The organism is Microcoleus sp. Pol8_D6, from assembly GCF_036700965.1.
In the GTDB taxonomy this organism is placed as follows: Bacteria; Cyanobacteriota; Cyanobacteriia; order Cyanobacteriales; family Microcoleaceae; genus Microcoleus.
Genome location: NZ_JAUBPW010000004.1, coordinates 115,344 through 173,014 on the forward strand (window position 1 = coordinate 115,344; position 57,671 = coordinate 173,014).

Annotated in this window: 39 protein-coding genes (2 of these 39 cut by a window edge); 17 read left to right on the top strand and 22 right to left on the bottom strand. The window is 46.1% G+C overall.

Features of this window, described 5'->3' with window-relative positions; all coding sequences use genetic code 11:
* A protein-coding gene (locus tag QUA10_RS03140; protein WP_333081001.1) for an EAL domain-containing protein crosses the window boundary here: on the top strand, positions 1–938 show its 3' portion. Its footprint begins 955 nt before the window's first position; only the last 938 of its 1,893 coding nucleotides appear in the window; its start codon lies off the left edge, out of view; it ends in the stop codon at positions 936–938.
* Between the two features lie 70 nt (positions 939–1,008).
* On the opposite strand, the gene QUA10_RS03145 is transcribed toward QUA10_RS03140, so the two are convergent.
* Positions 1,009–1,143, bottom strand: coding sequence for a hypothetical protein (locus tag QUA10_RS03145; RefSeq protein WP_333081002.1), 135 nt, complete (start codon positions 1,141–1,143; stop codon positions 1,009–1,011).
* A gap of 166 nt (positions 1,144–1,309) precedes the next feature.
* Entirely contained in the window at positions 1,310–2,758 is a 1,449-nt protein-coding gene (ffh, locus tag QUA10_RS03150; RefSeq protein WP_333035131.1) for a signal recognition particle protein, read from the bottom strand.
* A 447-nt stretch (positions 2,759–3,205) separates the two neighbouring features.
* Between ffh and QUA10_RS03160 the strand changes: the two genes are divergently transcribed.
* A complete protein-coding gene (locus QUA10_RS03160; protein WP_333081003.1) occupies positions 3,206–3,373 on the top strand; it encodes a type II toxin-antitoxin system HicB family antitoxin in 168 nt (55 codons plus the stop codon).
* Positions 3,374–3,956: 583 nt separating this feature from the next.
* Here the strand turns inward: QUA10_RS03160 and QUA10_RS03165 are convergent.
* A complete protein-coding gene (locus QUA10_RS03165) occupies positions 3,957–4,739 on the bottom strand; it encodes a calcium-binding protein (protein ID WP_333081004.1) in 783 nt (260 codons plus the stop codon).
* A 538-nt stretch (positions 4,740–5,277) separates the two neighbouring features.
* Here QUA10_RS03165 and QUA10_RS03170 point away from each other — a divergent pair.
* The gene (locus QUA10_RS03170) at positions 5,278–7,662 is read left to right on the top strand and encodes a GAF domain-containing protein (protein ID WP_333081006.1); all 2,385 of its coding nucleotides are present in this window, start codon (positions 5,278–5,280) and stop codon (positions 7,660–7,662) included.
* Here the strand turns inward: QUA10_RS03170 and QUA10_RS03175 are convergent.
* On the bottom strand, positions 7,652–7,786 hold the full coding sequence (locus tag QUA10_RS03175; RefSeq protein ID WP_333081007.1) for a hypothetical protein: 135 nt from the start codon (positions 7,784–7,786) through the stop codon (positions 7,652–7,654). The genes QUA10_RS03170 and QUA10_RS03175 overlap by 11 nt on opposite strands.
* A gap of 178 nt (positions 7,787–7,964) precedes the next feature.
* Between QUA10_RS03175 and QUA10_RS03180 the strand changes: the two genes are divergently transcribed.
* Entirely contained in the window at positions 7,965–13,424 is a 5,460-nt protein-coding gene (locus QUA10_RS03180; RefSeq protein ID WP_333081008.1) for an AAA family ATPase, read from the top strand.
* Positions 13,425–13,690: 266 nt separating this feature from the next.
* A complete protein-coding gene (locus QUA10_RS03185) occupies positions 13,691–14,116 on the top strand; it encodes a hypothetical protein (RefSeq protein WP_333081010.1) in 426 nt (141 codons plus the stop codon).
* Positions 14,117–14,157: 41 nt separating this feature from the next.
* Here QUA10_RS03185 and QUA10_RS03190 read toward each other — a convergent pair whose 3' ends face one another.
* Both QUA10_RS03190 and QUA10_RS03195 read right to left on the bottom strand, forming a co-directional pair.
* Positions 14,158–14,583 (bottom strand): DCC1-like thiol-disulfide oxidoreductase family protein, encoded by a 426-nt coding sequence (locus tag QUA10_RS03190; RefSeq protein WP_333081011.1) that lies wholly within the window; start codon positions 14,581–14,583, stop codon positions 14,158–14,160.
* Positions 14,584–14,665: 82 nt separating this feature from the next.
* Entirely contained in the window at positions 14,666–17,737 is a 3,072-nt protein-coding gene (locus tag QUA10_RS03195; RefSeq protein ID WP_333081012.1) for a PAS domain S-box protein, read from the bottom strand.
* Between the two features lie 540 nt (positions 17,738–18,277).
* Between QUA10_RS03195 and QUA10_RS03200 the strand changes: the two genes are divergently transcribed.
* The 7 genes from QUA10_RS03200 to QUA10_RS03230 all read left to right on the top strand — a co-directional run bounded on the left by QUA10_RS03200 (position 18,278) and on the right by QUA10_RS03230 (position 27,962).
* Complete coding sequence (locus tag QUA10_RS03200) at positions 18,278–19,471, top strand: NAD(P)/FAD-dependent oxidoreductase (RefSeq protein WP_333081013.1); 1,194 nt, start codon at positions 18,278–18,280, stop codon at positions 19,469–19,471.
* Between the two features lie 177 nt (positions 19,472–19,648).
* Positions 19,649–21,562, top strand: a complete 1,914-nt coding sequence (locus tag QUA10_RS03205) for a S9 family peptidase (RefSeq protein ID WP_333081014.1) — start codon at positions 19,649–19,651, stop codon at positions 21,560–21,562.
* 168 nt (positions 21,563–21,730) lie between these two features.
* A complete protein-coding gene (locus QUA10_RS03210) occupies positions 21,731–22,447 on the top strand; it encodes an HAD family hydrolase (RefSeq protein WP_333081015.1) in 717 nt (238 codons plus the stop codon).
* A 227-nt stretch (positions 22,448–22,674) separates the two neighbouring features.
* The gene (locus QUA10_RS03215) at positions 22,675–23,298 is read left to right on the top strand and encodes a DUF3859 domain-containing protein (RefSeq protein ID WP_333081017.1); all 624 of its coding nucleotides are present in this window, start codon (positions 22,675–22,677) and stop codon (positions 23,296–23,298) included.
* Positions 23,299–25,065, top strand: a complete 1,767-nt coding sequence (locus tag QUA10_RS03220; protein WP_333081018.1) for an asparagine synthetase B family protein — start codon at positions 23,299–23,301, stop codon at positions 25,063–25,065.
* Positions 25,066–25,183: 118 nt separating this feature from the next.
* Positions 25,184–26,404, top strand: a complete 1,221-nt coding sequence (locus tag QUA10_RS03225) for an alanine racemase (RefSeq protein ID WP_333081019.1) — start codon at positions 25,184–25,186, stop codon at positions 26,402–26,404.
* Between the two features lie 232 nt (positions 26,405–26,636).
* Positions 26,637–27,962: a hypothetical protein gene (locus tag QUA10_RS03230; RefSeq protein WP_333086167.1), complete on the top strand. Its 1,326-nt coding sequence runs from the start codon at positions 26,637–26,639 to the stop codon at positions 27,960–27,962.
* A 319-nt stretch (positions 27,963–28,281) separates the two neighbouring features.
* Here the strand turns inward: QUA10_RS03230 and argJ are convergent, their stop codons facing one another.
* The 4 genes from argJ to rpsF all read right to left on the bottom strand — a co-directional run bounded on the left by argJ (position 28,282) and on the right by rpsF (position 31,410).
* On the bottom strand, positions 28,282–29,523 hold the full coding sequence (gene argJ, locus QUA10_RS03235; protein WP_333081021.1) for a bifunctional ornithine acetyltransferase/N-acetylglutamate synthase: 1,242 nt from the start codon (positions 29,521–29,523) through the stop codon (positions 28,282–28,284).
* 330 nt (positions 29,524–29,853) lie between these two features.
* A complete protein-coding gene (locus QUA10_RS03240; protein WP_015176121.1) occupies positions 29,854–29,994 on the bottom strand; it encodes a hypothetical protein in 141 nt (46 codons plus the stop codon).
* Between the two features lie 61 nt (positions 29,995–30,055).
* On the bottom strand, positions 30,056–30,250 hold the full coding sequence (locus QUA10_RS03245; protein WP_015176120.1) for a hypothetical protein: 195 nt from the start codon (positions 30,248–30,250) through the stop codon (positions 30,056–30,058).
* A gap of 824 nt (positions 30,251–31,074) precedes the next feature.
* Positions 31,075–31,410 carry a 30S ribosomal protein S6 gene (gene rpsF, locus QUA10_RS03250; RefSeq protein ID WP_333081022.1) on the bottom strand — a complete coding sequence of 112 codons (336 nt, stop codon included), beginning with the start codon at positions 31,408–31,410 and terminating at the stop codon, positions 31,075–31,077.
* A gap of 66 nt (positions 31,411–31,476) precedes the next feature.
* Here rpsF and QUA10_RS03255 point away from each other — a divergent pair, with 66 nt between their 5' ends.
* The gene (locus QUA10_RS03255; protein ID WP_333086168.1) at positions 31,477–32,343 is read left to right on the top strand and encodes a carbohydrate ABC transporter permease; all 867 of its coding nucleotides are present in this window, start codon (positions 31,477–31,479) and stop codon (positions 32,341–32,343) included.
* Positions 32,344–32,714: 371 nt separating this feature from the next.
* On the opposite strand, the gene QUA10_RS03260 is transcribed toward QUA10_RS03255, so the two are convergent.
* The 9 genes from QUA10_RS03260 to glyA form a co-directional block, all read right to left on the bottom strand.
* Positions 32,715–35,270, bottom strand: a complete 2,556-nt coding sequence (locus tag QUA10_RS03260; protein ID WP_333081024.1) for an HDIG domain-containing metalloprotein — start codon at positions 35,268–35,270, stop codon at positions 32,715–32,717.
* A 226-nt stretch (positions 35,271–35,496) separates the two neighbouring features.
* Positions 35,497–36,618 carry an RNA-guided endonuclease TnpB family protein gene (locus QUA10_RS03265; RefSeq protein ID WP_333081025.1) on the bottom strand — a complete coding sequence of 374 codons (1,122 nt, stop codon included), beginning with the start codon at positions 36,616–36,618 and terminating at the stop codon, positions 35,497–35,499.
* Positions 36,619–36,856: 238 nt separating this feature from the next.
* Positions 36,857–38,005 (bottom strand): ADP-ribosylglycohydrolase family protein, encoded by a 1,149-nt coding sequence (locus tag QUA10_RS03270; RefSeq protein WP_333081026.1) that lies wholly within the window; start codon positions 38,003–38,005, stop codon positions 36,857–36,859.
* Between the two features lie 174 nt (positions 38,006–38,179).
* Positions 38,180–38,620: a type II 3-dehydroquinate dehydratase gene (gene aroQ / locus QUA10_RS03275; protein WP_138920973.1), complete on the bottom strand. Its 441-nt coding sequence runs from the start codon at positions 38,618–38,620 to the stop codon at positions 38,180–38,182.
* Between the two features lie 112 nt (positions 38,621–38,732).
* Complete coding sequence (locus QUA10_RS03280; RefSeq protein WP_333081027.1) at positions 38,733–38,870, bottom strand: hypothetical protein; 138 nt, start codon at positions 38,868–38,870, stop codon at positions 38,733–38,735.
* A 299-nt stretch (positions 38,871–39,169) separates the two neighbouring features.
* Positions 39,170–40,426 (bottom strand): competence/damage-inducible protein A, encoded by a 1,257-nt coding sequence (locus QUA10_RS03285; protein ID WP_333081028.1) that lies wholly within the window; start codon positions 40,424–40,426, stop codon positions 39,170–39,172.
* 13 nt (positions 40,427–40,439) lie between these two features.
* Positions 40,440–40,658: a hypothetical protein gene (locus QUA10_RS03290; protein WP_333081029.1), complete on the bottom strand. Its 219-nt coding sequence runs from the start codon at positions 40,656–40,658 to the stop codon at positions 40,440–40,442.
* Positions 40,624–41,679: an MraY family glycosyltransferase gene (locus QUA10_RS03295; RefSeq protein ID WP_333081030.1), complete on the bottom strand. Its 1,056-nt coding sequence runs from the start codon at positions 41,677–41,679 to the stop codon at positions 40,624–40,626. The genes QUA10_RS03290 and QUA10_RS03295 overlap by 35 nt, the downstream gene beginning before the upstream one ends.
* Positions 41,680–42,133: 454 nt before the next feature.
* Positions 42,134–43,417 (bottom strand): serine hydroxymethyltransferase, encoded by a 1,284-nt coding sequence (glyA, locus tag QUA10_RS03300; RefSeq protein WP_333081031.1) that lies wholly within the window; start codon positions 43,415–43,417, stop codon positions 42,134–42,136.
* Positions 43,418–43,585: 168 nt separating this feature from the next.
* On the opposite strand from glyA, the gene QUA10_RS03305 reads away from it, so the two are divergent.
* On the top strand, positions 43,586–43,783 hold the full coding sequence (locus QUA10_RS03305) for a hypothetical protein (protein WP_190739976.1): 198 nt from the start codon (positions 43,586–43,588) through the stop codon (positions 43,781–43,783).
* A 142-nt stretch (positions 43,784–43,925) separates the two neighbouring features.
* Positions 43,926–44,399 carry a Tic20 family protein gene (locus tag QUA10_RS03310; RefSeq protein WP_333081032.1) on the top strand — a complete coding sequence of 158 codons (474 nt, stop codon included), beginning with the start codon at positions 43,926–43,928 and terminating at the stop codon, positions 44,397–44,399.
* A 218-nt stretch (positions 44,400–44,617) separates the two neighbouring features.
* On the opposite strand, the gene QUA10_RS03315 is transcribed toward QUA10_RS03310, so the two are convergent.
* On the bottom strand, positions 44,618–45,394 hold the full coding sequence (locus QUA10_RS03315; RefSeq protein WP_333081033.1) for a fumarylacetoacetate hydrolase family protein: 777 nt from the start codon (positions 45,392–45,394) through the stop codon (positions 44,618–44,620).
* Positions 45,395–46,202: 808 nt separating this feature from the next.
* On the opposite strand from QUA10_RS03315, the gene QUA10_RS03320 reads away from it, so the two are divergent.
* Positions 46,203–53,501: a hypothetical protein gene (locus tag QUA10_RS03320; RefSeq protein WP_333081034.1), complete on the top strand. Its 7,299-nt coding sequence runs from the start codon at positions 46,203–46,205 to the stop codon at positions 53,499–53,501.
* Positions 53,502–53,681: 180 nt separating this feature from the next.
* Here QUA10_RS03320 and QUA10_RS03325 read toward each other — a convergent pair whose 3' ends face one another.
* Positions 53,682–54,263 (bottom strand): 5-formyltetrahydrofolate cyclo-ligase, encoded by a 582-nt coding sequence (locus QUA10_RS03325; protein WP_333081035.1) that lies wholly within the window; start codon positions 54,261–54,263, stop codon positions 53,682–53,684.
* A 202-nt stretch (positions 54,264–54,465) separates the two neighbouring features.
* Positions 54,466–55,890: an NB-ARC domain-containing protein gene (locus tag QUA10_RS03330; RefSeq protein ID WP_333081036.1), complete on the bottom strand. Its 1,425-nt coding sequence runs from the start codon at positions 55,888–55,890 to the stop codon at positions 54,466–54,468.
* 213 nt (positions 55,891–56,103) lie between these two features.
* Between QUA10_RS03330 and QUA10_RS03335 the strand changes: the two genes are divergently transcribed.
* On the top strand, positions 56,104–57,671 hold the 5' portion of the coding sequence (locus QUA10_RS03335; protein WP_333081037.1) for a dynamin family protein. It continues 682 nt past the right edge of the window; the window shows 1,568 of its 2,250 coding nt (coding positions 1–1,568); its start codon is at positions 56,104–56,106; its stop codon lies beyond the right edge, outside the window.

Consider the following 57,671-nt stretch of genomic DNA (forward strand, 5'->3'; position numbering starts at 1 on the left):
AGATCAGCATTGGAATTATCGTTAGCACAATGGGTTACGATCGCCCAGAAGACGTACTCAGAGATGCGGATATCGCTATGTATTATGCTAAAGCTCAAGGTAGAGGGCGTTACGAAATTTTCGATCCAGCTATGCAAACTGTGGCGATGACGCGCTTGCAGTTGGAGAACGACTTGAGAAGGGCAATGGCGCTACAAGAATTTTGCGTTCACTACCAGCCAATTGTCTCCCTTTCTACGGGGCAACTGAGTGGCTTTGAAGCTTTGGTGCGATGGCATCACCCATCTGGCATCATCTACCCGCCTGCTGAGTTTATCCCTGTGGCTGAAGAAACTGGTTTGATCAATGAATTGGGGTGGTTTGTTTTGCAGGAAGCTTGTCACCAGATTAGTATTTGGCAGCAACAGTTTCCCCAAACACCTCCCTTGGCGATTAATGTCAATCTTTCCCCCGTGCAGCTCAAGCAAGCAAACCTACTCAATCGAATTGAGGAGATTTTGCAGCAGACTGGCTTTCCCAGCTACCGTCTCAAACTAGAGATTACTGAAAGTTGCATTTTGGAAACAGTATCCAGAGAAGAAAAGATGTTGAAGCAGCTAAAAGCTCTAGGCATTCTGTTGTGTATCGATGACTTTGGCACGGGCTACTCTTCTTTAAGTCGCTTACATGAGTTTCCCATTGATACCTTAAAGATTGACCGGTCTTTTGTGAGCCGGATTGGCTCAGACAACAGTGGCGTAGAAATTATCCAGACAATTGTGACGCTGGCTCGCAGCCGAGGTATGGATATTGTGGCAGAAGGCATAGAAACGCCAACACAGCTACAGAAACTGCGAGAGTTGGGGTGTGAGTTGGGGCAAGGATATTTATTTTCTAAGCCTGTAGACAGCGAAAAGGCAACCGAACTATTAGGCATAAAAGTAGAGGTAGTAAGCTAGCCGGCCATCTAGTTTAGCCGCAATAAATTTTATGAATCTCTTGTAGGAAAGGCGCAAAAGCCTACTCTCTTTATACATTTCTCTCTAATCTCAAGTCGGGATTTGCCAATGCTAGGGCCTCGAATTGCTCGCGACTGACAAGAAGTCCGATCGCGTTTGGCAATCCTATAGATATGATTTCTGATTGAGTAATTGTTTGTACCATATTTAATTACAGGCTTTTTTAGATTGAACTCGGTAACAAGAAAAGAGTTAAATAAGAACTATCGCGGGGGGTGGGGCGGGTTTACGAGATTATCGGTTTTAGGCAATTATTTTTGGTGGACCCGCCCTACAAATTTTTGACAATCGTGCAATAAGTTTGATGCTTTCTACAACTGTCCGAAACCTTTTTTAGGCTTATCTTTTTTCTTTTTCTTCTTCTGCTGGGCTCCCATATAGCCGCGGGAACCGGGCTGCATTCCGGGGCCACCCATTCCGGGCATTCCGGGCATTCCCGGCAATCCTCCCATTCCTGTAAAGTTGCCTTGACTCATTTGCTGCATCATTGTACGCATTTTCTGGAAATCGCTCACCAGCTTAGTTACGTCGTTTTCAGCGTAGCCTGCGCCTTTGCCGATGCGGCGGCGACGGGATGGAGAACTTGCTAAAAGTTCGGGATTGCGGCGTTCTTCAACTGTCATTGAATTAATCATGGCTTCGGTGCGTTTTAGCTGCACTTCTCCCTGCCGCATTTGTTCGTCTGAAAGTTTGTTCATCCCCGGAATCATTTTCATGATGCCGCCGAGGGAACCCATGTTTTTTAACAGTCTGGTTTGTTTGAGAAAGTCGGTAAAGTCAAACTTTGCCGTGAGCATTTTCTCTTGCATTTTTTCGGCATCGGCGATGTCGAATTCTTCTTGCGCTTTTTCTACTAGCGTCAAGACATCGCCCATGCCGAGTATTCTTGATGCCATGCGATCGGGATAAAATGGTTGCAAAGCTTCCACTTTTTCGCCGACGCCAACAAATTTAATCGGCGCGCCGGATATTTGCCGGACGGATAAGGCTGCACCCCCGCGGCTGTCGCCGTCTAATTTGGTTAAGATTGCGCCGGTAATGCCGATTTGTTCGTGAAAAGTGCGGGTTAAATTTGCTGCTTCTTGGCCGGTCATGGCATCAACAACTAACAGCGTTTCGTGGGGTTGTACTGTTTGTTTGATGCGGCCCAATTCTGCCATCATGTCTTGGTCGATTTGCAGGCGGCCTGCGGTATCGACGATGATGGTATCGATGCCGATTTGTTTGCCGTGTTCGATGCCTTGGCGGGCAATTTCTACGGGGTCAATGTCTTTGCCTAATTCAAATACGGGTACGTCGATTTGTTTGCCGAGGGTTAGCAATTGGTCGATCGCGGCTGGTCGATAAATGTCGGTTGCGACTAACAGTGCGGTACGATTTTGCTTGCGGAGGTGCAGCGCTAGTTTGGCGGTGGCGGTGGTTTTCCCGGTTCCTTGCAAACCTGCCATCAGGATCACTGTGGGCCCGGATTCGGCGGTGGCGAGGGGTACGTTGGTTTCCCCCATGACACGCACGAGTTCGTCGTGAACGATTTTGATGAATTGTTGGTCAGGACGGACGCCTGAAACGACTTCTGCGCCTTGTGCTTTTGCCGCTACCTCTCCGATGAAGTTTTTGACGACTTGGAGGTTGACATCGGCTTCCAGGAGGGCGCGGCGGACTTCTTTGAGCGCGTCTTGGATGTTGGACTCGGAGATTTTATTTTGTCCGCGCAGTTTTTTCCAGGTGGATTCGAGTCGATCGGCAAGGGCTTCAAACATAGGGCAATTTAGGCTAGTCAGTATTTTTAATTTTAGGCTAAATGGGAGTTTTTTGATTGGGGTTTTGCTGAAAGTTGAATGTTTTTATTTTCTAACCCCTGAGGAACGCGGATTGATGCTGAAACTAATTCAAATTCATGTAGTAGGGTACGTTTGGACAAACCCTACTTTCGGGAATATGATTAAAGTATTTCCGTCACCTTGCGACAATTTTTATGTCTGCTTAGGCCCAAAAAGATTCGAGAACTCAAAAGCCTGCTGCTAAAAGCTGGGTTTACTTATCGTTCGGCAAAAGGCAGCCATACAAGATGGGTTCATCCTTGACTACTATCATGAACCAATTACCCTTGCTGGAAATGATGGCGATGATGGGAAACTGTATTTAGAGAGAGAACTTAATGGAAAAATTGGAATATTGAAAGCAATTAAAGAAGAGGAACCTGAATCATGAAATTACCTTATATAATTGTTATTCAATGGTCGGATGAAGATAACTCCTACCTAGTTCACTTACCTGATTTTCCATCTCAGCAGTTCCACACTTATGGAGATACCTACGAAGAAGCTTTGCAGAATGCAGTAGAGGTATTAGAGCTTTTAGTTGAAGAATATTAGGTAGATGGTAAATCTCTCCCAGAACCTAAAACTATAGTAGAAAAATTGCTGTTTGCTTGATTATTGATTTGAAGCGATTGCCCTTCCTAAAAAGACAGGCGATCGCTCTTGTCTGTAGAAGGGCGATTGTTTTTATAGTTGGATGTTTTGAAGTTATTTTATGTTGGTTTTTATGTATCCGCTCAATAATCCGGGGTAAATCGCTCAACAATGCACGTCAAATGACGCAAAATCGTTCATTAGTGGGTAGTCCGCCCCGAATTATTGAGGGGATACAATATATAAGTAACCACACAAAATTAATTACATACAGACTCCTTGCTAGGCAAGGGTTTCAGTAGAAATATTGTGTAATTAATTCGGAACTACTACTTACTTTCCCCGATTTTTAATTTCTACTTTTAGATTAGCCTAAAAAATATTTAAAGGAAGAACTGTTTTACTATCAATTTTCCCAAGTACGGTTGCGTATAGATTAATTGCCCGCTATCTGTAGGGACACGGCAGTGGCGTGTCCTACGCCAAACTGCCGTGTCTCGTACCCGGAACTAACTTTATAGCCCGTATAATCTCCTACAAATAACTAAGCTAAAAACTGGAATTGAGAACCATTAACTGCCAATGCAAACGGACTAGCTTGTTCAAATGCACCCGTAAGTTCAAAGCTGTTGGTATTTAAAACTACCCCCACAATTTGTCCATTAGTTATGTTTTCAATCACCATGTCATTGATAATTCCGTCGTTATCGTAAGCAATCAAATTGTCGTCTTCAAAGAAAAGGTCTAGTTCTGTTAAACCGTCCGTCAAACCGATGCGATCGCCCTCGTCAAAGTTAAAATCCGTAATGACATCTGCTCCATTTATACCAAATGCTTCCTCGTTGCTTCTGAGCACGAATATGTCAGCACCGAGGTCTCCCGTGAGCACGTCAACTCCCCGATCGCCCGCTAAGAAATCGTTGCCCTCATTGCCGAATAAATCGTCGTCTCCTTGCCCTCCCCGCAGGATATCGTTCCCGAACCCTCCGAAGATAAGGTCATTTCCGGCGTCGCCCCTAACTACGTCGTTGCCATCATTTCCATCCAGGCGATCGTCCTCTTTCCCGCCGTAAATTATGTCATTTCCGCCACCACCACCGATAATATCATTGCCGTTATTTCCTAACAGCCGTTCGTTAGAATCCGACGAACCTCCTATAGTATCGTTGCCGTCGAGTCCCCAAACTCCCCAGGGAAAAGACGACAAATTTCCATTCCCTACGTTAATCTCATCGGGTGTAGCGAATCCCAAAAGACGTGGACCGCCCCCAGAAAATACAGGAAATCCCGTCACATCGGCAATGAGATTGTTAACCGTTAAAGCCATAACTATGTCCTTTCAAAAATCCTGTTAGCTGTATTATACATTTTAATTATTTCCTTGCCACATCGCAAGGATGGTGGGATTTTGGATGCAACTTTTATTTTCTCAATTAATGACAAGCAACCTGTTGGTCTATCGTCAATTACAATTACCAATACTTCGGCTAGGCGATCGTATAAGTTACCAATTCCCAATTACCAATTACCAATTATCAGGGCTGTGCTTCATTCAACCCAAACCTGCTATAGATCTCGCCTTTGAGTCAAATAGCATTAGTTGCTGACACTATCCGCTACAGTCTACCGCTTATAATGGGTGTTACCCCCCAGGCAGTAAACACGTTAATATCACCTATAACGTCGAGACTGAGAGGTTGTTTGTGAATAAAAGTAAAAGTCCCTGGGCCCATCCTCCGAGAAAAAACCCAGTTTCCGATACCCATACACAAACTTTACAAACAGGATATAAGCTCTTTACAAAGTCATAATCGCCGATCGCTGATATTCTTTGGCAAAATCCACTGCTTTCAGGTGTTTTACTCATGTCTACTCCTAAATCGTCTTCCCATCAAAACAACAACTCCGTAAAATCACTGCCAGCGACAGATATCGTCCCAACAAAGCAAGACAGTAACAATCTGCCCAGCGAACCAAGTATAGAACAGCTACTGGAAGCTTTGGCGGGCCAAGTACCCAGTCAATCTTCAGAAATTGAACCCTTGAAAACGTGGAAACAAGATTTACAGCGATTGTTTCAATTTCTTGGCGACCGCCGCGTTTTAATCGCAGTAGTGGAACCAGGAACTTTTGCCCTGCGTTATGCTAACGCGGCATTTTGTCGCTTGGCGGGTTGGGAGGAAACGTCTTTGGCAACTCAATCTACCAACGGTTGGTTTGCAGAAACCCACCTCACTCTGCTGGAACTGTTCGAGGATTGGGGCGGCAAAACAGCCGAACAATTGTACCGTCGCCACCTTTTGCACTGGGTATTTAAGCAATATTATCAAATTGACATCGACGGTTTAAGGGTGCTAGAGGAACCTGTCACGGCGAGTGTAAAAAACCCCAAACATCGAGAAGCCAGATTTATAGAATTTTGGCTGGGTTCGGAACAGTTAAAAATTACTCGAATCAACTCAAAAATAGATGAATTTGCGGATGTTTCTTTAAGATTAATGCCTGTTGCGGAACGGGAAGCTTGGCTGATGCAGCCGAATCAACTGGAAAATTTAGCCGATCGATTGCAGTTGGATAATTACCGCGTAGAAGGGTTGCTGCTGCTAGAAGGTTTTGATGTCACCGTGCAGGAGCAAATTCGGCGGCTGACTCAGTTATTGATCGATCAAGATTCAATGCTGCGGCCAGACAAATTTGAGAAAATTGATCGGTGTTTGCGATCGCTCTTCAATGCTGATGGCACTTTGCTGCTGCGCCCCGACGGCGAACAAGTACAGCTATTAGTTGCAAAAGACGGCCAACATTTGCAGCCGATTCTTTATTCAATGCACTCCCTAGAAGCTTCTCACTTTTTGAAGGCCACAGCAGCAAATCAAGTTTGGAACGTGCCAGACTTGCGTAGGGAGTGCGAAACCGAGTGCGATCGAACTTTGCGGAGAATGGGAACTCGATCGATGCTGCTGGTGCCCCTCGTAGTCAAATCCGTCACCAGTGAGGGGTGCGGGGTGCGGATTTTGGGTGTCGTGGGGCTGTTGTGCGATCGGCCAAACCACTTCAACGGAATTGACGCTCAACACGCCCAAGAACTCATTCCCGCCTTCATTGCAGCCCTGCGGCAAGCCATCCAGGAGCGGTTTACCCACATTCACAACATCCACCCCGCAGTCGAGTGGCGGTTCGCCCAAGAAGCAGAAAGGCGAAGTTGGGGACTACCTCCAGAAACAATCGTATTTGCTGACGTTCATCCACTGTACGGAATTTCGGACATTCGCGGTTCTAGCGACGAAAGAAACCGAGCCATTCAAACTGATTTGCTCGAGCAATTCCGCTTAGGTTTAGCCATAGCTGATGCCGTTTGCCAAACACAAACTACCCACCTCGGCGCGCAACTGCGGCTCGACTTGCTCGACTACATCGAGCATTTAAAACAAAAAGTAACAGTCGATATGGAGGTGCGAGCAGCCGAGTATTTAAACGAGCATTTAGAAGTATATTTTGACTATTTTGTGCAGTGCGGACCAAAGGTTCAGGCAGCCGTTGAAGCTTACCAAGCAGCCTGTGAAAACGAACACAACTGCGTTTATAGCGATCGCAACCGCTACGACCAAATGTTGAACCTAATCAGCACCAAACTCCAAGAAACCTGGGCCCGCTGGCAAGAAAAAATGCAGCAAATTTTGCCCCACTACTGCGACATCGAATGCACCGACGGCATCGATCACATGATTTATGCAGGAAAATCGATCGACCCCACATTCAGCCAGTTTCACCTACACAGTTTGCGGTACGAACAACTGCGAGCAATTTGCGACTGCGGCCGCACAGTTTTTCGCCTGCAAGCCGAGTCTCAAATTAACATGGAACTCGCACATTTAGTATTAGTACAGAATACGACGATCGACATTTTTCACAACGAAAACACCGAAAAAATGTTTGATGTCAAAGGCACTCGCGACATCCGCTATGAACTCGTCAAAAAGCGGATCGAAAAAGCCGTTGACAAAGACGCACAAGAGCGAATTACCCAGCCAGGAATGTTAACGGTAGTTTATTCAACCGAAGACGAATGGGAAGAGTACCAACAATACTTGCGCTACTTGTCTCGCGAAGGTTGGGTAGAGCCAAAAGTTCAGACGGGCATGGTAGAATCACTCCAAGGAGTCAGCGGTTTAAAATTCGCCCGCGTGCGTATTTTACCTGAACCGGAATCTATTGCTACTATCTGTGAAGTTACAGTAGTCAGCGATTGAGAACCCGTTCAATTGCCTGTTTTAGGCCCAGTGCGATCGCTCCCATCTCCTGCTGTTTGACGGAGAGTGCGATCGCTCCCATCCCCCTGAAAAACTGTGCAGCGAAAGCATTCGGGACTTTCACACAAGACCAATATTACATTTAAGATGTTTGTTGACACCAATGACCAAGCCCACATTTTCACTTAGTGTATATTTCGTGTGATTGGGAATCGCCAAATACACGATCGGAATCACACAAGATTATGATTAAGTAGTGTTAAGCTAATGAGAATTAGCTCCTGTAATTTATAAGTTAAGTGATGTTAACCTTATCCAAATACCAAATAAATTCTACTCTGCACGAAGGCGTCGAAACAATAATCTATCGCGGACAAACACCGACAGACGCGCCCCCAGCAATTCTCAAAGTCCTCAAAGCCGAATATCCCACCCTCGAAGCCATTACCAGGCTCAAACACGAATATCAAATCCGCCAAAATTTAGACAGCGAACAAATCGTCAAAGCCATCAGTCTCGAAACATTTGACCACCGATTAGGAATCGTTTTAGAAGACTTTGGTGGCGAATCCCTCGCCCAACTGCTGGAAAGAGAAACCTTGAGCCTGCAAGCAAATTTAAACATCGCCATCCAAATAGTCAAAGCCTTACAATACCTGCATTTTCAGCACATTATTCACAAAGACATTAAACCCAGCAACATCATAATTAACTCGCAAACAACACAAGTAAAACTCACCGACTTCGGCATTGCTACAAAACTCAACAAAGAAAATCCCCAATTTAACAATCCCAACTCAGTCGAAGGCACATTAGCCTATATGTCACCCGAACAAACCGGGAGAATGAACCGTACCCTCGACTACCGCACAGACTTTTATTCCCTTGGGATCACATTATATGAAATGCTGACAGGAAAATTGCCTTTCTGCAGCAACGACCCCTTAGAAATAGTTTATAGCCACATCGCAGTTCAACCAATATATCCCCATCAAATCAATTCAGAAATACCTGTCGCTATCTCAGAGATAGTGATGAAATTGATGGCAAAGAATGCCGAAGATAGATATCAAAGTGCGTCGGGATTGTTAGCCGACTTAGAAATTTCTTTGCATCAGTTAGAAATCAACGGACAAATTGCCGACTTCATCCCCGGACGCTTAGATATTCTCAGCCAGTTGTTGATACCCCAAAAATTGTACGGTAGGGAAAATCAGGTTAATGAATTGCTAGCAGCGTTTGAACGTGTAAGAGGGGGCTTAACCAACAATTTGTCAGAAGAAAAAATAGCTACATTTGAACAAAAATTGCCCCCATCAGGAAGCAGCGAATTAATGCTAGTATCAGGCTACTCAGGCATCGGTAAATCAGCCGTAGTCAACGAAGTTAGTAAACCTATTACCAGGTCAAAAGGTTACTTCATTAGTGGCAAATTTGACCAGTTAAAACGCAACATTCCTTATGCCTCATTAATCCAAGCATTTAACTCATTGCTGCGCCAATTGCTAACAGAAAGTACACTTTCATTAGAAATATGGCGCACTAAAATTTTAACAGCAGTGGGAACAGACGGCCAAGTAATTGCCGACGTAATTCCAAAAGTTGAATTAATCATCGGCAAACAGCCAGACGTCCCAGAACTCGCCCCCGTAGAATCCCAAAATCGATTCAATCGGGTATTCAAAGAATTTATTCGCGTTTTCGCCCAAAAAGAACACCCCCTAGTTATCTTTTTAGACGATTTGCAGTGGGCAGATTCAGCAACATTAAAATTGATGCAAATACTGATAACTGACCCTGACCAGGAATATTTGTTGCTAATCGGTGCCTATCGAGACAATGAAGTTAGTCCGACCCACCCCTTAATTCAGACTATAGAAGAAATTGAAAAAACTGGTACAAGAGTTAACAATATCGTGTTGCAACCTCTGGATTTAGCAAAGGTGACGGAATTAGTCACTGAAACACTTAACACTTGCACAGAAAAAGTAACAAATCTAGCGGATTTAATCTGGAATAAAACGGGCGGTAATCCTTTTTTCTTGACTCAATTACTCCAAGCACTTTATCAAGACTCTCTTTTAAAATTTGAATTTAATCACATTCCCAATGAGGAAAATCAAAGTGGTTGGTATTGGAGTATCGATGAAATCCAAGCCATTGGAATCACCGATAAAAGTGTGGTGGAACTGGTAGCTTCTCGCATTAAAAAGCTGCCTGCAACCACGCAAGAAGTGTTGAAGCTAGCAGCTTGCGTGGGAGATAAATTTGCTCTAGATGTGCTGTCACTTGTTAGCGAAAAGTCAGCTAATACTACAGCAAATGAACTTTATTCAGCTTTGCAAGCCGGGTTAATTCTGCCCTTGAGCGATGCTTATCGCATTCCTTTAGTTTTCGATCGAGCCGAATCAATCAATCTCAAGTTAGACACTTCGCGGGTTAGTTACAGATTTTTGCACGATCGCGTTCAGCAAGCGGCATATTCGCTAATTCCCGAAGACCAAAAGCAATCCACCCATTTAAAAATCGGTAAATTACTGTTAAAGAATACTCCACCAGACAAGCTAGAAGAAAACATCTTTGATATCGTCAATCAATTGAATGTCGGAATTGACACGATTAGCCAACAGTCAGAAAAAACTCAGTTGGCACAATTAAATTTAACTGCTGGACGCAAGGCAAAAGCCGCTGCTGCCTATGAAGCTGCTGTTAGGTATTTGCGGGTTGCTATGGAATTATTGCCTGCGGATTCTTGGCAAAGCCACTATGACTTAACGTTAGCAATTTACGAGTCAACAGCCGAAGCTGAATACTTAAACATTAACTATGAAGCTTCAAAAAAGATGGTTGATATTGTACTTCAAAACTCTAAAAGCTTACTGGAAAAAGTGAATGTTTATGAACTTCAAATCCAGTCTTATAACGCTCAAAATAGAGTGGTAGAAGCACTCAATACAGGACTAGAAGTGCTGAAACTGTTAGGCATTTCTTTTCCTCAAAATCCCCACGCGCTACATATTATGGCGGGACTGAGTAATACCAAACTGAGCTTGGGATTGAAACGAATTGAGGATTTAGCTAACTTGCCAGAAATGATTGATCCCGAAAAAAAAGCAGCCATGCGGATTTTATCAGGGATTCTCAGCAGTGCTATTCAGGCAAAACCCCCACTGATACCGCTGCTGGCATTTAGGATGGTCAAGCTGTGTATTAAATACGGTAATTCGCCTTATGCAAGTATTGCCTACGTTTATTATGGCGTAGTTATGTGCAAGTTAGGGGACATTAGTTTGGCATACCAATTCGGTCAACTGGCAATTAGGCTATTAGACAAATTTCCCTCCCGTTCAATCAAAAGTAGAGTTTATGCAACATTTGGTTCTTTTATTCACCACTGGAAAGCTGCTCTCAAGTCAGGATTAGGCGACCTCAAAGAAGGTTTTAAAAATGGGATGGAAACTGGAGATTTGGAATTTGCTGGTTATGCTATAGGTGCATATTGCTTAAACAAAATGTCCATAGGAGAGCCGCTAGATTTGGTGGATCAGGAGACTGGTAAATATATGAAACTAATGCAGCAATCTCAACTAGAAATGGCTGTACAGTATATTAGTATAGGCAGGCAGACAGCCCTCAATTTGCGCGGTCAAGCTGTCGAACCCTGTCATTTAGTCGGTGAGAGATTTAATGAAGTCAAAACCCTCCCCATTTTAATAGAATCTAAAAACTTTTTTTTAGTTGGTTTGGTTTATAATGCCAAAACTCAGCTTAATTTTATCTTCAGAAACTACGCCCAAGCCTTAGAGAATTCAAGGTTATTTGAGAAACATGAGGAGTCTGTAGCCGGATTTGATGTGGTTGCTCTGAATAATTTTTACTCCTCTCTCAGTATCATAGCTTTGTATCCAGAAACTGGCAAAAGGGAACAAAAGCAATATTGGGAAAAAGTCCTGCAAAACCAAAAGAAAATGAAAAAATGGGCTGTGCATGCTCCGATGAATTATCAACACAAATACGACTTGGTTGCAGCGGAAATAGCGCGAGTGTTGGGGCAAAATACCCAAGCAATGGAATTGTACGATCGCGCAATTGATGGAGCAGCCAAAAACGGTTACATTCAAGAGGAAGCATTAGCCTATGAATTAGCAGGAGAATTTTATCAAACTTTGGGCAAAGAGATAGTTTCTCAAGCATATCTGACTAAAGCCTATTATGGATATATCCATTGGGGAGCCATAGCTAAAGTTAAACATTTAGAATCAACACATCCTTTCTTAGCAGCACAGACGCGCACAATTCCAACCCCAACCCTCGATGTCACCCGCACTGCCACGGGAAATACTACCAGTAGTAGTTTAGGCGATTTCTTAGACTTAGCTACTTTTATTAAGTCGGCGGAAGCCATTAACGGTGAAATTGTTCTCGAAAAATTGTTGACCAAATTAATCAAAATTATTTTAGAAAATGCCGCGGCTCAAAAAGTAGTGCTACTGCTGCTGAAAAACGATATCCTCTGCATAGAAGCTACGGGCAGTTTTGCGGAGGATACAGTGACACTTTTACCCTCTATTCCCGTAGAAAATTGTCAAGATGTTCCCCTGTCTGTGATTAATTACGTACAGCGCAGTCAAAACCATCTGGTTTTAGACAATGCGACTGTCGCGGAACCTTTTAAGGTAGATACCTACATTCAGAAATATCAACCAAAATCAATTCTCTGTTTGCCGATTATTTATCAATCTCAGCGGCGCGGAATAATTTATTTAGAAAATGCTTTGACAGTAGGAGCTTTTACAGCAGAGAGAGTAGAAGTATTCAAAGTGTTAATTTCTCAAGTTGCTATTGCTGTAGAAAATGCTGGTTTGTACGCGCGGGAGAAAGAAAAATCTCAACAGTTAGAAAAATCTTTCAATGAATTGCAACAGGCGCAACTGCAACTGATTCAAAGCGAAAAAATGTCTGCTCTCGGCAACTTGATTGCAGGGGTTGCTCACGAAATTAACAATCCGCTTGGTTTTATTGCGGGCAATCTTGATGCTGCTGCTGAGGCGAGCTTAGATTTGATTGATTGCTTACAACTTTACCAAGAAAAATTTCCTAATCCTGGAGATGAATTACAGGATAAAGCATCGGAGATTGATTTAGAATATTTGATCGAAGATTTGCCAAAAATGCTTTTATCTATGAAATCAGGTACAGAGCGCATCCGCAATATTAGCAAGTCTTTGCGAACTTTTTCCCGCGCTGACAGTGCCAATAAAGTGTCAGCAAATATTCATGAGGGCATCGACAGCACTTTGATGATTTTACAGTATCGCCTGAAAGCTAAAGATACTCGCCCCGCGATTAAAATTATCAAAGAATACGGAGATATCCCGCCAGTTAAATGTTATTTTGGGCAACTGAATCAGGTATTTATGAATGTGCTGGCAAATGCGATCGAGTGTTTTGACGAATTCAATGAAGGTCGCACTTACGCTGAAATTGAAGCTTTACCGAATACGATCGCCATTATCACTCAAGTCTCGGAGGATAACAACAGCGTGGTGATTAAAATCAAAGATAACGGTCAAGGGATGTCATCGGAGCTCAAGTCGAAAATATTTGACCATTTATTTACTACCAAAGGAGTAGGAAAAGGTACGGGTTTGGGGTTGTCTATCAGCAGGCAAATTGTGGAAGAAACCCACGGCGGTAAACTCACTTGCGAATCGGTGCTGGGAGAAGGTTCGGAATTTGCGATCGCCCTTCCCCTGAATTAAAATTATGGAACTATGACGTGTTTTAAAACCCGCAGATCCCCCCTAACCTCCTTTAATAAGGGGGGGACAAGAGCCTGCTCAAAGTCCCTTTTTTAAGGGGGATTTAGGGGGAGCGAGACTCGGATAAAAACAGCACAACACATATATGAAAATTTGTCAATGCCTAATTATTTCTGAAAAAGTCCGCTGTTCACAGTCTACATTCGGCAGTATGCAGTTACATTATTAGCTAAATGTAATAACTATATTTGATAGGAGTTTTTTGAGTGAACGCTGCCGAACAAGCCAAAAATATAGAAGTTGCCAGCAAAATTGCTGCGGTTGTTAATTTATTCAAGTCCGAATTCCCGGATGCAAAAGTCGATTTGAAACCTTGGATGAATGACCAGGATACCAGAGAACTTGTAGATCCAGATTCCATCGACATTGGCTTCCATTTTCCCGGTAGAAGCCACTTGCTGCAAAGCCGCAGCATTTTGATTCAAATCCGATTTTACCAAGATCCGGTGGAAGGGTATCGGCGGGCGATCGGAGTTGAGGCAGCCGGTTACGATCATAGCGGTCAGCAGTGGCACTTTTCTACTGTGGAAAATTGGAATTTTCTCGGCCAAACCGAACCTGCGGTGGAGTCGGCGCAAAAACTCAAAGACTTTTGCCAGCAGATATTCGATTTGTTTAATCAATCTTTTTGAGGAATTCAGTTTTCACTGCGAACCTGTTTGTACTAAGGACTTTAGTCGTTGCTATTATCGCAATTGTCGATCGACCTACAGCCAACCGGATAAACAGATTTGTAAGTAGTCGATCGCTTGCCAAACAAAGTATAGCGGTTATCGCGGACTTGTTCGTACACGCGATCGCCCATCCACTTCATCCCCGGCATTGCCCGATAAGCAGCCACAAACACCTCGCCAGCAGGCAATATCCGTCCAATTTCCTCCGCCGCATCGCTGCCCTGCCAGCGACGTTCTGGGGTGTTGCCATCTATCAAAATCATCCCCATTTCGCAGTCACCAGACGTAATCCCAAAGCGATTTAATTGCTCTAAATCTTGCATGGGAATATACTCAAAATTCTGGCCTTGGTCTAAGGTTTCTAGTAACTGTACCAAGGTAACGCAGAGATTGCAATTGCCATCATAAATTACGTTATATTTCATGGTTATGGGGAATAAGGAATTGGGCATTGGGCATTGGGAATAGGTAATTGGTAGTAAATAACTACTGACTACTGACTACTCACTACTGACTACTGACTACAGGAATCTCGATCGCAAATTCCGTGCCTTGACCCGGTGCAGAATCGCACTTAAGCTGCCCGCCGTGTTTTTCCACCACAATTTGATAGCTGATAGACAGCCCCAAACCAGTACCTTTACCAGGTTCTTTCGTAGTAAAAAACGGATCGAACAGCCTTTTGTGAACATCTATCGGAATCCCTGGCCCGTTGTCAGCAATCCGAATCACAATATGAGAAGGATGCCGCATTGAATCATCAGAAACAGCAGAATCGGCTTGCATCAAAGCATCCTGTTCATATTTTACATCCGTACAAATCCGCAGCGTCGGCGAAGGACAATAAGGAATAGGCGCCAGTTGTCCCTCTGCCCACTGTCCAGTCTCCATTGCCTCTTCCAAAGCATCAATTGCATTGCCAATAATATTCATAAAAACCTGATTCAACTGTCCTGCATAACACTGTACGCGGGGCAAATTGCCGAACTCTTTGATCAGCACAATTTTAGGACGCCCTGCAGTTTCTTTCAACCTGTGCTGCAAAATCAACAAAGTGCTTTCAATCCCTTCGTGAATATCCACCTGCTTTTGTTCGGCTTCATCTAATCGCGAAAAATTCTTCAGTGACAGCACAATTTGGCGAATTCGCTCTGCTCCCATTTTCATCGAATTTAACAGCTTCGGCAAATCTCTGAGCAGAAAATTTAAATCGATATCATTTATTTCTTGTTTAATTGCCGATGTTGGGTGCGGGTATTCCTGCTGGTAAAGTTGCAGCATTTTTAGCAAGTCTTTAAAGTAATCGTCAGCGTGCATGACGTTGCCGTAAATAAAGCTAACTGGATTGTTGATTTCGTGAGCAACGCCAGCGACTAATTGCCCCAAACTTACCATTTTTTCATTCTGAACCATCATGCTTTGAGTTTTATGCACGTCCCGCAGGGCTTTTGCCAATTCTTGATTTTTAGTCCTCAATTGACTTTCGGAAAGCTGCACCGCTTCTTCTGCGTGTTTGCGAGCGGTAATATCTTTACGAATTGCTACATATTGATGGGGTTCGCCGTTCGTATTTAAGAACGGTACAATCGTAGTATCCAACCAAAATAATGTACCGTCTTTAGCTTGATTTTTCATTTCTCCTCGCCAAACCTTTCCCTGGCGGATGGTTGACCAAAGCTGCTTGAAAAAATCGGCTGAATGATAGCCAGAATTGACAAGTCGGTGGGTTTTGCCGATCAGTTCTTCTCGGGAATATTTAAATTGTTCGCAAAATTGATCGTTGACATAGGTAATGGCTCCGAATTCGTCGGTATTCGAGACAATTGCCGATTGATCCAAAGCAAATTTTTCAAATTCCAACTCTTTGAGAGTTTGGCGCAATTCGGCTTCTGCTTGTTTGCGATCGCTAATATCGGTAATCATCCGCAACACGCCTGAAAATTTGCCCTCAGCGTCGAACATCGGTGTCGCCGACACGATCGCCCACAAGTGAGATCCGTCTTTGCGAGTAAACTTAAAATCGTGGCGTTCGCGAATGCCTTCTCGCCTGCGCTTGACATAAGTTTCTGCTATTTCCCTGGATTCTCCGTCAATAAACTCAAATAGCGATCGCCCCAGCATTTCCTCCACAGTATACCCCAGCATTTCGGCCATCCGAGAGTTAGCAAAAGTCGTGATACTTTCGCTGTCAAACATCCAAACACCCTCCGAAGCCGTCTCGACAATGCAGCGGTAATAACTCTCGCTTTCCCTGACTGTTGCCTCTGCTTGCTTGCGATCGGTAATATCAGTTTGCACCGCAATAAAACCTTCGAGTTCCCCATTTTCTTGAAAAATTGGAGCGATGGAAAGCGCCACCCAATAACCCTTTCCATCCTTGCTGTAATTGTAAATTTCCTGATTAAACAACTGTCCTGTTGCCAAAGCCGACCGCAGTTGAGCAATAGTTAGGGGGTCTGTTTGAGGGCCTTGCAGCACATCACCCGGTTTTTTTCCCTGCATTTCTGCCAGCACGTAACCGCTAATCCGAGTAAATCCTTCATTCACCCATTCAATGCAGCCTTGAGCATCAGTAATAATCACACCATTTTGCGTTTTTTGAGCCACAATAGCCAAGCGCGACAATTCTGTTTCTGTTTTTTTGCTTTCCGTAATATCTTGAGCAATACCCAGAATATACTTAGGCGCGCCAGAATCGTCAAACAAAGGAACTTTTTTAGTGTGCAAAATTCGCTTTCCTCGGCGCGGAAGTTGGATAATTTCTTCTGGCAAATCGACGCCTTTGTGTCTTGCGAATAATTCTAAATCTTGTGCTTGCAAGTAATTAGCCTGCTCTGGCTCCAACAATTCAGCAGCATTGTTTCCCAGCACTTCATCCCTCGAATAGCCAAACAATTCTTCGCTAGCTTTATTCCAATAAATAAATCTTTGTTCCACAGCATCTTTAATAAAGACGCTAACTGGCAGATTTTGCAGTACCGCATTCAGAAAATCTTGAGTGTTTCGCAGGTCTTCTTCAGTGCGCTTTCGCTCACTAATATCCAAAATCACTCCGTCGAGATAGACAACCCGATACAGAGAATTTGCGATCTGCGATACCGGCGAAACCACAGCCGACAAAAAGCCCTCAATTTCCCCTTGTCCTTCTTGTTTTCCTCTACCCTCCTCCGCCTCGCAGCAAATAGCTTTGCCTTTTTCGTAAACCCAGCTAATTCCGCCGTCCGCCCGGACAATCCGGTATTCAAGGATGTACGAAGTTCTGGTTGCTACGCTTTTTTTCACAGTAGCATCCACTTTTTTCCGGTCTTGAGGATGGATAATGCTTGCCAAGGAACGGACGCGATCGTTGATAAAATCAGAAGAGGGATAGCCTGATATTTCTTGAACAGCCTCGCTCAAAAACGCCATTGTCCGTGTTAATTCCCCGTCCTCCGTATACTCGCAGGTACAGCGGTAGACAGCACCGGGAATATTAGCTACTAAATTTTTATATCGTTCTTCGCTTTTTAACAAAGATGAGCCGTCTTCGTTATTGTGATCGCCGTTCTTAAATTTAGAAGAATTGGAAGAAGTTTGCATGGTTTTTTTTTCACTTGTGAGTGCGGGGGCAAGTGGTAGAGTAGATGACCCTATAAAAAGTGAATTTAATGTGCGAAATTATTCATTATAAACTAATATAGTACAAAATTAGTTCTGCGAACCTTCAGAAAATTTGAGGGCGAGTAATAGGTAAAGCTAATCAAGGCTATAGATATAGAAAACAGTTCGGAAACGCATTGTCTAACGGCTTTAATGGATTTAACTCACGCCCAGAGCACCATTCTCGCTTAACAGGCTTTCCGGCCTGTTCCACAACAAGTGCATTTTCTTATGGGGAGTAGGGGTTGGGCCGAAGAGTCCGCCCATAAAAAGCTTATTGAGAATGGTGCTCTAGGTGTGAGTTTAACGGATTCAACAGATGGATGTTGAGGTTCGAGGGAAAGATGGAAGATTTTCCCATTTTCCCATTTTCCCATTTTCCCATTTTCCCAGTCTTCCACTCCCCCCTTCCCCACTCCCTCACTCTCGTTAGAATAAGATAAGTTTCCTTGCTACCGTGAGCCCCTCAAACAAAACACCATGACTCAACAACAACCCCGGATTTGTATTCTCGGCGGAGGCTTCGGCGGACTCTACACAGCCCTGCGCTTGAGTCAGTTACCCTTCTCCAAAACCGAAAAACCAGAAATTGTCCTAGTTGACCGCCGCGATCGATTTTTGTTCGTTCCCCTGCTCTACGAACTCGTGACCGGCGAACTCCAAACGTGGGAAATTGCTCCACCATTTGCCGAACTATTGGAAGCCACAGGCGTGCGCTTTTGTCAAGGTACTGTCTCCGGCATCGATGTGGAGCAAAAGCGAGTGCAGTTGCACGACGGGCCAGAAATTCCGTGCGATCGCCTAGTTTTAGCTTTAGGCGGCGAAACCCCTCTAGATATGGTCAAGGGTGCGGTTGAATACGCTTACTCGTTTCGCACCCTCGACGACGCCTACCGCTTAGAAGAAAGACTGCGGTTTTTAGAAGCCAGCAACAACGACAAAATTCGGGTGGCGATCGTCGGCGCCGGTTATTCGGGAGTAGAATTAGCTTGTAAATTAGCCGATCGACTCGGAGAAAAAGGTCGCGTGCGGTTAGTTGAGCAAAGCGACATGATTCTGCGGACATCGCCGGAGTTTAACCGCGAAGCCGCCAGCAAAGCTTTAGAAAAACGGCAAGTGTGGATCGACTTAGAAACAGAAGTAGAGGCGATCGGATCGGACACAATATCCTTACTTTACAAAGGACAATTAGATGTTCTACCCGTAGACATAGTTTTGTGGACCGTAGGAACTCAAGTTAGTCAAGCAGTGCGATCGCTACCCCTCAAACAAAACCGCCGCGGTCAATTAATAGTCAATTCGCAAATGCAAATTATCGACCATCCAGATATATTTGCCTTGGGAGACTTAGCAGAATGTCACGATGCAACTAATCAAAAAGTCCCCGGAACAGCCCAAACAGCCTTCCAGCAAGCTGACTACACCGCATGGAACATTTGGGCATCCCTCACCGATCGCCCATTACTTCCTTTCCGGTACCAGCCGCTAGGAGAAATGATGACATTAGGAATTGACAACGCCACCCTCGCTGGTTTAGGAATTAAACTCGACGGACAACTAGCCCACATTGCTCGCCGCTTAGCTTATCTCTATCGGATGCCAACATTTGATCATCAACTAAAAGTTGGTTTCAATTGGATTAGTAAACCGATTCAGGATTTGCTTAAAAGTTAGTTGATTGTAGACTGTTAACTGTTGACAGTTGACGGTTTATTATTGATTGTAGGACTTATTAGGGCGGTTCCGAAACCGGGTTTTTCACGAAAATACTTCACTACTACGCGCATATTTGGTAAAAACCTGGTTTTTCTGTCGCAGTGTAGATTCAGAGAATATTAGGCACGAGAAAAAATGCAAAATTCCACATTTCAACAGCCAAAAACTGAAATTCCACCGTTGATAGAGCGGGAGATTCTGTTCGGAAATCCTGAAAGAACCCGCCCCCAACTTTCACCCGACGGCAAGTATATCGCCTACATTGCACCAGATGAACACAACGTTTTGCAAGTGCAATTGCGTACCGTCGGTCAAGCATACGATCGCCAACTAACAGCCGATAAAAAACGAGGCATTCGCATCTTTTACTGGACTTACAGCGCCGAAGAACTCATTTATCAGCAAGATATTGATGGTGATGAACAATGGCATTTATTCTCAGTCAATATCCACTCAAATCTGGTTCGCGACTTGACACCATTTCAAGGTGTTCGAACTCATCCGATCGCCCTTGACCGCAACTTCCCTAATGAAATTTTAGTGGAAATGAACATCAGCGATCGCCGCAAACACGATGTTTACCGCATCAACCTGCAAAACGGTGCCGTTGAACTCGACACCGACAACCCAGGTAACATCGTCGGTTGGACGGCTGACGCCCAATTCCAAGTGCGGGCGGCGACAGCCACAAATGCCGACGGCAGTACAGAATTGCTATTTCGAGAAACTGCCGATAAGTCTTGGGAAAGCTTGCGACGCTGGGGGCCCGATGAGGAAGGCGGTGCCGTCATGTTCTCAGAAAACGGCAAAATTCTTTACATCATCGGCAATCACGATGCTAACGCCAAACGTTCGATCGTATTAGACTTAGAAACCAAACAAGAAACCGATTTGGCCTCTGACCCAGAATACGATGTCGGCGGCATTGTCGTACACCCCACCAAGCGAGAGATTCAGGCGGTTTCCTTCTACAAAGACAAGCAAGAATGGCAGATTTTAGACCAAAGCATAGCAGAGGATTTTGAGGCGATCGGTAAATTTCGTCCCGGCGAATTCGACATCACCAGCCGTAACCTCGCCGACACTACTTGGCTAATTTCTTACAAGACAGACGACGGCCCAGTCTACTACTATACCTACGATCGCGCTTCCAAAACTTTCACCTTTCTGTTCAGCAACCAACCCAAACTCGAAGGGCTACCACTATCATCAATGGAACCCATTTCTTACACCGCAAGAGATGGTTTAACCATTCACGGCTACCTGACAAAACCCGTTGGTGTCTCAACACCCGTACCTACAGTCTTGCTAGTACACGGCGGCCCCTGGGCACGCGATACCTGGGGTTACAATCCACAAGCCCAATGGCTGGCAAACCGAGGTTACGCCGTTTTGCAAATCAATTTTCGCGGTTCCACCGGTTACGGCAAAGCCTTCCTCAATGCCGGCAATCGCGAATGGGCGGCTAAGATGCACGACGACTTGCTAGATGGTGTAAATTGGCTGGTAAAAACAGGAATTGCCCAACAGGATAAAATTGCGATTATGGGCGGTTCTTACGGTGGTTATGCTGCCTTAGTGGGATTGACTTTTAGTCCCGATGTTTTTGCCTGCGCCGTCGATATTGTCGGGCCAAGCAATTTGATTACACTGCTGCAAACGATTCCCCCTTACTGGGAACCGAGAAAAGCAAGTCTGTATCACCGCGTGGGCAATTTGGAAACAGAACCAGAGTTTTTGAAATCGATCTCGCCTTTATCTTTTGTCGATCGCATTCAGAAACCTTTACTCATCGCCCAAGGCGCTAACGACCCGCGAGTTAAATTAGCAGAAAGCGAGCAAATTGTCAATGCCATGAAGCAAGCCGGCAAACCTGTAGAATACGTGCTTTATACAGATGAAGGACACGGATTTGCGCGGCCAGAAAATCGGCTGCACTTTTTTGCGATCGCCGAAGAATTCCTAGCCAAATATTTAGGAGGCAGATTTGAACCTGCAGGCAACCTTGCCAATCATTCTGGCTTGGTGAATCCGCCAACAACTAATTAGAAGGAAGAAGGAAAAAGGAAGAAGAAAGAAGGAATTATTCAAATCTCTTTTCTCTTCTCTTCTCTTCTCTTCTTTTCCTCTGTGTTCTCTGTGTCCTCTGTGGTTAAATCATTCCGATGCAACCGGATGTGCGATAAGTCCTCTTTCCTCTTCCCTTTTTCTTCTCAAATGACCAAAATTATTTTTCTAGATGCCGCAGGTACACTATTTGATGTTCGCGGTAGCGTCGGCGAGGTATACGGACAAATAGCTAAGAGTTTTGGAGTAACAGTTAAGAGTGAAGAGTTAAATGCAGCATTTTTCCAAAGCTTCGCCTCAGCAAGTCCGATGGCATTTCCAGGGAGAGAAGTGGCAAAAATTCCCCAATTAGAATTTGAGTGGTGGCAAACAGTTTCCGCAAAAGCATTCCAAATAGCAGGCATTTTCCACCAATTTTCAGACTTTTCCACATTCTTTGTGGAACTCTACGCTCATTTTGCCACCGCCGAACCTTGGTTCGTCTATCCCGACGTATTGCCAGCATTAAATAAATGGCAGCAACAAGGAATTGAATTGGCAGTAGTATCCAATTTCGACTCCCGAATTTATCCAGTATTAAAATCACTAAATTTATCCGAATATTTCACATCAGTGACAATTTCCACCGAGGTTGGTGCAGCAAAACCAGACTCTCTAATTTTTACTGCTGCTTTGCAAAAGCACAACTGCACTGCCGAGAATGTCTTGCATATCGGCGACAGCTTCAAAGCAGATTATTGGGGTGCTAAAAATGCGGGATTAAACGCAATTTGGTTGAATCGCCAACAGAAAACAATAGATTCAGGAAAGTTGAATTTAACTGATTTCCCAAAAGTAGAAGAGTTTCCTAGTCTGGATTTTATATAAGTCAGTCCTAGACATACTCCTACAAAAAACCCGGTTTTGCATGATTCCCGATGCGTCCAGGACTATAAATATGAATTTTATGAGGTTAAGGTTATGATTTTTATGAATTGACTTAGAGAGCTGTTTATTGAATAATATGGATAATTTAACCACAGAGAGCGCAGAGGGCGCAGAGGAAGAGAAGAGAGGGGTGATTTATATATCTAATTTTAACTGGAAAGAACTTTATGGAACCTCGACTTACTCAAACTCAATTAGCACAGGTGATCGCTGAGATCGACAAGTTATCGCAGCAGCGCGAGTTAGAATTGGCCCCGGATCAGGTAAGAGAAATTTTACGGGAGTTGAATCTGCCTGATGAGCTTTTAGAAGATGCGATCGCCCAAATGCGCCGCCGCGAAGTCCTAGAAAAACAGCAGCGACGCAACCGTTGGATCGCGATCGCCTCGACAGCCGTTGTCATCTCTGCGATCGGTATAGGCGTGCTGTTCGGGCAAAATCAGCAGCAGCAAACTGCTCAAATTGTCACAGGAGAAGACCGAATTGCCCTATCTCAAAAGGGCGGTGACAGCCTTACTCAAGTCAACCGTCAAATTAATCCCCGCATCTACTACCAGGTGACGTTGCAAAATGCCCCGATCGGCAATCAGTTGTCTCTGCAATGCGATTGGATTAATCCCACCGGTGACGTTGTTCATCAGGGGAGGTATCAAACTCGCACGATCGATACTGCGGTTTGGAATACCTACTGCTTTTACGATCTCGGATCTGCTGCCGCCCCAGGCAAATGGGAAGTTCGGATGTCCCTGGATGGGCGCGTCATCAGCAGTGAACCTTTCACGGTGAAATAGATGGGTGCGATCGACAAGCCTTCACATTTTATCGGCTATTGGGGACTGGACGATTGCACAAAAACGCTCAGCCGTTTAGCCCCAGATTACTGCATTCGGCAGGGCAAATTATCAGAATGGGCGATCGCCTCTGCATCTGTACTCACCGCTGACACAGTGACGCTGAATGCTTGCGGGCGATTTGGGTCAACCGATTTACCGGGAGATGCTTGGGCGGCGGTAGAAGCGGAACAGCTACGGCTGGGGCGCGATCCGTTTGGGCGAGTGCCGCTTTACTGGATGCAGTTAGGAGAAACGATTTGGTTTTCGACGCAAATGCAATTGCTGCTACCGCTGATTGCTTCCCCTCAAATTAGCCCGATCGCCCTCCACAGCTATGCTTGCTTTTCCTACGTGCCCGCGCCGTTAACTCCGATCGAGCAAATTGCATCCGTAGCAGCCGGAAGCGAGATGATTTGGGAAATCGCCGATGTTAACGATCTGCCGAAAGTACGCGCGGCGAAGCTATCCTGTAGGGAATCGCTGCCATCGGCTTGGCAAGAAGCGCCCCAATTACTGCGCCGTGAGGATGAGGCGATCGCACAATTGCAAGGGCTGTTGCAACAGGCGATCGATCGACAAGTAGCCGATTTGCCGATCGACGAACCCGTGGGCGTTTTACTCTCCGGCGGTATCGATTCTTCCCTAGTGACGGCGCTGCTAGTGAAAGCAGGCTTGCAGGTGCGCGCCTATGCCCTCGATTTTGGTGTCGAAGCCTATTCCGAACTGCCCTACGCCCAACAGGTGGCGGACTTTTTCGGGATTCCGCTGATCCGAGTGGCGGCGACGGGCGATGCAGTGTTGCGCGCGATCGGGCCAACCGCCAAAGCCCTCGATTTACCCTATGGAGATGGCACAACAGCCCCGCTGTTTTTGCTCAAACAGGCGGCGGCGCAAGATGTGCGAGTTGTATTCAATGGCGAGAATGGCGATCAGCTATTTGCTGGATGGACGAACAAACCTTTGATTGCCAACGGAGTTTACAGCGCAGAACATCCTGCCGGAGGAGAAACCTTTGAACAGCAGTATTTGCGGACGTTTCAGCGATTTTATGGTTATGAAAAACAGATTTTTTCGCCAGAAATGCTCGATCGCATCCAGTCTCACGATTTGAGCGTTTACCTGCAAGACGCGATCGATCCCGAAACCTGTCCTTCCCTGCTAGCGAGGCTGCGGCGCGCTTCGCTGATGCTCAAAGGTGCCCAAAATATTCAGCCGAGGGCAACAGCATTGGGGTTTGCTTGCGGTTTGTGGGTGCGATCGCCCTTCTGCGACCCCGACCTCACAGCATGGACGTTTCAACTGCCAGGAGAGATGCTACTGCAAGGTGCGTGCGAAAAATACATCCTCAAAAAAGCGTCCGAACACTGGTTGCCGCCGGAAATTGTCTGGCGGGAAAAGCGCGGGATGGGTGTGCCGCTGAAGGTTTGGTATTACCGGGAGTTTTGGGCTGCGATCGGCGATCGGCTGAATCCGAAGCTGTTGCGATCGCAAAATTGCTGGCAACCTTATTTGCCCGACGCGATGTTATCGGGACAACTCGGAGTTGCGATGCGCGATCGCTATATTGGCAATAATCTCTGGCTGCTAATGATGTGGCAGGCATGGCGAACCGAGGTTTTAGGCGAAATTCCGGGCAAGCGATCGCTTGATCATGTGTTTTGGTTGCCACCGGCGATCGGGCAGCGCATTTGGAAATATCGAAGACAGTTGACAGTTGATAGTTGACAGTTGACAGTTAATTTTACAATCTTCCTTGTTCCAAACATCCGTTAAATCCCTTACAAACTCCGTTGCCAAACATCCGTTACATCCGTTAAATAATCCGTTGCCGAACTTCTTCTATATGACTGAATCTTTGCTACAGAATGAAACCAAAATACATTCGCCGCCGTTCTCGGAAGCATTAGCCAAGCGACTTTTGTCAACTTATGGTTCGCCTTTATATGTGTATCAGGCTGAGGTACTTAGTCAGACTCTTGAGCATATTACGCGATCGATCGACTATCCGCACGTTCAGTTTCATTTTGCTAGCGTCACCAACGGCAATATTGCTCTGTTGCAATTGATTCAGCAGGCTGGTTGGGGGCTACACGCGAATACACCGGGGGATGTTTTTTTGGGACTGAAAGCGGGTTTTACGAGCGATCGCATTGTCTACACCGGCAGTAACCTCAACAGGGCGGATATTCAGCAATTGATTGAATGGAAGATCGATCGATTCAATTTCGATAGTCTGTCGCAACTCCAGGATTTTTGCGAATATTCGCGCAGTCAACCGCGATCGATCCCTGCCGAAATCGGACTGCGCCTCAACTCACCGGAATTGACGGGAGACAGTCGGATTGGAGTGCGTCCCGCCGAATTCGAGAAAGCCAACGAAATCGCGCAGCAGCAGGGGTTGAGGATTACCGGATTGCATTTTTATCGGGGGACAGGAACGAACGCCACGAGTGCTTTTACGCAGGCGATCGATCGCCTAATTGCGATCGCCCAACAGTTACCCGATTGGCGAACCCTCGATTTTGGCGGTGGTTTTGGCTATCCCTATCGAGGCGGTGCGGTGTTTGACTGGCGGGAGTTTGGTGCGGCGATTACTCAACGATTGAGTGCGCTATCTCGCCCGATCGAGTTGGTGATTGAACCGGGACGATCGGCGATCGCAGGTTGTGGCGTTTTGCTTGCGAAAGTTGTGTCGGTGAAGTGGTTGGGCGATAGGCAAATTGTCGGGGTAGATACGACTGTATCAAATCTATCGGTGCCTGCAGTGCACGGGGGCTATCGGGCGATCGCAACTTGGGAAACCGACGATGTATTGCGACATGAAACGGATATTTGTGGCAACACGACTTATTCGCGGGATTATTTGGGGCGCAACTGTTGGCTACCGAAACTCAAAATTGGAGATGCGATCGCGATTTTGGATAGCGGGGCTTACGGCTATGCGATGTCGTCGCATTTTCTGCACCGCCCCCGCCCTGCTGAGGTGTTGATTGATGCTAAGGGCGATCGATTAATTCGACAGCGAGAAGACTATTCTATCTTGTTAAACGGGCAAATCTTTTAATAGGGCATTGGGCATTGGGCATTGGGCATTGGGCATAGTTTCTTCCTTCTTGCGACTTCCATCGGACTGACATCCGTTACATCCGTTACAGAATCCGTTGCCGAACTTCCTTCTTCCTTCTACTTATTATCTCTCTTCTCTTCCTCTGCGCCCTCTGCGCCCTCTGCGGTAAAACCATTCCAAAACAACCGTCAACGATATAAATCCATTAAATCAATCAGGAGTAACCGAAATGGGAATGAAATGCGTCCAGTGTAATACCGATAACAATTTGCGCGATCGTACCACCAACTCAGGTCGCTGTAAACGGTGCAACCACCCGTTTGTCTTTGAACCCACTACCGTCACTGATAAAAAATTGGCATTCACCGATCCCTTTTTCAAAAAGGCGATCGAAGATATTTCCAGCCAGAATATGTTATTTTTTACGCCCAAACAGTTTTTGTATTTGATAGATCAACGGCTAAAAAATCGCACCTCATCTAACCTCTGGAACTGGATTTTAGGATATTTAGTCCAGAGCTTTTTCCTGGTGAGCTTTGGCGGTATATTCATTAGCTCTATCTTTTCTGACACTGCGGGATTTTTGATAGTGTGGACAGTTTTCAATATTATTTGGATTCGGGGATTTTTCGCGAACAGCCAATCTACCGAGCAAAGTGTTCGCAGCAGAAAAATTAATACCACAAATTTACAAACTTTAGGAATAATTATTTTAGTAACAGGGATTTCAGGAAGCTTGATATTTAATTATTTTCCAGGATACATCGCAGCCTCTGCACTAGGACTATTTTCCTACTGGCTCAGCATTTCACAAAAAAATCGTCAACAGATAACGGGTGAAATATTTATCGTTAATCAAGCGCAAAGCTATCAATGGCTGCAACGCTGGCAAACAGTGAATGGCACATTAGAAAAACTGCTCCCTGCACCTCGCCAAGAAGCTTTACCCGCAACCATCGATCGCGAAGTGAGCGCCTACAGCTTCGATCGCGCCATCATCTGCGACAGTGACGAAATCGCTCAATTCCTAATTGCCAACAACGTCCATTTTGAGAACAACTGCGCCATTCTTAGTATTAGTGGCTATCCCCACAGCATCTTCAGTACCGTAATCGAAATGCTGCGCCGTAATGCCGATTTAAAAGTGTATGCACTGCACAATGCGAGTCCTGCTGGAGTTGGTTTAGTGCATCAACTGCGAACTAATCCAAACTGGTTTGCGAATCAAGCGGTGACGATTTTTGATTTGGGAATTTCTCCCCGTCAAATCTTAGCAACCCGTGATATGTTTGTGCAACAATCTCAAACAATGGCACAAACCGCCCGTCAATTACCCGACGCTGTAAGGCAAAGTTTAACAGCAGAAGAACTAGCATGGCTGGAGGCAGGCAATTTTGTGGAATTAGAATCGTTTACGCCACAGCGGTTGTTGCGCGTGGTGAATTATGGACTTGCTCAGAGTGGCGATCCGCAGGGTAACGAGGGCTTAATATTAGTGGATGATAATGTTGGATATGGCGGCGGCTATGTGTTTGTCTCCGATAGTTTTGGTTAGGGCGTACTTTCAAACTTTATATTAGACTTATTAATAATAAGCTTAAAAAGTCTTGAAACTTAGTCTGAATAAGATTTTTAGCGCTCTTTTGTTAAAATCCTAAAAAGCTGCTTTTGGTAAGGAATTCAGCGAGTTTAAAATGAGGACCAAAAAAGCTGAGCTTAACTCGGTGAGTAAAGGTTTCAAATTTTTAAATTTCCCCCCACGGGGGGAAGTTGAGTTTAAATTGTGTGAAATTTGCCTTCAACTTTCTCTCGTCTGGTTTTGTTTGTGTAGGCGCGGTTTCTAACCACCAGGACTTCTAACCGCCCGGACTTATTTAAGTCGTATACTCCGCATTAATCTTCACGTAGTCATAACTCAAATCGCATCCCCAAGCTTTTGCAAAACCGCTGCCATTCCCGACACTAACCTGAATTACAACCGTATCAGCCTTCAAATATTCCCCCTCCGCAGCCGCTTTCATATAATTACTTGCAGCAGCGCGATCGAACTCTTTAGGTTGTCCGTTTTCCATCATCAAAAAATCCCCCAATTGAATCCGCAAATTCTCTTGATCGAAAGGTACGCCAGCGCGCCCAGCAGCAGCCGCAATTCTGCCCCAATTCGGATCGCGTCCGAAAATAGCAGCTTTCACCAAAGAAGAACCGACAATTGTTTTGGCAATTTTACTCGCAGAAACTTCATCCAGCGCGCCACTCACTTGCACTTCTACCAAACAAGTTGCACCTTCACCGTCACGGGCGATCGCCTTTGCTAAATGTACGCAAACTTCTGTCAGCATCGCCTCTAATTTTTCAGCATCCGCCCCCATTTCTGTAATTGCGGGCGTGCGGGATTGACCGTTTGCCAAAGCAATTAGCGAATCGTTGGTACTGGTATCGCCGTCAACAGTAATTTGATTGAAACTTCTGTTAGCCGCCCGACTTAGCATTTCTTGCCATAAATGCGATGACACTGCTGCATCGCAAGTTACAAATGCCAGCATTGTTGCCATATTTGGGTGAATCATTCCCGAACCTTTGCAAATGCCGCCGATGCGGACGGGTCGATCGCCAAACATGGTTTCCAGGGCGATCGTTTTCGGCACTAAATCAGTCGTACAAATAGCCTTAGCCGCCGCATCAGAACCAGTTTCCGATGCCTCAGCAACTAATCGGGGAATTCCCGCCCTCAGCGGCTCCATTTTTATCCGCTGTCCGATGACGCCAGTGGAGGCCAAAAGAATAGATTCTGGAGGAATATTCAGCGCTTCTCCCAACAATTTGGCACTTTCGAGGGCATCTGCCAAACCTTGTTCGCCAGTAGCAGCATTAGCTTGTCCCGCATTGCACAAAATTGCTTTGGCACTGGGTTTAGCTTGCAAACGCTGGCGGCAGTAGTCCACGCAAGCGGCCCGGACAGTCGATGTGGTGAATACTCCGGCGGCGATCGCGTCTACCTCTGACAAAATTAAACTTAAATCTGGCAAGCCTGAAGGCTTCAAACCCGCTGTAATTCCCGATGCTCGGTACCCTCTGGGTGCTGTAACTCCGCCGTCAATTTCTTTCCAGTCCGACATGATGACCTCCCTAGTAGCCTTCAATCTGCTGAAAGGGGATTATATCAAGTTTCTTGGCACAAACGTCTTTTATGGTTTGTGATGTATACTTTTTAGGTTATCCCACTCTGGTTTAGCTCACCCTTTGCTCAAACGGCTCTCTATCTATACAAGCAGTACGAGCGAGATATTACCAATTCCCAATTCCCAATTCCCCATAAAACTAATCGCGGCTTCCAATCTAGAGTTAGAACTCAAGAAGAAGTCGCGACGGTTTTGTAATTGACATTATTAATTTTTAGCTGGCAAACAACACACTCGATTCAACTATCTCGCCGTTGAAAAAACGAGTTATTTGCGATCGATACTCGCCGGAGAACCAGCATCTAAACCAACTTCAGCAGCCACACGGCTCAGCATGGATTCCTGACGGTTTTTGACGACGTGTTGATGGCGCATCATCAGGTTGCGGGCTTGTTCTTGAGTTGACATAACTGATTTCTCCAAATTCTAGGTAATAACTTCGTAGACAATTGTCGAAATTGAGCTTGCCCTAGCTCATAGTGGCGTGGCTGCGATCGTAACTGGCTTGAAAGCTGGGCTGCGGTTTGCCTTGAATGTGACCCCAGTAGTGCGTATCTTCCATCCCGACTTCGGTGGCGGTGCGGTTGAGCATGGATTGCTGCCGGTTCTTCACCAGTTGGTGGTGGCGCATCATCAGAGAGCGAGCTTGATTTTCGGTAGACATAGGGGGTTCCTCCGTATTCTTTAGATTAATGTTGGGCTGTTTTTTTCTTCTCTTCTATGACTATAACAGACAATTCTGTATCTAAAGCTACCAAATCAAAATTGTCACAAAACTTTACAATTGCGCTATGGGGCGAGAATCTCGATCGAGGTTGCGGGGAGTGCGATCGAGCTTTGGCTAGTTGATTTAGGCCCAACCTCAAGCAGCAATTGGCAAAATTTGACAATATTCCTCTTGTAAAAGCCACATTTTAGCGGATACCTAATTGCTAGCTGCCAAAATAACTTTATAGTTTGGTTCAGAGTTATAGATGCAGAATTGTGCCTCTCAAGAAAGTCGAATTTGACTTAGTTAAGAGTAAATTTAAGAAGTAGCGAATCACAATTAGATTTACAATAATTAAGCAGCTATGCTCAAGCCTCGTCAAGTTTTTTGTAGTCAACTAGATAATAGAGTTAGCCTAAGTGAATCGCCCTCACCATTCTCAAAAAGCGAGCTTTCTTTGTTGAGAAAAATAGATTAAGTCCCAGCAGCCTCTCCACAAAAAAGAGGGATCGTCTTCCCCTAGAAAAACAATCGCCCATTCACCTATAATTTCAATTAATATCAAGTCCCGCCCTTAAGAAACTATCCTGTACCCACAATCCTAGAGCGCCCCCTAGCGTCTTTTTCAGGAGGATGCCAGGGGGAGCGAAAGGCTCTGACGTTAGTTTTTCAAGTTGTGTGTACAGCGTAGCCCTTAAGAAATGCGTGCCGGGGAATAAGCGGCCCTAATCGTCCAACAGTAGACTGGTACTACATCAGATTTTAAGTTGACACGAATGCTACTCGGCGGCTTCAGCTTCAGCTTCCGCTTCAGGTGCATCTGGCACATCTTGCTTGATTGTCAAATAGCGAATCACTTCTTCGCTCAGACGCATCGCGCGCTCCAGGGTAAAAATTGCAGCGCCCGGAGCTGTATAGTTCATTTGAACGTATACTCCGTCCCGGTGCTTGCCGATTTCGTAAGCCAAACGGCGCTTGCCGCGGTGCTGAGTTTCGATGTTTTCAGCACCTTGATCGCGCAAAATAGTTTGATATTTAGCGATCGCCTGGTCTGTCATTTCTTCACCCAAATCAGGGCGCAGAATGTACATAGTTTCGTAAATAAACGGTTTCATGGCAATAATCCCCTTATGGACAACAAGGCTTCTCACGAAGCAAGGACTTATTATCATATCCCAACTATGAACAATCTCAAAACAAAAAAACCAAAATCCCCAAATAACACTCCCTCGCGGTGGAGCACCCTGTGGACGTACAGCATCATGAGCGCGATCGCACTTTTAATGCTGTTTCCCTTGCTGTGGCTGCTCAGTACCTCCCTCAAATCCCCCAACGAAAACATCTTTCAATTTCCCCCGCAACTGTGGCCACAACAGCCAACCCTCGAAAACTTCATCAAAGTTTGGCAAACCAACCCCTTCGGCCGCTACCTGTTCAACAGCACCTTAATTGCCGGCCTGACAGTTAGCATCAACGTCCTCTTTTGTGCCCTCGCCGCTTACCCCTTAGCCAGACTCAAATTTCGCGGCCGCGAAGCCATCTTAATCACGATCATTTCCACAATCATGATTCCCTTCCAAATAGTCATGATTCCCCTATACATATTGACAGTGCAACTCGGACTCAAAAATAGTTATTTAGGCGTAATCTTTCCCGGACTAGCCTCAGCCTTCGGCATATTTTTATTACGACAAGCATTCCTAGCAGTTCCCAAAGAACTAGAAGAAGCCGCCCGCATCGACGGCTGCAGTGAATTAGGCATTTGGTGGCACGTCATGATTCCGGCAATTAAGCCAGCTTTAGTCACCCTAGGAATTTTCGTATTTATCGGTTCTTGGAGCGACTTTCTGTGGCCACTGCTAGTTTTAGACAGACCGGAATATTACACTTTGCCTTTAGGGGTAGCTAATTTAGCCGGGACATTTTCTTTAGATTGGCGTTTGGTTGCGGCGGGTTCTATTATTTCTATTGTTCCAGTTTTAGGACTATTTTTGCTCTTGCAAAAATACATTGTGCCAACAGAAACTGCTGCGGGAGTCAAAGGATAGAATCAAGATAAAAAATCCGCGTTAATCCGCGTTCATCTGCGGTTAAAAATTAAAATCTTTTGAACTCACAAGTCACCAACTTTATGTGTGATGTAGGAACGGCAAGAAAGCCGCTGGATTGTTGGCTGCGCTGGGGTTGTAGATATTATCATCGCTTTTGCAAATGCGATCGATGCCGCAGACTGGCAAAAATTGCGATCGCACCTAGCCGGCGAAAGAGATATCGACTCTTGGGAAGTTTGAGGAATCAAACAAACTGTGGTAATTGTCAGTAACAATCCTGAAGTGCATGCTATTTGCGGGGCAAATCGCAATTAAATTTCATTCACAACTGAAATGCGAACAGATTTTTCATAACTAAAAATTTACTCCTACCTGGGAGTAAAAACTGCACTGGGGTAAGCAATCCGCTTGTGATTGAACTGTTCCCAAACTCGCACAAAAATCTCCGCAATTAGAGACATATCCTCCCGCGTCAAATCCGAATCAATCAACTGATTATCCTGCCAGCGAGCCCTCAAAATCCGATTAACCATATTCAAAGCCTCTTCATGAGTAGCATCCTTGAGCGATCGCAAAGCAGCCTCGCAAGAATCCGCCAGCATCAAAATCCCGGTTTCCCGCGACTGCGGAATCGGCCCATCGTAGCGAAAATCCTCCTCCCTCACTTGGCGACTTGCGATTGTTAACTTTGAATTATCCGCATCTGGCAAAGTAATCTTTAAATCTTCTATTTCTTTGGCAGCAATTTGCTGCGCTTGGTGGTAGAAGTAAGCAATTAACATTGTACCTTGGTGTTCGGGAATAAACGCCTGAATTGCCTTCGGCAATCGATGCTTTCGCGCCATTACCAAACCTTCGGTAACGTGCTTTTTAATAATCTCCGCGCTCCCCCAAGGGTCATTAATTTCATCGTGTTTGTTGCCCCCACCCATTTGATTTTCACAAAATCCGAGGGGATCGTGCATTTTTCCAATATCGTGGTATAATGTCCCAGCTCTGACCAGCTCAACATTGCAGCCGAGTTCCCGGGCCGCAGCCTCCGCCAAACTCGCCACAAACAGCGTGTGCTGAAAAGTCCCCGGAGCCTCAGCAGCCAACTTCTTCAACAGCGGGCGGTTGGGATTGGCAAGTTCCGCCAGCCGGATCGGCGTAATCAAGTCAAAAACGTGTTCCAAATAGGGGCTGATGCCGATCGCCACAACGCTCCAAGCCAAACCGGCTAAACTTTGCGCCCCCACAGTACCGAGCACAACGTACCAAATCGCACCGACAGCGGCGCTGGCAATCAAAGTCCCCACCAGATAAACCGTGCCCTGAGTCAACCCAAGAGCCAAGCCCAAAAGAGCCAATTCCTCGCGCGATCGCAGCCGCCCGGCCATAAAAGCGCCCAGCAATCCCCCCGCCCCGCTAGCCACCAAATGAATCAAGTCCACATTTAAGCCAACGGGCAGCAGCGCCGACAGCAGCCCCACCACCGTGACTCCCACCGCCGAACCGTAGAAGCCGCCCGCTAAAATCCCGATCGCCGGCAAACTCGTCCAAGGCAGCCCCAAACTCACTAGCACCGGCGCGCTCAAAGTCAGCAGCAGCAATAGCAAATGATCTCTGCGGCGCAAGCGGTAGTGCCTTTCCACCAGCAGTACGATCGCAATTGCCCCCGCGACTAAACAAACAAAACCCGTCAGCCCCAGCCAATTCACCCCCCGCCGACTTAAACCAAAATAGTCCAGCAACACGAAATCTTGCTGCGAGATCTCTTGTCCTTGGGCAACAATTATCTCGCCCTGATCTACTGCGATCATCACCGGTTTCACCTTTTGCGCCGCTAATTCAGCTAGCTGTTTGGTTTCCTCCCGATCTCTTACCAGATTTGGCTGCAAAATCGCTGTTAAACCCTCCACCGCTAAAGCTTGGGACTCTAACGGCACTTCATCAGCCACTTGCAGCTTCACGGCTTCTTGCAAAATCTCTTTAGGCAACCCCTGCGGGATACCTTGAGCCACCATCCTTTTTGCCGCGCGAGTCATACCGATTTGGGTTTTCTGCCAAGCTTCATCCGACCAATCAAACAGCGAAGTATGGTAAATCTGTGGCAGACCCACAACCGAAGGTTTTCCCAGCGCCTCCACAGCATTGAGATAGCGCTGGCGAGCAGAGGAAATACTGTCTGTCAGGCTTTGAAAATCTGCTGCCCGGACCGATCGGCTGTAAGCTTGCAGTTGAGCGATAGCATCTTGCTGAGACTTGTTATCTGTTGCCCCAGCAATTGCCGGGGAATCCAAACTCAATCGCTCGGAAGTTGCCCTTTTATCACCCACTTGCGCCAAAATCGAGCGCCACTCCCACTCGGGACAGCCCCGCAAGTAAACCTGAACCGAAAGTGAGAGCGCCGAGGTACTCGCAAACGGAAACGGGCCTACCGCCTCCCGTAGCTCGCTTCCCTGCTGCAAAAATTGTTGCAATTCTTGATAAATTTGTCGATCGACCGCCGAATCCAGCATTAATATCGCTACAGCCCCTGTCCGCGCTGCTTTCCGCTGTTCTTCAGTAGTTTTGTAATCGGGGACGCTAGCAGTAGCAGGAGCCTTAATCGTCTGAGGAGCTTTCGTCCCCACATCCAGTTTCGGCTGGTTGTAGAAGCGGTGGCCCAGAGTGCTGCTTAAGGAAACTACCGCTACCAGCGCCAACATAGGGGAACGAGCTTGATTTTTGAGGCTTGATTTGGAGGTTTTACTTGTAAATTTAGTAGTAAAAGTCTCGGGAAGAAGCCATTTCTGGCGCGACAAACGGCTCAGGAGAGGCCCGCTAGCGCGCTCGGTATCTGCTTTGCTGTCGCCATTTTGCACTTTAGCAATGTGTTGGCGCAGTGAGCGCGCAGCCCCTAGCTGCTCAATCTGCCGCATCAATGAGGAGAGCGTATTCATTTGTGTCGAAGATATATCACTGTTATCCAGCAGCTTTGTCAGAATTTCTGACTAGGCATCTTGATTGATTTTATCTGAACTACCGTGGCTGAATATTCAACCGTTACGTAAGACCTACTCACAACTACTCATAACTAGACAAATCTACTCCTGAATATTGTGAAACTTACTTCCTGCTTCATTCTGGCGGTGTCGGCACTAACCAGTCCACAGGCACGAGCCCCGTCTAACTGACGGTTTTTGACAACTTAATCGCTGCATTTAAATCACGGTCAATCACAAAATCGCAATGACCCCATTCAAAAACTCGCTCAGAAAGTCCGAGTGTTTCTTTTTTGGTGGAGCAATTAGAGCAATTAGAGCAAGTTTTACTGGATAGAAGCCATCGGTCAACTACTACCAGTTGTGAGCTATACAACTTGCACTTGTAGGTCAATTGGCGTCGGAATTCAAAGAAACCCATATCAGCAATAGAGGCAGCCAGTTTATGATTAGCCATCATCCCGGACACATTGAGGTCTTCAATCACTACTGTGCTGTGGTTTTTGGCAAGCAATGTCGTTAACTTGTGCAACGTATTTTCGCGAATGTTAGCTATTTTTATGTGCAATCTCGCTATCTTAAGCTGTGCCTTTTTCCAATTGCGTGAGCCGATATTTTTATGGCGATTGAGCCACTGCATTCTTGACAACTTGGCTGCGTACTTTTTGTAGGATTTTGTTCCGACAATCACTTCGCCTGTTGAAAGAGTAGCTAATGCTTTAATGCCGAGGTCAACTCCCACAATACTTGTTTGACATGACTCTTGCTGTTCTACGTCTAATCTGAAACTGATAAACCACCTGTCTGCTTGACGGGATATTGTACAAGACTTGGTTAATAATTGTGGCAACCTTTCGTAAGTATTGAGAAGACCAATTACAGGAACTTGGATTTTGTTGTCACCCAAAATTTTGACTGTTCCTTCTAACGTGAAAGAGTCGCGCCGCCCTTTTTTCTTAAATCTCGGTACTCCCGCAGTCTTGTTAAAGCACCGCTTCCAAGCTTGGCGCAAAGCCATTAATGCCTGTTGCGGTGTAGATTTACTGCACTCGTAATACCAAGGATTTTCTGATTTCACAAGGCTTACTAACAGTTTGTGCAGGTGAATAGCTGTGGGAAAGTTAAGTTGTTCATCGGCATGAGATTTGTTATACTCAAGAATATTTTTGGTGAGCCACAATCCCCAATTCCAAGCATGGCGTGCTACTCCACAGTGCTGGGCGAGTATAGTGCGCTGCCTGTTATTCAGTTTCAATTCTGTTTTAAAGCTTAACAGCATTGTTACCTCTTGATCGCTTTTAGTCACACTCTATACTGATTCAATCCCTACTCATTTCATAATAAATGAGTAGAGGTGAATAAGATTTTGGTTACAGATTCTCACCCCACATTCTCCTTGAACCCGGTTTTTTGGCGTAGGCGCGTCCGATTTAATTTTTCACTTTTTAATCTTTAATTGTGGCTCTCCTTAAACTTTCACTTTTGACTTGTTAATTGCTAATTGCTAATTTCTGGTTTCCCCTTACCAGTAAAAGCTCCAACCTTTATATTTTACGAGGTCTAATGACATAAGGTGCAGCCACCGATCGGGCTAGCGCTGCGGAATCCAGTCCGGCATCTGGGCTGTAAACTCCTGCCCAAACAGCAAACAGGTTATTTGCTAACTCTACAATTTTTACATCGCTGCCAGTTCCCCAGAGCGAAGGTTCTCGGCCGTCGGCTAGCTGCAGCGAATTAACTTCAGCCGAAGATACCTGTCGCCATTCTACAGGAATCGCACCAACGCCGTTATAGGCTCCAGACAAAGCTCCTGTCAAAGCGCAGGTTATTTGTCCAGCTATGCCACAGCGGGCGGCCCGCACCACTGACAAGCGCAAGTCTTCTGGGGTGTTCAAAAAGCAGTAGAAAGCTAAGGCAATGGGAATGAAATTTCCAGGGTTGACAATTGACTCGGTTTGTAATTTTTTTTCACCTTCGCCCTGTCTTTCTCGCAAAGCTGTGGCGCTTTTGCACAGATGAGTGGCGGCTGTTTCTAAATCGGCTCCCTTTTCTAGTAGTATTTGCACTTGCAGCAGCAGCTCTGTTAAGGCATTATCTGTTTTCAGGTAGGCAAGTGTTTGCTTGATCGCTGTCGCGGGGTCAAGTCTTTCTTTGAGAGATCGGGCGATCGTATATGCTACTGCTAAAATTGCTGTTTCCCATTCTGGCTGGTTTTCGTTGTGCCAAACCTCTATCGCCAGCATGATTTTTTCTCGCAGCTTGGCTTTATTTTCGTGAAAAAACATCGCGGATGGCAGCGCAGCAACAGCAGCTTCACCAGGGTTAAGCAGGGTTTGAAACTCTCTGTTGCGGGGATGGTAGATTTCCGACTTGGCAAATGCTTCCCAAGTATCGCGCCAATCTTTTAAATCTAAACCCCTACACCGAATTAAACTTTGAACACACGCTACCGCAAGTCTCCCCGATGCGGATGAGTCTCTGCGAGTTGGGATTTTACTGTTGACAGAATTCAACGCCAATGTTGCGCCACTTACGGTCAATTGTTGGTGTGTCGTCAGTTGTAGAATCGGCTGCAAGTCTTCTGTTTGGGGGGGAATACCCACGAGTTGCCTCTGGTATTGCAGGCCTATAGAGTCTCCTAAAACTGCCCCTAGGATGGTTCCTTGAAACTTGCTCAACAGGGAATGCCGCATTTGAATTTAACTCAAGTTGTTAGTAATTGGTAATTGGTAATTGGTAATTTAGAATTCTTCCTGGTTTCCTTCTTTGCGTAACTTTTGTGATTAATTTGAATTCAACCCAAACATATAAGGGCTGGTTTTCCATCTAAAACCTGCCCTTATCCGATCGCTACAATCGGTAAATTTCTAATTTTTAATCAGGTAACTAACTAGAGCTTGCAGCCCCAGCCGATAACTTTCTGAGCCAAAACCGCTGATTTGCCCGATCGCCACCGCTGCGATAAACGAGTGATGCCGAAAAGCTTCCCGCCGATAAATATTGCTCAGATGAACTTCTACCGCAGGGATATTCACTGCGGCGATCGCGTCTCTAATTGCCACACTCGTATGAGTATAAGCTCCAGCATTAATCAATAAGCCTTGGTGCTGCCCTAACATCGAGTGAATTGCATCCACCAATACCCCTTCATGATTCGACTGCTGAATTGAGACTTGCACCTGGAGGGCTTGCGCTTCTCGTTCTAGCAACTTGTTGATATCATTTAAAGTCGCAGAACCATAAACTCCAGGCTCTCGCTGACCCAATAGATTCAGATTAGGGCCGTGAAGTACCAGGATATTTAACAATTTTAAAATTTCCAGCGCAACAAAAATTATGAGAGTTTTGACATGGGATTTAGAACCAGCCTGCCACCTCAAACGTCAAACCTTAAACCTCAAGCTTCTAATTCAGTCCCGACTACCTGCGATTCCTTGGTTGGTTTACAGGAATACGAATCGGTTCAAGTTCCGGTTCAGGATCGGGACTCAGCAGTCCTTCTATCAGCTTGCGAACCCATTCTTTAATTTCTTCCAGCACCTTTTCAATGTCTTCCATTGAACGGATAGCTCCTTTTTTTATAGTCTAGATTGCTAAACCGACGGCTAAAAATCTGAAAATAAGCAAGCACGACTTTGAAACCAAAGGTCAAACTTGCTTTCTCGCTTGCTGGTTATTTTGAGCAATGGAGAGATTCAGTATATTGGCCAATCAGTCCTATCTTATTATCATAACGAATCTTTACAGATAATCAAGAGGCAAAAGGAAAATTGCCGAATTATATCAGAGTATAGAGTCTTAAATAAAGCTTAAGCTTACGATTGACTGTTGACAATTGACCAATCGTAGGATTTTTTCTACGCTTTTGCCAACAATAATTTACGCCGGAGCCGATCGAGCGCCGTACAGCTACTCAGATTCCGAATCCAATCGCGGCCTCTGGCATCGCCAAAACGGTATTCAAAACTTTCTGCGTCCCCGTGGGGCCCCGCTAAACCCACATAAACGAGTCCGACAGGCTTAGCATCTGTGCCGCCTCCGGGCCCGGCGATGCCTGTAATGCTCAATCCCCAATCGGTATTGAGGCTGGCGCGAACTCCCGCAGCCATTTGTTTTGCCACTTGGTGGCTGACTGCCCCAAATTCGGCTAAATCTTGGGGATTAACACCTAATAATCCTTCCTTAACCCGATTGTCGTAAGAAATTATCCCACCTAAAAAGTAGCTCGAACTGCCGGGAACACCAGTCAGCATCGCCCCCAATCCTCCTCCGGTGCAGGATTCAGCAACGCTAAGAGTTTGCCCGGCATCGAGCAACAATTGGCCCACAGTCGAAGCAAGGGTATCGCTATCAGCACCGTAACAGTCTAAGTCGGCAATTTGCCGCAATTGTTGTTCGATCGGCTCAATCAAGTTTTTCGCAGCCACCGACGACTCCCCGCGGGCCGAAATCCGCAGTTTGACTTCGCCGTGATTGGCGTAAGGAGCCACAGTAGGATTAGTTAAATTCAGAAAACTATCTACTTTTTCCGCCAATGCCGACTCAGCAATCCCCCAAAATTTTAATGTGCGGCTGTAAATAGTGGCGCTGCACCAGCCGCCATTTTTCAGGTAAGGAACGGCGGTTTCTTCCCACATCAATTGCATTTCCGCCGGTACGCCGGGAAATGTCATTACTGTCAGGTTAGAAACCGGCTGCCAAATAATCCCCGGTGCCGAACCGCTGCGGTTAGGCAGAATGTCCGCACTTTCTGGAATTAAAGCTTGTTTGCGATTGCTGGGGCTCATGGTGCGTCCCCGCTGGGCATATTTGTATTCGATATCTGCAATAATTTCCGGCTTTTCGATGAGGGGAACCCCAAAAAAATCGGCAATCGTTTCGACTGTGAGGTCGTCTGGTGTGGGGCCCAGGCCTCCGGTGAAAAGCAAAAGCTGCGATCGACTGACAGCGATTTCTAACACTTGTTTGATGCGTTCTGGATTGTCCCCCACCACTGTTTGATAGTAGTGAGGGATTCCGAGACTCGCTAATTCTTTGGCTAAAAACTGGGCATTGCTATTAAGAATATCGCCTAACAGCAATTCAGTGCCAACACAAATAATTTCAGCAACCATTCAATTTTAGATTTTAGATTTTGGATTTTAGATTGGCGAATTGGGCATTGGTAATTGGGCATTGGGCATTGGGAATTGGGCATTGGGCATTGGGAATTGGGCATTGGGCATTAAAAATTATTTTTCTTCCTTCTTCCTTCTTCCTTCTATCCTTTACATCCGTTACATCCGTTACATAATCCGTTGCCGAACTTTCTTCACCTAGCGTGTCTCCAAACTTTCCAGCTAGCATATCCCAGCAAACTGGTTGCACCCATAGCGTAAATTACGCCACTGGGAACCGAAAAAGCTAGGGCTAAACTTCCAACCCACAGTGTCAGGGAGTAAATAAATAAAACCGCAAATCGATGGGATAGTCCGGCTTGTAGAAGTCGGTGGTGAAGGTGGCGCTTGTCAGCAATAAACGGTGACTTGCCGTTGCGAAGTCGATCGAGAATCACCGCCGACATATCTAAAATCGGTACAGCTAAAATTAAATATGGCAGCAACACAGAAGTAACAGCCGTAGTTTTAACTAACCCAATTACTCCCACTCCAGCGAGAGTAAACCCGATAAAATAAGCCCCGCCATCTCCCATAAAGATTTGAGCCGGATTGAAGTTGTAGCGCAGAAATCCCAAGGCCCCACCAGCTAAAGCCGCTGCAATCAGGGCCGCCGCCGGTTGGTGCATCGCCAGACTGACAATCAGCATTACAACTGCTGCAATCCCTGAAACTCCGGCAGCTAAACCGTCCAAACCGTCAATCCAGTTGATGGCATTCGCCATGCCGACGAGCCAAATCACGGTAATTGGCAAGCTCAGCCAGCCAATATTAGTCAGTCCCAAGGAGGGAACTGTCAGAAACTCAATTTGTACGCCTGCCATCCAAACGATGCTGGATACGCCAACTTGCATGAGCAAGCGTTTTAAAGCCGAGAGTGAAAATAGGTCGTCTGCTAAACCGATGAGGAAGAATCCGATGCCGCCGAGGGTGACTCCCCAAATTTCGTATTCGTCTTTGGGATTGAGAACTTGTCCGTTAGCATCGATGAAGCCTCCTGAGAGCCAGACAAATAAGAGGGCAATGATAGTGCCGAGAAAGATGGAAACTCCTCCCAAGCGCACCATAGGGCGCTTGTGGACTTTTCGCTCGCCTGGCCGATCGACTCGCCCGCTTTTGAGACCAATTTTTTTGACTATTGGTGTACTCCAGAGGACGACGATCGCAGAAACCAGAAAAGCGAGTATGTGGTACAGATACTGGTACGGCATCTGAAATCAATTTTAAATAGTGCGGGGCAATTAGGCTGTCAGGCAGAGTCTACTACATTTCAGATGGCTTATAACAAGGAAACATCTTGAAGAGCGACTGGGGGTTTGGGAGTCGGAGATTTGCCGCAATGGCAGTTGCCCTGGGGCGAATTGTCAGGTTTTTCATTCATAACTCTCGAATTAACGATTTGAAATATCGACTTTTTCGCGAGCAAAAAAGTCGATATTTGGCGAGCGGGCCCAGTTGAGAGGTATCTTTCGCAACCGACAAATACCGTTAGTCAAACCAGCCCCGCCCGACAAATATCTTTACTAAAAACCGTATTGGCGATCGATATTTTTGGTGAAAACCGCTTGTCAATATCGCTACCGGCAACTCTCAATCTTTTCCTGCTCTTTTACCCTTTTACCCGTACACTTCCAACTACCAATTTCCCATTGCCGATCAGGAAAATTAAGCTAATGCCGGCACTTTCAAGTACAAGTGGGGATATAAGGGGAAGCGATCGCACAGTGCTGCTACTCGACGCAGGCAGTCGGCTGCGACGCTTTCATCATCTGGATTTAGCAGGCGATCGGCAATAATATTGCCAATCTCGGTAAATTCTGCTGTTCCCATTCCCCTCGTGGTCATCGCCGGCGAACCGAGTCTCAAACCGCTGGTTACAAAGGGCGATGCCGGATCGAAAGGCACGGTATTTTTATTAGCAGTAATATTCACACCGCTGACTAATTGGTCCGCTCGCTTGCCTGTCATATTTGCCGATCGCAAATCAACTAGCATTAAGTGATTGTCCGTGCCGCCGGAAACGAGTTTTAAACCCCGCTGCTGCAACTGTGCAGCTAAAGCCCGTGCATTTTCAATTACTTGACCGGAATAAGTTTTAAATTCAGGCTTTAATGCTTCGCCGAAAGCTACTGCTTTGCCCGCAATGACGTGTTCTAAGGGCCCACCTTGAGTGCCGGGGAACACTGCTTTGTCAAATTTTTTACCTAATTCCGGGTCATTGGTCATAATCAAGCCACCACGGGGGCCACGCAGGGTTTTGTGAGTGGTGGTGGTGACTGCGTGACAGTGGGGGAGGGGGTTGGGGTGATGCCCTGTGGCGACTAACCCGGCGATGTGGGCGATGTCGGCGAGCAGGTAGGCTCCGATTTCGTCGGCGATCGCTCTAAACTTCTCAAAGTCGATAATTCGCGAATATGCTGAATAGCCACAAATTAGCAATTTCGGTCGGTTTTCTTTGGCGAGTGCCAAAATTTCGTCATAGTCAAGCTGTTCTGTTTCTTGGCTGACGCCGTAGTGAAAAGCTTTGAACCATTTGCCGGATACGTTGACCGGCGAACCGTGGGTCAAGTGTCCGCCGTGGGACAAATCCATGCCCATTATTCCGTCTCCGGGTTCCAGTAAGCTCAAAAATACTGCAAAGTTGGCTTGAGCGCCGGAGTGGGGCTGGACGTTGGCGTGAGCGGCTCCAAATAGCTGTTTGGCGCGATCGATCGCAATTTGCTCGATGCCGTCAATAAATTCGCAGCCGCCGTAGTACCGTTTCGCTGGCAGTCCTTCGGCGTATTTATTGGTCAGCACTGAGCCTTGAGCTGCCATTACCGCTGCGGAGGTAAAGTTTTCGCTGGCGATGAGTTCTAGGTGGTCTCGCTGCCGCTGGAGCTCTTGCCCGATTAAATCGGCAATTAGCGGATCGGTTTTGGAAAGGAATTCTAAGTTAGTGTCCGTCACAATAATCAACCTCTTGACAGTTTTGGGATTGGGAATTGGGGATCTTATACCGTACTACGGATTTCGCACCATTGACATAAATATTACGTTGTGTTCAGGTTAAGCGGTTTGTCCCCAACTCCTGACATACAATGAAATTACTGGTGTGAAACCTGCCGGAGGTATCAAATGTTAGTCATTTTAATGGAAAATCAGATGCTTGCCCCTCAGTGTGTTTGCCAAAGTTGTTTGCTGGCAGATCGCACGGGCCAACCGCGCTGGAGTGGTGGAGAGCTTCGCTGTGGACATCCAGTTGCTAAACCTACGGAAAATTTGCCCGATCGGTACGAGTGTCAAATGGGCTTCACGATCGCTAATATTAAATAAGAAAGCCTGCATCTGGTAGTTGAGGCTGCTCTTGGCTGAGTGAAAAGCCAATTCCGGGCGTGTCGGAACACAAACCCTGCTGCTGCGTTATCCTGAGTTTAATGGAATTCATAGTTAATCGATCGACTCAGGAGAGTTCATTATGACTTGGCGCGGATCTACAACTGTTCCAGACCGGATTTTTGCTTCTTTGCCTTATTTACTCCCGTTGGTTGACGGGCTTGCCTTTGGCAGGTTTCTGTTTACACAGTTTCCTGTCCTGCAACTGTTGTTGATACCGCTAGCTCCATTGATGCAAATTTATAGTTTGCCCTTTGCTAGCTTGATTATCTTCTTTGCCCTGTATTTAGGAGTAGTTAGAAACGAAAACATCAGTCACTTCATTCGTTTTAATGCGATGCAGGCGATTCTTTTAGACATTGTTTTGATGCTGTGCGGTCTGGTTTTGCCGATCTTTTCTAACGGCCTCCAAGTCGCATTTATTGCGGAAACTCTGTATAACATGGTGTTTTTGGGCGCTTTTGCTGCATTTGTCTATGCAGTCGTGCAGTCGCTTTTGGGACGCTATGCAGAGATTCCTCCGCTTTCGGATGCTGTGTATATGCAGGTTCGTTAGTTAGTTGACTGTTGGCAGTTGGCAGTTGACAGTTGGGAGTTGGCAGTTGCTAGTTGGTTATTATTTGTTGGTTCTAATGCCCAATGCCCAATGCCCAATAACTAATAACCAATAACTAAGCTGTTAGTCATTTAAATTTATTGCCTCAACCCCTTGCAGTATGGGGTCTGGCCCACAAATAGTGCAGTTTGAATGTCGAACAGCTTAATAACCAATAACTAATAACCAATAACTACTGTATTTTCAAGACTGCCGATGCCTTCAATTTCGATGCGGACTCGATCGCCTATTTGTAGCGGCCCTACTCCTTGCGGAGTTCCAGTCAGTATCACATCGCCGGGAATTAGGGTCATTATTTGACTGATGTAGGAGACGAGAAAGTCTGGGGAAAATACCATGCGATCGATCTGGGATGACTGTACCGGTCGCTCGCTCTCATTGACAAAAGTCTGCAATTGTGCAGCAGGACTCAGTTCGCGGACAATCCAAGGCCCCAAGGGACAAAAAGTATCGAACCCTTTGGCCCTCGCCCACTGGTTGTCCCGCTTTTGCAAATCTCTGGCTGTTACGTCATTGGCGATCGTATAGCCCCAAATTTTGCTGTGTGCTTGTTCGGGAGTGCAGTTGGTACAATGTTCGCCAATTACCAGGGCTAATTCTCCCTCGTAGTCTACCCTTTCCGACTGCTGCGGATAGCGAATCGCTGCACCTGCAGGTATGACTGCACTCGGAGGCTTGAAAAACAACAGGGGTTCTTCCGGTACTGGGGTTCCCATCTCGGCGGCGTGATCGACATAATTTTTGCCTACGGCTACAATTTTTGAGGGAGAGCACGGGGCGAGAATTTGGTAAGTATCTGGTGCAAGTTCCAAATCGGTTGGTTGTCCTTTTAACCAGGGCGGTGCATCAAATACTTGAACGCTGTGGCCCAGTTGCAGTAAACCGTAATGGATGTGTCCTTGTGTTGTTTTTACTCGAACGTAGCGCTGGGCCATAGTATTTTAGATTTTAGATTTTAGATTCTAGATTAAAAGGATAGCGGAATAGGACTTGCAGTACGATGTTCTCTCAACAATCGTCAGGGTTACTACGGGCAAATCATGGTAAAGAGTGCTCATATGCCCTATTTCCCCAAGATGCGACTTCTACGATATTATGTCATCGTTTCCTGACAATTAGGTTTCTACGGGGAATTCAGTGCAAATACTGAGTTGACCAATTACCCTCGATTGGCCTACGCAATATTTACGTGATCAAAATCAAATTTGTGTGAAGTAATAGCAAAGAACCTATTTCTTTGTGAGTAAATTAGCAATTATGCTTAGAGGTTTATACAGGATTTTCCGAACACGTAATTAGTACAATCGCACTAATGAGAGAAATTAATTGCGATCGGGCCTTTACGTCCTTTCCCTAAACGTGTTTTTGGTGTAATCTTGCTAGTAAATAAAATACGCATCAGTATCAGTTCGGAAGAACAACAGAGATAGATCGAAATTACGAAATTTCTATTGGGGGGGTGCATGAAGATTGATATTAAAGATTTTAGAGAAGCGCGCACTTGGGAAATTTCCAGGGGCGTATTTTGATGTGACGGTCTTTATGCAAAGTTTTGTAACAATTTCGGCAAAACGGCATAAAAATTAGGGGTTCACCCCGATAGGTTTTATAGAAGGTAATACTGGCGCGATCGCGTTCATTATTTCCTCATAGTATCGCTTCGTAAAAAAGGCGAGTAACTTTTGCGTATCTGCATTTACATTGTTCAGGGTTCACTAACATAATTGATTGGAGAAAAAAGCCATGTTGACTTCTAATAACTCACTCAACACTTTAATCGCAACATCTCTGCAACAGGTTTACAGCACCTTAAATAATTTTGCCAATAGTGATGATTTTCTTGCCAAAATTCAATCTATTTTTGGTACGAACTTTGACGCGAGTAAGTTAGAAGAAATCCGCCAGCAGTGGATTAACAGTAATTTTACATCTCTGCCACTGATTGAAATTCGCAGTGGTTCAGAACTCCAAGGGGCTAATGCTGCTTATGCAGGTTCAAATAATACTATTTATGTTTCTCAAGACTTTTTGACTAAATATACTGATAATCTGCAAGCGATTACCAGTGTTTTATTGGAAGAAATTGGTCATTCTGTGGATTGGCATATTAATACTTCTGATACTCCTGGGGATGAAGGGGAGTTCTTTTCTAATGTGGTACAAGGGATTAATTTGAGTGAGGTGCAGATTAAGGCGTTGCAGAGTGAGAATGATTCAGTTTTATTAAATTTTTCGGGAAATAGTTCAGAAAGTTATTCAGATACCGAGTTAGTTGCCTTTCCTTTATTAAATAGTTTTTCTCAGGGAGAAACATCTAGTCCAAATGATTACACATGGGGAGATTTTAAAACTGTTTTAAACTCAGTTATTGAAAGACGGGGTAAAACCAGTGTTCTTTTTACAAATGGTATTTTTACAACACCTAAAAATTTAGAAGACTCTAGAAAAGCCATTCAAGATAAATTCAATCTTAAAGATTGGAGTGATGAAATACCAGATTATTTAACATCAGTGAAAATACATGAAGGAAAAGAATTATTTCAAGTAGTTTATAATGAAACACAAGGTAGCCCACTAGATAACTTAGCAGCCGTTTTTGGAGATTTGAATAAAGCTCTTTTTCAACCAACGCTTAACAAATACATAGAAGGCTGGAAGAAAAAATTTAAAGATATCAAAGATGCACCAAAAATACCAGGTGATCCCCAAGCTGAAGAATGGATTTTAAAGGATTCAAACTCTACACCGCAAGATATCGAACAATTTCAAGTGTTTAAATTCTTAGATAAGGTACAAGGTCTTGGAATATCGGCACTAATTGATCCTCAATTAGATTATGAAGCTGTATCTAAACTTGTCAAATTATTGTGTCCTGATGAGTTAAAAGGTTTTGTTCAGTATGTGGAAAGCCAAAATAAGACTGACTTACAAGAAGCGATTATTCAATTTTTTTCATTTTCAGCATCATCAGTCAGTACAAAAGTAAGCGATCAATGGACTAAGCCTTTTCTTGAATTCCTTCAGCAAAAAGATAGTTTGGGGCAAGAAAAAAATTCGACAATACTAATGGCTCACTCCCAAGGCAATTTCTTTATAGAAGACGGGTTATTGTCAACACCAGGATTTAAAAATTATGCAGATAAGCTGAGAATATTAGCTTTTGGATCTCCAACAAATTACTCTTCCCTTCAAAAGGAGTATGGATTAGTAGCTAATGTAATCAATGAAAAAACTACACTAGGAGACCTCAATGATGCTTATAATATAGAAGGAGTATTGCCATTTGGTTTAGGAACTGTACTTCGTTCATATTTATTCTTTACAAAAGGACCGACTTTTGAAGGCAAAGATTTAATTACAAGTCTTCAGTTTGATAATGATGGAGAAAATAAAGAATTTGAGAAATTAAAGCATCTTTTAAAAGCTTTCCCAAAAATTGATAATTTAACGAACGCTGCTCTTGGTGGGCTACTACATGACTTTAATACTTTATACACTCAAGAAAATAACCTGGGATGGTTTCAGCAATTTTTTAAAGAGGTAAATCCTCAAGGATATTATTTTCCTGATGCACCAGTTCGAGATTATTATTCATTAACTGTAAATGGGAAAGAATACAGCGATTGGATAGAAGGTTCTCCTTATGATTTATCTGGGGGCCAGTTCATCAGCGGAAACGGAGGCAATGATGTAATCCGAGGAAATGCCTATAATGACCAGATAAGAGGGGGGGCTGGATGGGACTTTATTGATGGAGGAAGTGGCAAAGATAAAGCTTTGTATGATAAAAGTGATCGCGGGATCAGAGTAGATTACACAAATGAATACGCTAGTTCTGATGCCTATAAAGTAGAAGATGGATATGGCTCAATAGATATCCTTCTTGAAATAGAAGAAATTTCGGGATCAGATCATCCCGATCAATTCTTTGGTGGCTATGGAAAAGATATTTTCTATGGTCGAGGTGGTGATGATACATTAAAAGGAGAAGGTGGAGATGATTACTTTGAGGGCAACGAAGGCAATGACTACTTTGAAGGTGGTAAAGGTAATGATACCTTTTATGCTGCTGACGGTAATGATAAGGCTTATGGCGGTGAAGATAATGATTTTATCAGGGGAGAAAATGGAAGAGATACTATCTATGGTGGTGGTGGTGATGATAATGTTGGTGGCGGCTTTCATCAAGGCTCAAGCTGGTTCGATGGGACTATTGATGAAAATGGTTCCAATTCAGAAGCAAGTTTTACAATAGCAGGTCTAGGTGTTGATGCAGAAGCAAGTACCACCCGTTTTGCTGCTAATAATACTAATACCAGTCCCACCACTAAAATCTATGCCGAAGCCAACTTCCAAACACAACAAGAAGATGATGGTGACGATCTAATCTATGGGGGTAAAGGCAACGATAGCATAGCAGGAGATGAAGGCAACGACGAAATCTTTGGTGATGAAGATAACGATTTAATCTTGGGTAATACAGGAGAGGATAAAATCTCTGGGGGTAGCGACCAAGATAAAGTTTTTGGGGGTAAAGGCAATGATATCCTCAACGGCGACTCCGGCGACGACACCGTATTTGGCAATGAAGGAAACGACACCCTCAGTGGTGGTACTGACCAAGACGAACTCTACGGCGGCGAAAACGAAGACATCCTCAACGGCAACGATGGCCAAGACACCCTCTACGGCGAACTCGGAAACGACCAACTCAACGGCGATGCTGGCGACGACACCCTGTTTGGTCAACAAGGAAACGACACCCTCAGCGGTGGCACCGACCAAGACCAACTCTACGGCGGTGATAACGAAGACATCCTCAACGGCAACGACGGCCAAGACACCCTCTACGGCGAACTCGGAAACGACCAACTCAACGGCGACTCCGGCAACGACACCCTTTTAGGCCAACAAGGAAACGACACCCTCAGCGGTGGCACCGACCAAGACGAACTCTACGGCGGCGAAAACGAAGACATCCTCAACGGCAACGACGGCCAAGACACCCTCTACGGCGGCAAAGGCCAAGACCAACTCAACGGCGATGCCGGCAACGACTCCCTCTTAGGTCAAGACGGCCAAGACACCCTCAGCGGCGGCACCGACCAAGACACCCTCTATGGCGGCAAAGGAGAAGACCTCCTCCAAGGCGAAGCCGGCAACGACATCCTCTACGGCAACCTCGATAACGATACCCTCTATGGCGGAGACAACGCCGACATCCTCTACGGCCAAGAAGGCGACGACCAACTCGGCGGCGATGCCGGCAACGACACTCTCTACGGTGCCGAAGGAACCGACCTCCTCAACGGCGGCGATAACGACGACCTCCTCTACGGCAACATCGGCAACGACACCCTCAACGGCGACAACGGCAACGACCTCGCCTACGGCGAACTCGGAGACGACCTCCTCAACGGTGGCGGTGACAGCGACACCCTCTACGGCCAAGAAGGTTTTGACAACATCAAGGGCGACGCGGGTAACGACTTCCTCTACGGCGGTAAAGACAACGACACCCTCGCGGGCGGCGACGACGCAGACCTCCTCTACGGCCAAGAAGGCAACGACCAACTCGGAGGCGATGCCGGCAACGACACCCTCTACGGTGCCGAAGGAACCGACCTTCTCAACGGCGGCGAAAACGACGACCTTCTCTACGGCGCAACCGGCAACGACACCCTCAACGGCGACAACGGCAACGACCTCGCCTACGGGGAACTCGGCAACGACCTCCTCAACGGCGGCGGCAACAACGACACCCTCTACGGTGCCGAAGGAACCGACATCATCAACGGCGACAGTGGCGACGACAACCTCTATGGCGGCATCGACAACGACACCCTCAACGGCGGTAGCGACAATGACCTCATCTATGGCGAACAAAATCAAGACCTCCTACACGGCGACAGCGGTAACGACACCCTCAGCGGCGGCGACAATGCCGACTTAATGTATGGCGACGGCGACAACGACCTAATGACCGGGGATGCCGGCCAAGACACCCTCAGCGGTGGCGACGGCGACGACAACCTCAGCGGCAACGCCGACAACGACATTCTCCAGGGAGATGCCGGCAAAGACCAACTTTTCGGCAACGACGGCGAAGACCTACTCTATGGCGGCGATAACGAAGACACCCTCAGCGGTGGCACAGGCAAAGACCTACTCTGGGGGAATAACGGCGCAGATGTCCTGCAAGGCGACGCAGACAAAGACACCCTTTACGGAGGCAACGACAACGACTTCCTAGACGGAGGGGATGCCGCCGACGAACTTTACGGCGAAAACGGCAACGACGAACTACACGGCCGCGCTGGTACAGACTTACTCCGAGGTGGAGAAGACAACGACCTCCTCTTTGGCGAAGGCGAAGACGACAAACTCTACGGCGACGCAGGCAAAGACACCATCAACGGCGACAGTGGCAACGACTTGCTAGAAGGCGGTAGCGACGACGACCTTCTCAACGGCGGCGACGGCAAAGACCTCCTCTACGGCCAAACCGGTAACGACATCATCAATGGCGATGCAGGGGAAGACAAACTCTGGGGAGGGGAAGACAACGATACCCTCAACGCCGGCGACGGTGAAGACCAACTTTGGGGAGAAACCGGCAATGACTCCCTAGACGGTGGCAACGGCAACGACCAACTCGAAGGCGGCGACGGCAACGACATACTCCAAGGTCAAGCAGGCAAAGACCTCCTAGACGGCGGTGCCAACAACGACACCCTCTACGGCGGCGACGACGATGATAAAGTATTCGGTCGCACCGGTGACGACTACCTAGACGGCGGCAATGGCAACGACCAATTAGAAGGGGAAGAAGGCAACGACATCATCTTCGGTCAAGCAGGCGAAGACCAACTCGACGGCGGTATTGGCAACGACACCCTTGCCGGTGGCGACGGCGAAGACCAACTCTTAGGTCAAGCAGGCGACGACTCAATGGACGGCGGGGCCGGCAACGACCAACTCAAAGGCGGCGACGGCAACGACGAACTCTTAGGCCAAGGAGGAGAAGACAAACTCGATGGCGGCGACGGTAACGACATCCTCCGAGGCGGCGATGGCAACGACGAACTCGAAGGCAAAAACGGCGACGACTCCCTCTACGGCGGTGCCGGCAACGACATTTTCGATGGCGGTTTAGGTAATAACCTCCTAGCAGGGGAAGAAGGCGACGACCTCCTCATCGGCAACAACGGCCTCGACACCCTCTTAGGCGGCGACGGCAATGACACCCTCGACGGCAAAAACAACGACGACTCCCTCGATGGCGGTGCCGGCAACGACATCATCGACGGCCGCGAAGGCAACGACAGCTTAGAAGGGGGTAGCGGCGACGACTACATGGACGGCCGCGAAGGCAACGACTGGATGAAAGGCGGCGACGGCAAAGACACCCTCTTAGGACGTTCCGGCGACGACAACATGGGTGGCGGCGGAGACAACGACATCATCGAAGGCAGTGCGGGCAACGACACCCTCGACGGCGGTGCAGGTTTCGACAGTATTTACGGCGGTGCCGGCAACGACACCCTTTTAGGTAACGAAGATGGTGACATTATCTACGGAGATTCCGGCGATGATTCCATCCTTGGCGGCAACGGCAATGACGTAATCTACGGCGAAGTCGGCAACGATAACCTCTATGGCGGTGGCGGTCAAGATATCTTCATGCTTTCTCCTGGTGAGGGAGTAGATATCATCTGGGATTTTGCCATCGGTGACGATACCCTCGGTGTATTAAAAGGACTCAGAAATGACGAATTAGAGTTTACCAACGGCACCGGCGAGAATGCCAAAGATACTTTAGTCTGGCGTGGCAAAGGCAAAAATAATGAACTTTTAGCCATCCTTAAAAACTTACAATTCGGCACGCCAACACCTACGGAAACACCTGCACCATCGGTAACACCTGCACCCACGGAAACACCAACACCATCGGAAACACCAACACCATCGGTGACACCAACACCATCGGTGACACCAACACCCACGGAAACACCTGCGGAAACACCTGCGGTAACACCTGCACCATCTGTAACACCTGCGGTAACGCCTGCACCATCGGTAACGCCTGCGGTAACGCCTGGGGTAACGCCTGCACCTGCGGTAACACCAGCACCTGCGGTAACGCCTGGGGTAACGCCTGCACCATCGGTAACGCCTGCGGTAACACCAGCACCTGCGGTAACGCCTGCGGTAACGCCTGCACCATCGGTAACACCAGCACCTGCGGTAACGCCTGCGGTAACGCCTGTACCATCGGCAACACCTGCGGTAACGCCTGCACCTGCGGTAACGCCTGCACCATCGGCAACACCATCGGCAACACCTGCGGTAACACCAGCACCATCGGTAACACCTGCGATAACGCCTGCACCATCGACAACACCTACGCCATCGGTAACGCCTACACCAGGCGAAACACCCACGCCATCGATAACGCCTACACCATCAGTAACGCCTGCACCTGCACCTTCGCCCGTCCCTGGTATCCTCCTAATAGGTAACTCAGGCTCTAGTTCCCTGATTGGCAATGCAGGCGATGACACCCTGATGGGCAATGCAGGCGATGACAGCATTCTCGGTGGTGCCGGCAACGACAGCCTCAACGCCGACACCGGCAATGATTACCTCGACGGTGAAGCCGGCAACGACACCCTCACCGGTCAAAATGGTACTGATTCCCTATTCGGTGGCTTTGGTGAGGACTGGCTTGATGGTGGTGCTAATAAAGACACCCTCACGGGCGGAATGGGTGACGACACCCTCACGGGCGGAAACGGCCAAGACTTATTGGTTTTTGCCTCTGGAAACGGAATTGATACCTTACTTGACTTCACTGCCACAGGTGGCAATAAAGATATTCTGGGTTTGACGGGCGGCTTGACATTTGCTCAGCTAACCATTGCCCCAGACTCCAATCCTGCAAATACCATCATCAAGGTAACTGCTACCAATGAAGTCTTAGCGGTTTTAACTGGCGTGCCAGCAGCTTCCCTCAACAGTTCCCATTTCCTCACCATCTAGGCAACCGGGGCCCATCGGTTAAATTATCAATGCGAATCGAGGTTTGAATCCCAGTTCAAACCTCGGTTTCGGGATATGATTGAACTCTTTCAAACGGCTAGATTCAAATCTGGATAATAACGAGACAAATCAATAACTCTTATAGACTTAATTGGGGAAAATTAATTTGTCGATCGACCTTTAAGATTTTGGCTGTATTATTTTTAACCCGCTTTCCGTGCAGATTCCGTGCAGCGGTTTGTCCCAGGAGTCAACGGGTAGTTGGGCGAGCAAGGCAAATTCAAAGATTGTGCCGATCGTAACTTTTGATTCCCACTCAGCTAAACTGAGCATTCGATCGTAATAGCCGCCGCCGTAGCCCAAGCGATAGGCGCCAACATCGCACCCTACTGCGGGTACGAGAATTAAATCTACTTCTGAGCAATCTATTTTAGGAGCATCCGGCAGGGGTTCGAGTATGCCATAAGCTCCAGTATGTAAAGCATCTCCGGGCTGCCAGATGTGCCAGGATAGCTCTTTGCCGACACAGCGGGGAAATCCCCATTTGCGGGGAGTTACAAATAGGGGACTTAAATCGGGTTCTTGGCGACAACTGAAGTAGGCGAGGATTGTTTTTGCTTGGGTGAATAGGGGCGAGTTTTGCAGGTGATTGCAGAGGCGATCGCTCTTTTGTCTCCATTCTTGTGCTGATAGGGATTTGCGAGTGTTGAGGAGCGATTTTCTTAATTCTGTTTTAGTTAATGAAGGTTCAGCAGTATTCATATTTGCGATCAAATCTCTCGTTTGACTTCCAGTCCGACAGGGGTTTTCCACCCCTGTCTCACAGCGAAAGTCCTCTAAAAGAGGACTACAACAATTAATTGCATTTTCATGACATTCTGTAGTCGGTTTTAACCGACTTTAGCTTTGAGGCAGGGGTTTCAACCCCTGCCGGAATGTCGGAATGTCGGACGGTCGGAAAGTATCAACCAACTGGATTTGAGAGCACATATTGTCTCACCACAGGACAAACACTGAATAGCGTTTCATTCTCCTGTTCTTCTATTTCAATTAACGATCGCCTCCCCAAAGATTGCAGCCCGTTGAATAACTCAGAGGGCGATAAATCGGCATCTTGTAGCAATTCCTCTATTGAAACTGAATTTGCTTCGAGGCTGAGTCGGGAGATTAGCTTTTTCTCTAATTCTGACAAACGATTTATCTGCGGGTACAATGTTGCTGCCAATTCTTCCCCTAAGAATAGCCTATCATATTTCAAAAATTCTGCAACCCTACCTCGGAATATTTCTTGAATGGTGGTGGCGACTATTTTTAACCACAATGGATTGCCTCGGTAGGCGTTAATTAGGTTTTCCCATGTTTCGGGATTGAGTAAACTTTTTTGTCGGAAAATTTCGACTGCTGCTGCACCTATGCCTTTGAGTTGCAAGGCGCGCACTGGTGAATTTTCACCTTTTAAGGCGGTAATTTCTCTGGGTGGTTCCCAACTGTTGAGGATTAAGCAACTGTTGTGGGTAGTTTCTCCGATTTGTCTGAAGAGGATGCTGTAATTTTCGCATTCGGGGCGGTAATTTCCTGCTAATTTTCCGCTGCTGAGAATGGTTTGCACGTCGTCGAGGATAATGAGACAGCGGGTTTTTCGCAGATATTCCATTAATAGGGAAAGGCGATCGGGAATGCTGGTAGGGAGTTCGATTTCGGGTTTATTTAAGAGAAATTCTAGGAAATTTTTTAGGGTTGTTTCTAAGGGTGGGGAGTGGCGGAGACTTCGCCAGATGACGTATTCAAAGTTATGCTGAATTTTTTGGATGAGGTGGAGGGAAAGGGCGGTTTTGCCGATGCCGGTTATTCCTAATATGGCTGCAAGGTTGCACTTGTCTTGAACGATCGATTTTTCGAGGGTGGCGAGTTCGGATGTGCGTGAAGCGAAGCTATCGCCATCAGGCGAATCGCACAATGATGAAATATGAGGTGCGTCTGCTAAGTCTAGTCTGGTTTGGGGTTTGGAGGTGTCTGAGGTGGGGGTTGAGGGCGATCGGGTTTTTGGAATTTCTGAAGCTTGCAAACTATTATCACAGACATTTACATTACCAATCTGTAAAGAATTTTTTCCATAATTTGAAAAGTAGGCAAATTGCGACCTCTCCAATGCCGACCTAAAATTTAATTTATTGACATTTTCACCTAATACATCTGAGAGTAGTTGCCATAATTCCGATGCGACATTTCTGACATGACCTTCTGTGCAGTGAGATTCTTCTGCTATTTTAGAGTATCTTTGACCTTTCCATACACCCAGCAGGATAGCTTTTTGCATATCCTCCAAATGTTCTCCCGTCTTGGCGAAAACCATGTCATCGGCAAATCTCAAGACTTCTTGAACGTTCATTAGTCAGGTAGGCGTGAAAGTTTTGCCTATTTTATCATATTTTTTATGACATTTTCTGACAAAGATGACACAATCTGACGTTTTCTGAGAGAGCGATCGTCTCAATTGCTGATAAAATTTGACATTTTATGACTCCGATAAATTCATAATTAGAAGATAATTATAAAAAACAAATAACTTCCTGTGGATTAAACTAGCGGGTAGCAGAATGCTATGAACATTAATTTTAGACGCTATCGGGAACAGAAAGGTATCAGTCAAGAATCAGTTGCCAGCGGGCTCGGCATTTCTGTAGATCAGGTTAAAAATTATGAGCAGTTCCCTGCACAAGTTCCGATGGGAATGGCAGTAAAATGGCTGCAAATATTAGGTGTTGACATTGCAAGTGCCATGTCAGACGAAATACCTCCACTCCCAGGAATTGAACCCGGCAGTCCCTACGCTGAACTTTATCGCCGGCTAAATTTACTTAATCAGTATATCGATGAAAATTCTTTTTTACCTTGGCTAGAATTGCCAACGGAACTACGTAAACCTAACGCTCTGCAAGAACAAATTAACCAGTATTACCAAAAACCAAATGTTGTCTTGACAGGAGCCTTTGACTCTGGCAAATCCTATCTTGCTAATACTCTTTTAGGCCAAAAAGTATTGCCAACAGGCTATCAGCCTGCAACAAGAGTCATTACCATTGTTTGTCATGTGGAAAGTCGCCCCGAATGGTTTGATGGAAACGTGGGAATTATTGATGAGAAATTTTGGCAAGATGAAAACGGCAAGCTAAATTTTTACTTCCTATATTTAGAGGATCGGGAGCGTTGTCAGAAGCATTTTTTGCAATTCGGCTCCTTTGACCTGCTAGAAAAATATGGCGTACACCAATATGATGACTCTGATGACAGCAATGAGGGCGGACATACAGCTATAGTTTATGTAGATGCTCCTTTGTTAAGAGCGTGTAACCTGATTGACCTTCCCGGTTACTCTGATAAACAAGATGAAGTATCAAAGGATGTTGAGAAAGCTAATAGTGCCACCAAGATTGCTAATGTCTTGCTTTATGCTTCTCCTGCCAAGGGTCACATCAATGGTCAAGATATGGTGCGACTTCGGAATTTGCTGCGTTTGTTGCCGGCCCCAGAGAATGAATGCAACGACTTTCCGACGCTAGGAAATTTCTTTATTGTGGCGACACACGCCGATCCGAGTATCCCTGACGATGAGCTTCCCAAAATTCTCAATAAAGCTTCAGCCAGACTGTATAAAGAACTTGATGAAACTGCTATAGAGTTTCGTCGGAAGCTAACAAAGCGGGATATTACCAAGGAAGATGTGCAAAAGCGTTTCTTCACTTTCTGGTCAGAAAAGCCGGATCGCTGTCAGCGTCTCTTTGATGATTTAACTCAACTCCTCTGCGAGACTCTTCCTAAACCAGTCATCTCTCGTATCGACCGCGAAATCAATTCGGTCAAAAAAGACAAAAAACAAGAATACGCTAACTCGATTGAGCAATATCAAACAACTGTTGCCAAAATAGAGGAGTATCGAAAGGAGCTTGACAAAGCCGAGAAAAATGAACCTGAACGTCAGCGAGAAATGCGGCAAAAACGCAGTCAAGTGAGCAAACAAATTAAGGAATTAGAGAAAGATACCCGCCAATCATTTCAGACCTATGCGGCAAAAAAGATCGATGTAGAGTTTATAGAACAAATGATTCGCCAGAGATACGACAAAAAGAAAGAGGCTCAAGAATACGCTCCCGGTTATTTAGTCGATCTGCT

What these genes read in the sequence shown, in the direction of transcription:
- QUA10_RS03290 (WP_333081029.1), bottom strand. Translation starts at nt 40,658, where the DNA reads ATGCTAGCTGGAAAGTTTGGAGACACGCTAGGTGAAGAAAGTTCGGCA.
- QUA10_RS03165 (WP_333081004.1), bottom strand. Translation starts at nt 4,739, where the DNA reads ATGGCTTTAACGGTTAACAATCTCATTGCCGATGTGACGGGATTTCCT.
- QUA10_RS03180 (WP_333081008.1), top strand. Translation starts at nt 7,965, where the DNA reads ATGTTAACCTTATCCAAATACCAAATAAATTCTACTCTGCACGAAGGC.
- QUA10_RS03330 (WP_333081036.1), bottom strand. Translation starts at nt 55,890, where the DNA reads ATGAACGTTCAAGAAGTCTTGAGATTTGCCGATGACATGGTTTTCGCC.
- argJ (WP_333081021.1), bottom strand. Translation starts at nt 29,523, where the DNA reads ATGTCGGACTGGAAAGAAATTGACGGCGGAGTTACAGCACCCAGAGGG.
- QUA10_RS03160 (WP_333081003.1), top strand. Translation starts at nt 3,206, where the DNA reads ATGAAATTACCTTATATAATTGTTATTCAATGGTCGGATGAAGATAAC.
- QUA10_RS03230 (WP_333086167.1), top strand. Translation starts at nt 26,637, where the DNA reads ATGGGAATGAAATGCGTCCAGTGTAATACCGATAACAATTTGCGCGAT.
- QUA10_RS03285 (WP_333081028.1), bottom strand. Translation starts at nt 40,426, where the DNA reads ATGGTTGCTGAAATTATTTGTGTTGGCACTGAATTGCTGTTAGGCGAT.
- QUA10_RS03240 (WP_015176121.1), bottom strand. Translation starts at nt 29,994, where the DNA reads ATGTCAACTCAAGAACAAGCCCGCAACCTGATGATGCGCCATCAACAC.
- QUA10_RS03190 (WP_333081011.1), bottom strand. Translation starts at nt 14,583, where the DNA reads ATGAAATATAACGTAATTTATGATGGCAATTGCAATCTCTGCGTTACC.
- QUA10_RS03210 (WP_333081015.1), top strand. Translation starts at nt 21,731, where the DNA reads ATGACCAAAATTATTTTTCTAGATGCCGCAGGTACACTATTTGATGTT.
- QUA10_RS03195 (WP_333081012.1), bottom strand. Translation starts at nt 17,737, where the DNA reads ATGCAAACTTCTTCCAATTCTTCTAAATTTAAGAACGGCGATCACAAT.
- QUA10_RS03315 (WP_333081033.1), bottom strand. Translation starts at nt 45,394, where the DNA reads ATGGCCCAGCGCTACGTTCGAGTAAAAACAACACAAGGACACATCCAT.
- QUA10_RS03205 (WP_333081014.1), top strand. Translation starts at nt 19,649, where the DNA reads ATGCAAAATTCCACATTTCAACAGCCAAAAACTGAAATTCCACCGTTG.
- QUA10_RS03260 (WP_333081024.1), bottom strand. Translation starts at nt 35,270, where the DNA reads ATGAATACGCTCTCCTCATTGATGCGGCAGATTGAGCAGCTAGGGGCT.
- QUA10_RS03145 (WP_333081002.1), bottom strand. Translation starts at nt 1,143, where the DNA reads ATGGTACAAACAATTACTCAATCAGAAATCATATCTATAGGATTGCCA.
- QUA10_RS03170 (WP_333081006.1), top strand. Translation starts at nt 5,278, where the DNA reads ATGTCTACTCCTAAATCGTCTTCCCATCAAAACAACAACTCCGTAAAA.
- QUA10_RS03270 (WP_333081026.1), bottom strand. Translation starts at nt 38,005, where the DNA reads ATGCGGCATTCCCTGTTGAGCAAGTTTCAAGGAACCATCCTAGGGGCA.
- QUA10_RS03310 (WP_333081032.1), top strand. Translation starts at nt 43,926, where the DNA reads ATGACTTGGCGCGGATCTACAACTGTTCCAGACCGGATTTTTGCTTCT.
- QUA10_RS03245 (WP_015176120.1), bottom strand. Translation starts at nt 30,250, where the DNA reads ATGTCTACCGAAAATCAAGCTCGCTCTCTGATGATGCGCCACCACCAA.
- QUA10_RS03200 (WP_333081013.1), top strand. Translation starts at nt 18,278, where the DNA reads ATGACTCAACAACAACCCCGGATTTGTATTCTCGGCGGAGGCTTCGGC.
- QUA10_RS03320 (WP_333081034.1), top strand. Translation starts at nt 46,203, where the DNA reads ATGTTGACTTCTAATAACTCACTCAACACTTTAATCGCAACATCTCTG.
- QUA10_RS03325 (WP_333081035.1), bottom strand. Translation starts at nt 54,263, where the DNA reads ATGAATACTGCTGAACCTTCATTAACTAAAACAGAATTAAGAAAATCG.
- QUA10_RS03280 (WP_333081027.1), bottom strand. Translation starts at nt 38,870, where the DNA reads ATGGAAGACATTGAAAAGGTGCTGGAAGAAATTAAAGAATGGGTTCGC.
- QUA10_RS03215 (WP_333081017.1), top strand. Translation starts at nt 22,675, where the DNA reads ATGGAACCTCGACTTACTCAAACTCAATTAGCACAGGTGATCGCTGAG.
- QUA10_RS03255 (WP_333086168.1), top strand. Translation starts at nt 31,477, where the DNA reads ATGAACAATCTCAAAACAAAAAAACCAAAATCCCCAAATAACACTCCC.
- ffh (WP_333035131.1), bottom strand. Translation starts at nt 2,758, where the DNA reads ATGTTTGAAGCCCTTGCCGATCGACTCGAATCCACCTGGAAAAAACTG.
- QUA10_RS03225 (WP_333081019.1), top strand. Translation starts at nt 25,184, where the DNA reads ATGACTGAATCTTTGCTACAGAATGAAACCAAAATACATTCGCCGCCG.
- QUA10_RS03220 (WP_333081018.1), top strand. Translation starts at nt 23,299, where the DNA reads ATGGGTGCGATCGACAAGCCTTCACATTTTATCGGCTATTGGGGACTG.
- QUA10_RS03305 (WP_190739976.1), top strand. Translation starts at nt 43,586, where the DNA reads ATGTTAGTCATTTTAATGGAAAATCAGATGCTTGCCCCTCAGTGTGTT.
- rpsF (WP_333081022.1), bottom strand. Translation starts at nt 31,410, where the DNA reads ATGAAACCGTTTATTTACGAAACTATGTACATTCTGCGCCCTGATTTG.
- QUA10_RS03295 (WP_333081030.1), bottom strand. Translation starts at nt 41,679, where the DNA reads ATGCCGTACCAGTATCTGTACCACATACTCGCTTTTCTGGTTTCTGCG.